The organism is Geodermatophilus marinus (genome assembly GCF_003428645.1).
GTDB lineage: Bacteria > Actinomycetota > Actinomycetes > Mycobacteriales > Geodermatophilaceae > Geodermatophilus.
In genome coordinates, this window is sequence record NZ_QVQH01000009.1 from 1 (window position 1) to 55,488 (window position 55,488).

A 55,488-nucleotide genomic window follows, 5' to 3' on the forward strand; every position below is an offset into this window, starting at 1 on the left:
ACAACGCCGACGAACCGTGAGACAGTCGCATCCAGCGGATGCCCTTCTGCGCGGACCGGTCAAGCCTTAGACAAGCCCGATCGTTCCTCGTCAGAGGGGCATTCGTGCTTTCCGACGCGCAGTCACCCGCCTATTCGACGGTGGATCGAGGCTCAGCGCGCCGGGCGGGGCGGGTGGTCCTCCCTCCCGCGTCCTCCGTCTCTGGGTGCAGCTGCACTCAGAGACGTAGGACCGCGGGGGGAGCGCGGCGGGTCGGCGGGCGCCGGACTCCGGGTCGGCTCCGGGTGTTCCCGGATGGTCCGGGGGCGCCCGCGGCGGCGACGATGGCGGACCGGGCAGGACGGCGGCGTCGAAGGCAGCGGCGCTCCCAGGAACGGGCTCTACCGTCGTCCCCACCCGGCGCCGACGACGAGGAGGGCCCTCCCCAGGTGGACGAGACCATCGACCTCGCCGGGCTGGCCGGGACCCGCCACGTCGACCTCCTGGAGGACGGCGACCCGCGGCAGATCGGCCCCTACCGGCTGCTGTGCCGGCTCCCCCGCGGCGGGCAGGGCGCCGACGTGCTCGTCGGCCAGGCCGGCTCGGACCCGCTCGTGGTGATCAAGCGGCTGCCGGAGGCGGCGCCGGAGCTGGCCCGCCGGCGGCTGGCCACGGAGGTGGCGAACGCCTCCCGGGTGAAGAGCTCCCGGGTGGCGCGCATCGTCGACCAGGACCTCACCGCCGAGGCCCCCTACTACGTGCAGGAGTACGTCGCCGGGACGCCGCTGGACGAGTTCCTGGCCCAGCGCTCCGGCGGGCTCAACGACGAGGAGCTGCGGCGGATCGCCATCGGCCTGCTGCGCGCGCTGCGCGACGTGCACGCCGCCGGGGTGGTCCACCGCGACGTGAAGCCGGGCAACATCATCATCGCCGGCTCCGACGTGTGGCTGGTCGATTTCGGCATCAGCCGCTACATCGGCCCGGAGACGGTCCCGGGCACCGCCACCACGGGCATCGCCGCGCTGGGCACGAAGCTGTTCGCCAGCCCCGAGCAGCTGCAGGGCGCGGTGCTCACCGAGGCCAGCGACGTCTTCAGCTGGGGGATGGTCATCGCCTTCGCCGCGGGCGCGGTGCACCCCGTCGACCCGGACGACGAGCTGCCCGACTCCGACTACTTCCTCGCGCTGCGCGCCGGGCGGCTGTCGCTGGCCGCCGTCCCGCACAACCTGCTCGACAGCGTGACCCAGGCGCTGCGCTTCGACCCGGCCCGGCGGCCGACCGTCGCGCAGCTGGCGCGGCAGGTCGAGGCGCGCACCCGCTGGCTGGGCGGCGCCTCGCAGATCCCCGACCCGCGGACCAACCTCGGCGACCTCCGCTCGGTCGACGCGGTGGTGGAGGCCGGCCGCTACCAGCTCTCCCGGCTGGAGCGGGCGGTCGCCGACACGCGCAGCGGGTACGCCGCGGCGCTGGCCCTGGCCGTGCTCGCCGGTCTCGTCGCCGGGCTGGTCCTGGCCGTGCTGTTCCACGTCGTCGTCTAGAGCCCCGGAGGAGACCCTCGTGTCCGGCATGTACGAACGGGCCCTCGCCCAGCAGCGGCTCGACGCGCGCCGCCAGCGGTTCCGCGAGCGCCGGCGGGTGCTGCTGGCGGTCTTCTGCGCGGCCGCCGTCCTCTTCTTCGTCGTGTTCGTCCGCTGACCGCGATGCGCGCCCGCGTCTGCCCCCGCTGCCTGGAGCCCCTGCCCGCCGCCGTCTGGCGCGACGCCGCCGGGGTGCCCCGCCGGCCGCCGGTGACCCGCCGCTCCCGGTTCCCCCGCTGGCTGGAGCCGCTGCGCGCCGACGCCTCGCCTGCGCCCACGCCGCGCGACGCCGCCGGCGCGGCCGCGGCGCACGTGGTGCCGACCTGCCCCCGCGGGCACCGGCTGCCCCCGGCCTACCTGGACCGGCCGACGATCGTCCTCGGCCTGGTCGGCCTGACCGGCGCCTCGAAGAGCACCTACCTCACCGTGCTCGTCGACCTGCTGCACGAGGGCGCGCTGGCGCCGCTGGGCATCTCGGTGGAGATGGAGGAGGACAGCGCCGCCCGCTTCGACGAGCACCGCTACCGGCTGGTCGTCGAGCGCCGCCAGCTGCCGCTGACCCTGCCGCTGCTGGGCGAGGGCACCAGCCCCGAGCCGTTCGTGCTGGTCCTGCGCGGGCCCGGCCGCGGCGGGTCCGAGCGCACCCTCAACCTGGTCGTCTTCGACGCCTCCGGGGAGCAGCTGTACCGCAGCGAGGACATGGGGCAGTACGGCAAGTTCCTGTACGCGGCCAACGCCCTGGTCGTGCTGCTCTCCCCCGGTGTCTTCCCCGGGCTGCGGCACCTGGCCGACCCCGGGGAGGAGGGCCTGGGCCTGTCCCGGCACACGCAGATGGTGGTCAACCTCGGCGCCCTGCTGCGCAGCGCCCGCAACCTGCACCCCGACAGCCCCGTCGAGGACGTCTCGGCCGCGGTCGTCCTCGCCAAGGCCGACAAGCTGCGCGCGCTGCCCGACTTCCCCGAGGAGGCGCTGCGGGACGTCGACCTGGCCGCGCGCCCGCTGTCGTCGTGGTTCGCCGACGCCCGGACGACGAGCTCCCGGCTGGTCGACTTCCTGGAGCTGCGCGGCGGGGCCAACCTGCTCACCGCGCTGCTGCACCGGCTGCCCCGGCCGACCGTGCACGCGGTGAGCGCCACCGGCGCCGACGCCCGGGACGGCGGTTACCCCACCCTCGCCCCGGTCGGGGTCCTCGAGCCGCTGCTGGTGTTGCTGGCCCGGCACGGCTTCCTCGCCGAGGAGGGCCTCGACCCGGAGGAGACCGGCGCCCGCCGCGAGTGGTCCCGGTGACCGACTGCCCCCAGGCGGTCTACACCTCCGCACGGCGCACCCTCGAGGGCCCGGGGTTCGGCGTCTTCGCCGTGTCCGCGGGCTGGCCGGCCGCGCTCGGCCGCACCCGCACCGCCCTCGGCGGGCTGGTCGCCGGCAGCCCCGGTGGCGGGGAGGCCTTCGGGGTGGTGCACCGGGACGGGGGCCGGCTGCTCACCCGCACCGTCGCCGCCTCCGCCGACGGGTTCGGCCGGGAGGGCAACTACCTGGTGCACCTGCTGTGGGACGGCGCCGGGCGGCTGGGGCCCCGCGACCTGCTGGCCGTGCGCCGGGCCGGGCTGTTCCTCGACGCGCTCCCGGCCGACGCCGCGCCCACCACCGACCTCCCGCCGCTGCCGGTGCCCGAGCCGGAGCGCGCCGCCCCGGTGCTCAGCGGCGAGGACGTCGACGCGCTCATCCCACCTCTGGCCCGGCTGCTGGCCGCGCTGGCCGCCGGCCGGGGCGAGCTGACCCTGCCCCCGGTGACCCCGGGGGGCCGCGACGTGGCCGCGGTGCTCTTCGACGTGCTGCCCCGGACCCTGGCGGCGCCGGTGTCGCTGAGCGCGGGCCCGGTCGCCGACCGCGGCGACCGGGCGCCGGTCCGGGTGCGCCTGGACGCCGCCCCCGCCGCGGGACGGCGGCCCACCGCGGCCGACACCGAGCGGGCCCGCACCCTCCTCGAGGCCGCCGGCAAGGGCGACCTCGCCCCGGACACGCTGACCGACGTCCGCCAGCTCGACGTGTGGCTGTTCGCCGACGCGTGGGCCGACGCCGACGCCGACGCCCTCACCCCCGAGCAGGTCGGGTGCGTGCTCGACTCGGTCGCCGCACCGCGCTGGCTGGCCCGCGGCCGCAACACCGCCGCCGCGCTCGAGCTGGCCGACGACCCGCACGTGGCCCGCCCGCTGGCCGGGGCGGTCGCCCGCGACGCGGCCGCGGCCCTGCGGGTGCGCGAGCAGGTCCTCGCCGGGCTCCTCGACGAGGTGCTCGACGGCGCCGAGGGTCCCGGCGAGCGGGCGGTCGAGCTGGCCGCGCTCACCCAGGGCGACCTGTGCCGCGCGCTGGCCTCCGCGGTCACCGGCGGCCGCCGGGTGGCCCGGCTGGGCGGCGAGGCGCGGCTGCTGGTCGAGCAGACGCTCAGCCTGGGCGTGGAGCTGCCGCTGCTCGAGCTGACCGACGACCTGTGGGAGCTGGCCCAGCTGGCCACCCGGCGGCGGGTCGTCGGCGACGCGCTGGTCGCCCAGTGGCCCACCGCGCCGGCCGACCGCCAGCCGGCCCTGCTGGGGCACCTGCTGGTGGCCGACGCCGGCTGGCTGTCCCGGCTGGAGCCGGTGCTCGCGCCCACCGGGCTGCCGCAGGTGCTGCGCTGGGCGGCGCTGCGGCTCGACGCCCCCGGGGTGGAGCGGCTGGCGCTGACCGTCGCCACCGGCGGCGCGGCCGGCCGCGGGTGGGCGCTGCGGGAGGTCCTCCTCGGCGCCGAGCTGCCCGCCGACGAGGCCGCGGCGGTGCTCGCCCGCAACCTCACCGTGCTGCTGGCCGACGACGGCTGGCCGCGCGACGTCGCCGCGGCCCTGGCCCGCGGTCGCGCGGGGGGCGACGACACCGGGCCCCGGCGGCGGCGCGGCCCCCGACGCCCCCGCCCGTGATCATGGGGATCTGATCGGCTGCGGCGGCGTGTCCGCGCGTGTCGCGAGCAGGTTCTCCATGATCGACTTCCCGACGGCGGGGAGGGGCAGCGGGGAGGGCAGCGGGGGGTGCGACGGGGAGGGCGAGGGTCGCTGACCCCGTTCCGCCCGGCGCCCGTCGTCGGGCACAGTGGGCCGCATGACGGATCCGGCCGGGGCCCCGGGCCTCGTCCTCGTCGCCTGCGCCCCGGCGGTGGGCCGGGGGCTCGCCGCCGACCTCGGCGCCCGGTACGGCGCCGCCCGGGTCGTCGCGGCGGTGGACGGGGCGGAGGCCCTCCGGGTGCTGGGTGCACGGTCCCGCGACGTCGCGGTCGCCCTGGTCGCCGGCCGGCTGCCCGACGGGTCCGGCATCGACGTGCTCCGGGAGGTCCGCCGGCGGCACCCCGCGGTGCGCCGGGCGCTGCTGAGCCCGCAGTACGTCAGCGACCCCGCCGAGTACGACGCGGGCCGGCTGCTCGAGGAGGCGCTCGACGAGGGCGTCGCCCAGGCGGTGGTGCCCCGGCCCTGGCAGCCCGCGGCCGACCGGCTCTACCCGCCGCTCGACGACCTCCTCGAGGGGTGGCAGCTCGACCGCGACGCCGAGGTCGCCACGGTCACGCTGGTCAGCCCGGCCACGTCGGCGCACGGCAACGGGCTCCGCGACCTGCTCACCCGCAACGGCCTGCCCCACGAGTGGCTCGACCCCGGGTCGGCGCGGGGCGGCGCCCTCCGGGCGCGGGCCGGGGCGGCGGCGGAGCAGGTCGTCGTGGCCCTGCACAACGGGGCGCTGCTCGTGGACCCCGGCCCCCGGCAGATCGCCGAGCGGCTCGGCGTCCGGATGCGCCCCGAGCGCGAGGCCTACGACCTCGTCGTGGTCGGCGCCGGACCCGCCGGGCTGGCCACCGCGGTCTACGGCGCCTCCGAGGGGCTGCACACCCTGGTCGTCGAGGCCGAGGCCTTCGGCGGCCAGGCCGGGACCAGCTCGCGGATCGAGAACTACCTGGGCTTCCCCAGCGGCATCAGCGGCGGCGCGCTGATGCACCGCGCCGGGATCCAGGCCGTGCGACTGGGCGCGGAGACGGTCATCCCGCTGCGGGCGACCTCGCTGGACCGGCGGGACGGCTGGTACGTCGTCGGGCTGGACGGGGGCGCCGAGGTCCGCACGCGGGCCGTCGTCCTCGCCCTCGGCGTCACCTACCGGCGGCTGCTCGCCGCGGGCACCGAGGCCCTCGTGGGCAGCGGGGTGCACTACGGCTCACCGACCGTGCAGCTGCCGGGGGTGGCCGGCGGGCAGGTGTTCATCGTCGGTGGCGGCAACTCGGCCGGTCAGGCGGCCGTGCGACTGGCGGAGTCGGCCGCACGGGTGACCCTGGTCGTCCGTGCCCGCTCGCTGGCCGCCGGGATGTCGCACTACCTGGTCGAGCAGCTCGCCGCGCTCCCGACCGTCCGGGTCGTGACCGGCACCGAGGTGGCTGCCTGCCACGGGGACGAGCGGCTCACCGGGCTGACGCTGCGCAGCGCCTCCGGGGACGCCGGGGTGCCCGCGGACGCGCTGTTCGTCATGATCGGCGCCGTCCCCGGCACCGGCTGGCTCCCCCCGGAGGTGCTGCGCGACCCCGCGGGCTTCGTCCGCACCGGGCCGGACCTGCCGCCGTCCGGGGACGGGGAGCGCCCCCGGCAGCTGCTGGAGACCGCGGCGCCCGGCGTCTTCGCCGTCGGGGACGTCCGCTCGGGTTCGGTCAAGCGCGTCGCGGCGGCCGTCGGGGAGGGGTCCGTCGTCGTCTCGCTCGTGCACGGGTACCTGGCCGGGCTCGGCGAGGCCGAGGACGCCGCGCGGGTGCGCGTCTGAGGGGTCCCGCGGCCGCGGTCAGGTCCGGCCGAGACCGACCAGGGTCACGTCGTCGGTGGACGGCGGGTCGAGCGCGGCCAGGACGTCGTCCAGCAGCTGCTGCGGCTCCCGCCCGGCGGTCACGGCCGCGGCCCGCAGGGCGTCGAGGCCGTCGGCGACCGTCCGGCCGCGGCGCTCCACCAGCCCGTCGCTGTAGAGCAGCAGCCGGTCGTCGCCGTCGAGCTGCAGCGTGCCGGCCCGGTGCTCGGCGTCGTCGAGCAGCCCGAGCGCGGGGCCGCGCCCGTCGCGCACCAGCTCCGCGCCGGCCCCGGTCAGGTGCAGGACCGGCGGGTGCCCGGCGTTGGCGAGCACGGCGCGGCCGGTCTCCGGGTCGAGCTCGACGACCACGGCGGTGGCGAGCTCCCCGGGCAGCAGCGCCGCGACCACCTGGTTGAGCCCCTCCAGCGCGGCCGCGGGCCCCCGGTCGCGCAGCAGGTGGGCGCGCAGGGCGTGGCGGAGCTGGGCGGTCACCGAGGCGGCGGCCAGGCCGTGGCCGGCGACGTCCCCCAGCACGACCGCGAGCCGGCCGCTGGGCAGCGGGACCAGGTCGTACCAGTCGCCGCCGACCACGTCGTCGGCGCTGGGCCGGTAGCGGGCGGCCAGCGCGACCCCCGGGACCTTGGGCAGCTCCTCGAGCAGCAGGGTGCGCTGGAGGGCCGAGGCCAGCCGGTTGTCCTCCTCGGCGCGGGCCAGGGAGGCGGCGGCCACCTGGCCGGCCACCGCACGCGCGGCCGCCACCTCGTGCGGGCGCCACGGGCGGGCGGTGCCCCGGACGGTCTCGGTCCACGCGGCGAAGGAGCTCCGCGGGGACAGCCGCGGCCCGGTCGGCGTGCGCACCGTCGGGGTGTTGTACGGGTTGCCGCCCCAGGTGACCTCGCGCGGCGTCTCCGGGCGGAACCAGGCCAGGAAGTCGCCGCGGCGCCCGCCGACCGGCACCGCCAGCACCCCCGCGGCGGTGCCGGCGAGCCCGGCCTCCGCGGGCAGCACGCGGCCGAGCGCGTCGGTGGCCTCGCAGCCGGCGTCGAGCAGCGCGGTGACCAGCGGCACCACCCGGTCGGCCGGCGGCGTCGCACCGAGCAGCCGGAGGCGGCCCTCCAGGCGCACCGCGGCGCCGCCGGCCGGCACCAGGTCCAGCACCGACGGCTCGCCCTCGGTCAGCACCTGCGCGGCCGTCCGCGGGGCCCGTCCCAGAGCGGCGACCAGCAGGGTCTGGCGCTGCGCCGCACCCACCACGTCGTCCCGGTCGCCGGCCTCCTCGGTGGTGCGCAGGAGCAGCGAGGCCGTCCGGCCGAGGAACTCCGCGGCGACCCGGTCGGGGTGGGAGGGCCGGCGCGGCCCGGCGTAGTGGTGGCAGGAGACCAGGCCCCACAACCGGCCGCGGTCGATGAGCGACACCGACATCGAGGCGACCACGCCCATGTTCGCCAGGTACTGCAGGTGCACCGGGGAGACGCTGCGCAGCACCGCGCCGGCGAGGTCCAGCGGCCGCCCGGTCGAGGGGGTGGGCGTGGGCACCAGCGGCACCGGGGTGTACGTGGCGTCGGGGATCAGCCGCATCCAGTTGCGGGCGTAGAGCGCCCGGGCCTGGGCGGGGATGTCGCCGGCCGGGTAGCGCAGCCCGAGGAACGGCTCGAGGTCGGCGCGGCGGGCCTCGGCGACCACCTCGCCGTTCCAGTCGGCGTCGAAGCGGTAGACCATCACCCGGTCGAAGCCGGTGAGCTGCCGGACGTCGCGGGCCAGCACGTCGGTCAGCTCGGCGAGCGTCCGGGAGGCCGACAGCCGCTGCAGGACGGCGGGGAGCCGGCGGTGCCAGGCCGCCCCGGCCTCCTCCGAGCCGGCGACCGGCTCCCACTCGGTGACCAGCAGCCCGTCGGTGCGGTGCAGGACGACGTCGAACTCGGCGGCGTCGACCCGCAGCCGCAGCGGCTCGGCGCCGCCCGGGTCGTCGGGCCCCTGCGCCTCGGCGGCCACGCGCAGCCGGTGCACGTCGTCGGGGGTGAGCAGGTCGGGCAGCGCGCGGACCGGGCCGAGCAGCGCCGCGGCGTTGGCGGAGGCGACCTCGACCTCGAGCCCGGGCTCGGTGACCGCGAGCAGGACGCCGTGCGGCTGGACGGCGCCGGGGACGGCGATGGGCTCTTCGGCGCAGCCGGCCAGCGCCTTCTCGTCGGCCCCGGGGACGGCGGGCGGGGGCGGGGGGACGGGCTGCGCGGACGACGTCGTCATCGCCGTCGACCCTACGGGCCGACCTCCGGCTCGCTCAGCGTCGGCGACTCCACGATCGGGACGACCGCCTGCAGCTCGAGCAGGTCGAGGACCAGCCACACCGCGCGGTTGCCCCTCGGGCAGACGACCTCCAGCGCGGTGCCGGCCGCGCGGGCGCGGCGGGCGGCGAACGCGAGGGTCCGGGCGCCGGAGGAGTCCAGGAAGGTGGTCGGGGTGAGGTCGACCACCAGCGCGCGGGGCGCCTGGGACAGCAGGGACATCACGGCGTCGGTGAGCTGTGGGGCCGTCGCGATGTCGAGCTCGCCCCGTACCCTCAGCCCTGGTCGCCCGAGGACCGACGACCGCTCGATGTCGAAGAGCACGTTGCGGTCCCCTCTCGTGGTCACTGGCCTCCCGGAAGGGTAGTTGCCACCGCTCAGGGAAGCAGGCTCTGCATGGACATCCGGTTCAGCGTCCGCCTTCCGGTGGACAGCCAGAGCGTGCCGTTCGTGCGCGGGCTGTGCCGGCAGGCCCTGGAGCACCTGGGCGTCTCCCCCGACGTCGTGGCCGAGGTGACGCTGGCCCTGACCGAGGCCTGCGCCAACGTCGTCCAGCACGCCGGCGACCACGCCGGGTACGAGGTCGAGGTGGCCATCGACGACCGGCTGTGCGTGATCAGCGTGCGCGACGACGGCGAGGGCTTCGACCCCGCGGCTCCGGCCGGGGTCGAGGACCCGCTGCTCGGCGGGGGGCGCGGCCTGCTGCTCATGCAGGCCCTCGTCGACCGGCTGCACTTCCAGCACGACCCGGACGGCGGGCACCGGGTCACCCTCGAGAAGCGGCTCGCCCCCACGCCGCTGCGGCTCGTGGACCCGAGGTGAGGGGGAGCCCCGCCGGCGCGAGGGTGGTCGCCGGCTGATGGCCGTCCCGGGAGAGGTCCTCGCGGCCCGCTACCGGCTGGACTCCGCGGTCGCCACCGGCGGCATGGGTGAGGTCTGGCGCGCCCGCGACCTGGTGCTCGACCGGCCGGTGGCGGTCAAGGTGCTGCGCGAGGAGCTCGCCGCCGAGGCCGGCTTCCGGGCCCGCTTCCGCGCCGAGGCGCGGCTGGCCGGCGGGCTGGTGCACCCGAACGTCGCCACGCTGCACGACTACGGCGAGGAGGTCACCGGCTCGCGGCACCGCGCCTGGCTGGTGATGGAGCTGGTGGACGGCGAGCCGCTGTCGGCGCTGCTGGCCCGCGAGCGGCGGCCGGCCCCGGACCGGGTGCTGGACCTGCTGCGGCAGGCCGCCGCCGGGCTGGCCGCCGCGCACGCCGCCGGGATCGTGCACCGCGACGTCAAGCCGGCCAACGTCCTGCTCCGCACCGACGGCACGGTGAAGCTGACCGACTTCGGCATCGCCCGGTCGGCGGCCAGCCTGCCGGTGACCCGTACCGGGCAGGTCATGGGCACCGCCCAGTACCTGGCGCCGGAGCTGCTGCGGGGCGCCGCGGCGACGCCGGCCAGCGACGTCTACTCCTTCGGCGCGGTCGCCTACGAGTGCCTCGCCGGCCGCCGCGCCTTCGACGGCCCCGTCCCGGCCCAGGTGGTGCTGCAGCAGCTCGAGCAGGACCCCGACCCGTTGCCCGCCGACGTCCCCGGCCCGCTGCGCGAGCTCGTGCGGCGCACCCTCGCCAAGGACCCCGCGCAGCGGCCCCCGGACGGCGCCGCCCTGCTGCGGGCGCTGACCGCGGCCGGCTCCGGGCACGGGCCCGCGCCCGCGCCCGCGCCCGCCGACGACGCGACCCGGGAGCTGCCGGCCGTCGGCGCGGCCGCCCCCGCCGGCACCCGGGTCCTGCCGCTGCCGCCGGCGCCCGGGGGCGCGACGACCGCAGGACCGGCGACCGGGGGTCGGCCGCCCGCGGACCCGGCGGAGCGGCCGGCCCGCCGCCGGTGGCTGCCGGCGGCCGCGGCGGTCCTGGTCGCCGCCCTGGCGGTGGCGCTCGTGCTGGGCCTCGGCGAGGGCGGGGCACCGGCGTCCGAGCCGGCGCCGAGCAGCCCGACGACGTCCGCGCCCGCGCCGCCGGAGACGGTGACCGTGCCCGGTGCCGCGCTGGTGGGCCGGCCGGTCGACCAGGTCGAGGCCGAGCTGGCCGCGCTGAGCCTGGTCGTGCAGCGGCGTCCCCTGCAGACCGCGGACGTGCCGGCCGGCCAGGTGATCGCGGTCGACCCGACCGGCGAGCTCCCCCCGGGCTCGACCGTCACGGTCACCCACGCCACCTCCCCGCCGCCACCCGCCCCGGCGCCCACGACGGCACCCGCCCCGGCGCCCGCGCCGGCCCCCCAGCCCTCCGGGGACGAGGGGTCCGCCGACGGCGGCGAGGAGGAGTCGTCCGGGGAGGAGGACGAGGACGACGAGGAGGCCGACCGCGGCACCGGCAACGGGCGCGGCAACGGCCGCGGCCGGGACGGCTGAGCGGGCTCCTCAGCGGGCCGGCGCGACCTCCCGGGCCAGGGCGGCGCCCCAGTCGCGGGCCCGCGCCTCCTCCCCCGCCTGCAGCGGCCCCTCGGCCGCGGTGACGCGGAAGTGCTCGGCCGGCGCGACCAGCCGGCAGCCGCGGTCGGTGAGCAGCCGCTCCTCGGTGTGCGACGCGTGGTCGAAGTGCACCAGCATCCGCGGGTGGTCCATGCGGGTGTCGAAGGCCGCCGCGGCCAGACCGGGCGCCTCCAGCGAGAGCTCACCGAGCCACTCGCGCAGCCCGACGTCCACCGTGGCCAGGTGCAGCTCGGGGTGGTCGCGGACGGCGCCCTCCCGGGTGGCGCGGCGCGGCATCGCCATCGCGTGGTTGGGTCCGCCGACCACGAGGAGGGCGACGTCCGACCCGATGCGGGTCGGCGCCTCGGCCGCGGCCACCACCGTGGCGGGCAGCTGCCCGGACAGGCCGTCGGCGACGGCGCGGGCGATGGTGCGGGCGTTGCCGAACAGGGACTCGTAGACCACGAGGGCGCGGGTCACGGCGTCCTCCTCTCGGGGCGGGGGCGGTACCGACGCTAGGGCGGCACCGCCCCGCCGACCGCCGACCGAGGTCCGCTCCGGAGCGGGCCGGAGGTCCCGGGCGGCCGGCGCCCGCGGCGGCGTCGCCGGCCGGCCGCTCAGCTCCGCCAGCGCGCGCGGACGTCCTCGGCGAAGGCCGTGTACTCGCGGACCGGCAGGACCTCCTCCAGCGTGAGGTGGTGGCTCATCGGCAGCGCACCCATCACGATCCGGTCGAGCTGGTCGTGCGACTCGACGTCGACGATGCCGATGACCCGGCGCTGCCCCGAGACCTTGTAGAGGCTCTTGATGACCCCGGCCTCCATCGCGCCGACCGCCGCCTGTGTCTCGCGCTCCCACTCGTCCCAGAACTCCTCGCGGTCCAGCCGGGTGTGCTCGACGCGGAAGCTGAGGTGGAACAGCACGGCGGCTCCTGGCACTCGGGCGGCGGGCGCTCGGCGCCGCCGCGGACGGGGGTGCGCGCCAGCCTGCTCGGGACGCCGGGTACGGGCAAGAGGTCCGCGGGGTACGGGGCACCCGTGGAGACGATCAACGACCGACTGCTGAGCTGGGCGTCGATCCTCGAGCCGACCACCCGCCTGCAGGCCGAGCGGACGGCGTCCATGCCGTTCGTCCGCCCGCACGTGGCGCTGATGCCGGACGCGCACCTGGGCAAGGGCGCCACCGTCGGCTCGGTCATCCCCACCGACGGCGCGGTCATCCCCGCGGCGGTCGGGGTGGACATCGGCTGCGGGATGGACGCCGTCCGCACGCAGTTCGCCGCCGCCGACCTCGCCGGCCGCGACCTGAGCGCGCTGCACCAGCAGATCGCGCGGGCGGTCCCCCTGTCGGCCGGCCGGTACAACCGCCGTCTGCGCGACTCCGCGGCCGCGCGGGTGGCCGAGCTCCGGGAGCTGCCGGGCGCCGCCCAGGCCGACGGGGCAGCGCCCAACTGGCCGCTGCAGCTGGGCTCCCTCGGCTCCGGCAACCACTTCATCGAGGTCTCGCTCGACGAGACCGACCGGGTGTGGCTGTTCCTGCACTCGGGTTCGCGCGGGGTGGGCAACCGGCTGGCGTCGAAGCACATCGCGGTCGCGCAGGAGCGCTGCCGCGGGGAGCACCTGCCCGACCGCGACCTCGCCTACCTGGTCGAGGGGACGCCGGAGTTCGACGCCTACGTCGAGGCCCTGCTGTGGGCGCAGCGGTTCGCCGCGCTGAACCGGGCCGAGATGGTCGACCGCGTCGCCGAGCAGGTCTCCCGCTTCCTCGGCACGGAGGTGCAGCGGGTGCAGGAGGTCTCCTGCCACCACAACTACACCGCGCGGGAGACCCACCTCGGCCGGGAGGTGTGGCTGTCCCGGAAGGGGGCGATCTCCGCGCAGGCGGGCCAGTGGGGTCTCGTCCCCGGCTCGATGGGCACGGCGTCCTACGTCGTCGTGGGCCGGGGCCACCCCCTGGCCCTGATGTCGGCCCCGCACGGCGCCGGACGCAACCACTCCCGGGGCGCGGCCCGGCGGCTGTTCACCCGCGCCGACCTCGACCGGCGGATGGCCGGCATCGCGTGGGGCCGGTCGGACGCCTTCCTCGACGAGCACCCGGAGGCCTACAAGGCGATCGAGGTCGTGATGGCCGACGCCGCGGACCTGGTGGAGGTCCGGCACACGCTGCGCCAGGTGGTCAACGTCAAGGGCGACTAGGCCGGGCGGCTCTCATCGGGGTCGAGCCGTGCAACGGCCACGTGGGCGGCCGAGCGCCGTCGTGCTCATCGTCCTGGTCGACGACCCGGAGCCACCACGGGAGTGCTGACCGCGTTCCCGCGGGAACGCGGTCAAGGCGTCGGGCGTGACGACGTTCCCGCGGGAACGTCTGGCACGCGGTGGCAGGTGTCGTCGAGCGGTTGCACCTGCCGGCCCACGATCAGGACCGATGGCAGTGCACGGAGCTCCGACAGCGCTGTCCGCGCCGAGCCGGGCGCCTCCCGCGCGACAGCCGCCACGATCCGGGTCGACGTCACGCAGGGGCGCCGAGCGGCGGGTGCTCGAGCACGCGTGGCCTGTACTCGACCAGCTGGATGCGGCCGTCGAAGGTCCGGTGGTCGATCATCTCCAGGGCGACGTCCGGGTAGCCGTCGTAGATGCGTTCTGCGCCCGTGGCCCCGGTGATCACCGGGAAGATCCCGACCCGGAAGCGGTCGACGAGCCCGGCTCGGAGCAGGGACCGGCACAGGCTGAGGCTGCCGATCGTGCTGAGCAGCCCCGAGCCGCTCGACTTCATGGCGCGGACCGCCGCGACGGCGTCGCCGCGGACGAGCGCGCAGTTGGCCCATGTCAGCGGCTCCTCGAGCGAGGAGGAGAACACCACCTTGGACGCCTGCGTGAGCTCGTCGACGGACTCCTGCTCCTCGGGCCTGAACTCGTCCTGGCCGTCCGGGACCTCCCCGGCGGCGAAGCCCGACATCAGGCGGTAGGTGTTCGCTCCCATCAGGTAGGTGACCTCGGGCTGCTCGCCGAGCCAGGCGAGGTACTCCGGGCCCTCGACCCCCCAGAACCCGGGCCAGCCCTCTCCCGACGCGTAGCCGTCCAGGGAGGTGATGAAATCGACGAGAAGCTCCGACATGGCGGTGCCCTTTCCTCGGGTGTCACGAGCTCGGACGGGCCGGGAGCCACGAACTCATCGGCCTCGCTGTGGGGTCAGGAGGAAACCCATGGCGCTACGACGTCCCGAGACCTCGCAGGTAGAACTCGTCATGGAGCAGGTGGGGGTCCGCACCGGCGACGACGAGGGGCTGGTCACCCGCCGCTCGACCCCAGACCGAGCCGGATCTCCCGTCGCCCTGAGCGGCCCACCCAGGGATGGCCGTGGCTCAGGAGTCGCGGAGCGGACGTGTCGGCCGGTGAGGTCGCATGACGTTCCCGCTGCTCGAATGCATGTCGGACGACACTCCCCTGTGGCTGCCAGGTGGCGCGGAGGGGTCGCAGGCCTGTCCAGGTGAGGCCGAACCTCCACCAGGCGTGCATGAAGCTGTAGCCTGAGCGGTCGAGCAGCAGGAGCCCTGACTGGTGAGGACGGCGGCCATGAGACAGGCCGTGAGGGGACACGAGGACATCCTGCGCGCTGTTGCGGGCCTGAGCTGGGTCTTGCTTCTCTTCGGACTTCTCTACCTCATCGCCGCGGTAGCGCCGGACAGCGGCATGTACTGGGACGTCGAGCGGCAGTCGACGACTGCGTGGATCGGCATCGGCTTGCTGACCACGGCTGTGCCCGTGGGAGTGGTGGCCCTCGTCCTGGACCGACACAACCACGTCCGCGACTACGCCCCCGGGGAGTCCCGCGCCGGGATCCGGCACCCAGTCGCGCTCGCCGTTGCTCTCGCCTTCGCCGCCCTCGCAGCCTTGGTTCTCGTCGTCATCGTGGCGCGCGCCTTCTGAGCTGGTGCCAACCGCACCATCTCCCCGGCATGTGCTGAGTTCCTTGTCCAACTGTCCGGTAGGCCGCCTTCAGGGACTCGTGCGGTGGCGCGCAGCATCAGCAGGACACGCCCGCGCTCCGGCAGGGCCGGTCGGCCCGCGGCCACAGGGCCCTCCGCCGGAGCGCCGACGACGGGCGGACCCTGCCGGCCGGCCGGCGGCGCGAGGAGGCTGGACGCCGTGACCGCCCACCCGCGCACCTCCCCGGACCGCGCCGCGAACCGTTCCCGGCCCGGCACCGCCCGCGCGGCCCGGCAGGACCGGGCCTGGCTGGCCGGCATCACGGCCCGTGGCGACCGGTTCGACCCGGACGCCGTCGCCGACCTGCCCGAGCCGGCCCGCCGGTTCCTGCGGCACGCGGTGACGCCGGGGACCCCGCTGTGGCGCTCGGTGGAGCTGCGCATGCGCGGCCGGATCCGGATCGGTGCCTGGCGGCCGTTCACCGCCCGGCAGGTTCTCGCCCCGCCCACCGGCTTCGTCTGGGCGGCGACCGCCCGGTTCGCCGGGCTGCCGGTCACCGGCTTCGACCGCCTCACCGGCGGCACCGGCCAGATGCGCTGGAAGCTGCTCGGCCTGCTGCCGGTGCTCACCGCCACCGGCGCGGACGTCACCCGCAGCGCCGCCGGCCGGCTCGCCGGGGAGGGCCTGTGCTGGCTGCCCACCGGCTACCCGGACGTCGCCTGGTCGGCCGGCGACGACCCCGACACCGTGACCGCCACGTACCGGATCGGGCACCGGTACGCCGGGGACGACCGCACCGCGAGCGAGGTCGCGCACCTCCGGATCGGTCCGGACGGCGGGCTGCGGGAGCTCGTGCTCCAGCGCTGGGGCGACCCGGGCGGGCGGCCGGCCGGGCGGTACCCGTTCGGCGTCGCGGTGGAGGCCGAGCGCACCTGGCAGGGGGTCACCGTGCCCTCGATCGTCCGCGCCGGCTGGGACCGGGGCACCGACCGGCAGGCCGAGGGCGAGTTCTTCCGCGCCGAGATCACCGACGTGACGTTCCGCTGAGCTCGGCACGACGAGCCCGGCACCGCGTACCCGCCTGGCGGGGGCGGATGGGTCCTGCGAGGCTCCGGGTATGCCGCCCGGCACCGCAGGCGCACTGTTCGACCGGTTCCTGGCCACTGCGGAGGCGGTCGCGCAGGCACGGCCCGAGGTGGACGTCGAGGTGGCTCAGGAGGTGTTCCTCGAGGCGGCGACCCTGCTGCACGACGGCCTCGTCCTCGACGACCTGGACGAGCACGATGCTCGCGCGGTCATCGCGGGGCTGTGCGCCGACCTCGCCGCCGCGGACCCCGGCGCCAGGGTCCGCGCACGCGCCCGGGCGGCGTCGGAGGACCCGGGGGGCCTGCACGACCCGGAACGCGTGTCCGCGACCTACCTGCTCGCCGCCGCGACCCTGCAGCTCTGAGCGCCGTCCCGGTGGGCGGGCGGCCGGCGGGTTGCCGGCCGGACCACCCGCCCGCCCGCCGTCAGGAGGACGGCGTCAGCTCGCGCACCCGGGCGATGAACTCCTTCTCGCAGAAGTCCAGGAAACCGTCCGGGTCGGGCCCGGTGTTCTGCAGCACCAGCCGGTCGAACCCGGCGTCCACGTAGGGCTGGGCCTGCTGCAGGTGCACCTCGGCGTCCGGGCCGACGGAGAACTGCTGGCGGATGTCGTCGGGCTTCACCGTGGCGCTGGCCGCCTCGAAGTTGACCGGGTTGGGCAGCTCGCTCATCACCTTCCAGCCGGTCAGCGCCCACCGGCTGGTCTCCAGCGCGGCCTGGACGGCGGACTCCTCGTCGCTCGCCCACGCCATCGGCACCTCGGCGTAGTGCGGGCCCGTGCCGCCGGCGTCCCGGTAGGCCTCGACCAGGTCGGTGCGCGGCTCCGTGGCGAACAGCCCGTCGCCGTGCTCGGCGGCCAGCGCGGAGGCGTTGCGCCCCCCGCTGGCCACCGCGATCAGCGGCAGCTCGTCGGGGAGGTCGAAGACGCGGGCGTCCTCCAGCTGCAGGTGCTTCCCCTCGAAGGACTGGTAGCCGCCCTGCCACAGCAGCTTGATGATCTGCAGGGCCTCGCGGAGCATCTCGTGCCGGATGTGCACCGCCGGCCAGCCGGTGCCGACGACGTGCTCGTTGAGCCGCTCCCCGGCGCCGATGCCGAGGGTGAAGCGGTTGCCGGAGAGGATCTGCACCGTCGCGGCGGCCTGGGCGATGATCGCCGGGTGGTACCGGATGATCGGGCAGGTCACGCCGGTGGTCAGCCCGATCCGCTCCGTCCTCGCCGCCATCGCGCCCAGCAGCGACCACGTGAACGCGCTGTGGCCCTGGTCGTCCAGCCAGGGGTGGTAGTGGTCGCTCATCTCGACGAAGTCGAAGCCCGCCTGCTCGGCGCGCACCGTCTGCCGGATGATCTCCTCAGGGCCGAAGGCCTCGGTGGCGAGCTTGTAGCCGACCTGCATCACGTCGTCCTCACTGTGGGGTCCCTCGGTCCCCTGTGCGCGTGCCCGGGTCGTGCGCGACGGAAACGGCACGCCGGGGTGTCGTGACGTGGGCCACTAGGGTCGCCGCATGGCGGACAGGCAGCTGCGGACGGTCCTCGAGGGTGGCGGGTTCTTCGAGGGCCCGCGCTGGCACGAGGGCACCTGGTGGGTGTCGGACTTCTACCGGCACCAGGTCAGCCGGGTGCGCCCCGACGGGGCCGAGACCGTGGTGGTGGAGGTGGAGCAGCAGCCCTCGGGGCTCGGCTGGCTGCCCGACGGGTCCCTGGTGCTCGTCTCGATGAAGGACCGGCGGCTGCTGCGGTTCGCCGACGGGGAGCTCACCGTGCACGCCGACCTGGCCGCGCACTGCGGCGGGCACCTCAACGACCTGGTCGTCGACGCCGGCGGGCACGTGTTCGTGGGCGACTTCGGCTTCGACCTCATGGGCGGCGGCGCACCCGTCACCGCCTCCCTCAAGCGCGTCGACCCCGACGGCTCGGTGACCGTGGTGGCCGACGGGCTGCGCTTCCCGAACGGCTCGGTGATCACCGACGACGGCGGCGCGCTGCTGGTCGGCGAGACCCTCGGCAACCGCTACAGCGCCTTCGACCTGGCCCCCGACGGGTCGCTGTCGAACCGGCGGACCTGGGCGCAGTTCGGGCCCGAGCCCACCGGCACCACGACCGAGGAGGTCCTCGGCCAGCTGGTCGTGGCCCCCGACGGCTGCACGCTGGACGCCGACCGCCACCTGTGGGCCGCCGACGGCATCGGCGGCCGGGTGGTGCGGGTCGCGCCCGGCGGCGGGGTCGTCGACGAGATCGCCGCCCCCGAGGGGCTCGGCGTGTACGCCTGCATGCTCGGCGGGGATGACGGCCGCACGCTGCTCCTGTGCTGCGCGCCGGACTTCTACGAGCACAACCGCGCGCCGGTGCGCGAGGCGGTGCTCCTCGCGACCGAGGTGGACGTGCCGCACGCCGGGCGCCCCTGACCGCCTCAATCCTCCCCCGCGTCGGGCCCGCTGCCGGGGTCGCGGGCCAGCAGCCACGTCGCGCCCCCGAGCAGCAACCCGGCGACGACCGAGAGGACGACGACCGCCGGGATGCCGAGATCCACCCACCGCTCGAGCAGCAGCCGGGTCTGCGACGTCGGGTCGGCCAGCACGACCCCCACGAAGACCGCCACCAGCAGGCCCGCCGCCACCGCGAACACGTGCGAGAACGGGCCGGTCCAGCCGGTGCGCTGCCGCACCGCCCGGGCGGCCTTGACGATGCGCCCGGCCCGCAGCACCCGCAGCGCGCCGACCGTGCGGGCCAGGCGGAGCACCTGCACCGGGCCGAGGGCGAAGACGACGGCGAGGACGACCAGCAGGGTCATGCCGATGAGGCCGAGGTGCCCGCGGATCCACGCGCGCCGGTCCCCGGTGACGGCGAACAGCACCACGGTCTCGGCCACCAGGACCACGCCGCTGGCGACGTCGACGACCCGGCCGGCCGTTCCCCAGACGCCCTCGGCGATGGAGAGGAACATCGCCGGGACCGACGCGAGCGCCGCGACGAGCACCGGCAGGGCCAGCCGGTCCTGCCACCGCTGCTCGCGGCTCCTCACGCCGGGCACGCTCACGCTCCCGGACGCGCCGCGGCCCCCGCCACCGGGGCGGGGGCCGCGGCGGGGTCGGCGCTCAGCCGCGACCGCGGCCGCGGGGGGCGCCCCCCTTGCCCTTGTTGCCCAGGTTCGAGACCAGCTTCTTGATCTTCGCCTGGTTCTGCGGCTTGCTGGCCTCGTCGATCGCCTTCTTGGCGATCCCCGCCTTGCCGAGCTTGCTCAGCAGTCCCATGACCGCCTCCTCGTGGATCGGGTGCACCGGTCCCCGGAGGGGTGCCCGCAGGACCCGCCGTCAACCGTGCCGTGCGTTACCGGGATGCGTCGGTCCTCGGACGGCGGGGTGCCGGGCCGCACGCGACCGCGCCCCCGGCCGAGGGGGCCGGGGGCGCGGTCGCCCCGCGGGTCCGGCGGGTGCCGGCGCGTGGGGGGCTGCGGTCCGGGGACCGCGGGTTCAGTGGGCGCGCCCGTAGCCGCCGCCGCGGTTGCCCTTCTGCTTGTTCTGGAAGTCCGCGATGAACTTCTTGATCTTCGCCTGGTTGTGCGGCTTGCTGGCCTCCTGGATCACCTTCGCGGCGATCCCGGACGCCAGCACCTTGCGCAGCATGCCGGCCATCTCTGCCTCCCTGGGGTCGGAGTCTGTTGGGGAGTTGGTGCCCGGGGAACGTCCTGGCCACACCCCCGGGTTCCCGCGCACGACGTCGTCCGCCGGTCACGCTGCGTCCGGGCTCGCCGCGCATGCCAGAATTCGTCGGAGCCACCGCGCATGGACCCCGCACCACCGGTCCGGACGCGCGTCCGGCCGTCGTCGCAGGTCAGGAGGACGAGCCGGGGCCCGACCCCCTCCCGGCGCCCCCCGCACGCCCGTCGGGCGGGGGGCTGCGGCGCCCCCTAGCGTCTGTCGCGGCCCGGACGGGATCGGTTCGTCACCACCCGGTGGCACCCGCCGGACCACCGCCGAACAGGCCCCGGCACGACCGCCGGGGCAGGGCCGGGGACCCACCGCACGTCTGGGGTGAAGCGCGCGTGCCGCGCCGGGCGACTCCTCCGTCCGAACCCGTCAGCTAACCCGGTAGGCGGTCTCGTGGAGAACAGGAGACCCGTCGTCCATGACGACTGCCCGCACCACCCTCGCTCGCCGCTCGTTCCGCACCGTCGCCGTCGCCGCCGTCGCGGGCGCCGGCATCGCCCTCTCCCCGCTGCCGGCAACGGCGAGCACCGGCGGCACCACCGTCGCCGCCGTCGCCCCGGTCGCCGCGGCGGCCCCCGCCCCCACCGGCGCCGCCCAGGTCGCCGTCGACACGGCCCTGGCCCAGATCGGCGACATGTACGTCTGGGGCGGGTCCGGCCCGGACGTGTTCGACTGCTCGGGTCTGACGCAGTACGCCTACGCCGCCGCCGGCATCTCGCTGCCGCACTCCTCGCGGATGCAGTCGACGACGGGCGCCCCGGTCGCCAAGTCCGACCTGCAGCCGGGTGACCTGGTGTTCTTCTACAGCCCGGTCAGCCACGTCGGCATGTACATCGGCAACGGCCAGATGGTCCACGCCTCGACCGCCGGCAAGCCGGTCGCCGTGGTCAACCTCGACTCGATGCCGAGCTACGCCGGCGCCCGCCGGGTGGCCTGACACCGCACCCCGCACGCCGCCGCCTCCCCGTGCCCCGGGCACGCGGGAGGCGGCGGCGCGGCGTGGGCGGGGACCCTGCCGGCACGGGGGCGGCAGGGCACCTCCGCCGGCGTCAGGACGGCGGGCGCACCCACTGCCCCGCCCGCAGGACGCCCCGCACGTCGACGCCCCCGTCGAGCAGCACCACGTCGGCCCGCCGCCCGGCCTCCAGGGCGCCGACGTCGACCAGGCCCAGTGCCGCGGCCGGGGTCGTCGCGCACACCCGCGCGGCGTCGGCCACGGGCAGGCCCAGATCGGTCACCGCGCGCCGGAAGAGCGCCGCCGCGGTCGCCGTCCCCCCGGCCAGCGCGCCGCCCGCGGCCAGCCGCGCCTGCCCGGCGCGCACCGTCACCGCCAGGCCGCCGAGCGCGTAGGACCCGTCGGGCATGCCGGCCGCGGCCACGGCGTCGCTGACCAGCGCGACCCGGCCCGGCCCCGCGGCGGCCAGCACGTGCCGCTCCCACGCCGGGTGCAGGTGCACCCCGTCGGCGATCAGCTCCACGGTCACCCGCTCGTCGGCCAGCAGCGCCAGCACCGGGCCGGGTTCCCGGCCGGCCGGCGCGGGCATCGCGTTGAGCAGGTGCGTGGCCACCCGGGCCCCGGCGTCCACCGCGGCCCGCACCGCGGCGAACCCGGCGTCGGTGTGCCCGACCGCCGGCACCACCCCCGCGTCGGCGAGCCGGCGCACCGCGTCGAGCCCCCCGGGGAGCTCCGGCGCGACGGTCACCATCCGCACGCACCCGGCACCGGCCACCCGGGCGACCTCCCCGGGTGTGGGCGGGCGCAGGGCGGCGGGGTCGTGCGCCCCGCAGCGGCCCGGCGCCAGCCACGGTCCCTCCAGGTGCACCCCGGCCAGCTCCCCGTCCTGCACCAGCCCGGCCAGCTCGCCGAGCGCGCGGTCCAGCGCGGCGGGCGGCAGGGAGACCAGCGAGGCCAGGGCGGTCGTCGTCCCCCGGGCACGGTGCACGGCGAGCGCGGTGCGGGCGTCCTCCGCCCCGCCGTCGTAGGCCGCCCCGCCGGCGCCGTGCTGGTGGACGTCGACGAACCCGGGCACCAGCGTGCGCCCGGCGCAGTCGAGGACGCGCTCCGCGGCCGGGGCCGGGCCGGTGCCGACCCCGGTGAGCCGGTCGCCGGTGACGTGCACCCAGCCGCCGGCGAGGACGCCGGCGGGCGTGGCGACGTCCCCACCGGTCAGCAGCAGCGAACCCATGGGTGCCTCCGTCGCGCCGGCGCTCGACCGGCGGCTCCGGTCCGGCGTCCCCCTAGCCTGGCCGACGTGGGGGAGACGGCACCGGAACCGGGCGCGCTGATGGCCGCCGAGATCGCCGAGCAGCCGCAGGTGTGGGCGCGCCTGCTGCAGGAGGGTGGCGGGGCGGTCGCCGGGGTGGCGGCCGCGGTGCGGGCCCGGCGGCCGCGCTTCGTGCTGCTCGTCGCGCGCGGGACGTCCGACCACGCCGCGCTCTACGCCAAGTACCTGGTCGAGGTGCGGCTCGGCCTGCCGGCCGGGCTGGCCTCGCCCTCCACGGTCACCGCCTACGGCGCGCGGCCGGACCTCTCCGACGTCCTGCTGGTGGCGGTCAGCCAGTCCGGCGGGTCACCGGACCTGGTGCGCTACGTCGAGGTCGGCCGGCAGCGCGGCGCGACGACGGTCGCGGTGACCAACGCGGCGTCGTCCTCCCTGGCGCAGGCGGCGGAGTTCTCCGTGGACGTGCTCGCCGGGCCGGAGCGGGCGGTGGCGGCGACGAAGAGCTACACCGCCCAGCTCCTGGCCCTGCTGCTGCTCGTGGAGGGGCTCCGCGGGGACGTCCCCGACCTCCGCGGGCTGCCGGGGTGGGGCGCCGAGGTGCTCGCGCTGGAGCCGGTCGTGGCCCGGGCCGCCGAGCGGCTGCGGTACGCGCAGCGGCTGGTGGTGACCGGGCGCGGGTACGCCTACCCGACCGCCCGGGAGGCCGCGCTCAAGCTCATGGAGACCTGCTACGTCTCCGCGCACGCGTACTCCGGCGCCGACCTGCTGCACGGCCCCCTGGCGATGGTCGACGCGACCGTGCCCGTGCTGGCCGTGGCCCCCTCGGGAACCGCCGGCGAGGCGATCACCCCGATCCTCCCCCGGCTGCGGGAGACCGGGGCGGACGTGCTGACCGTCGGGTCGGAGGAGGCCGCGCTCGGCGCGAACGCCGGCCTGGTGCTGCCGGACGGCGTTCCCGAGGTCGCCTCGCCGCTGCTGGAGATCCTGCCGTTCCAGCTGCTCGCGCTGCACCTGGCGCGGCTGCGGGGCGGCGATCCGGACTCCCCGCGCGGCCTCCGCAAGGTCACCGAGACCCTGTGACGTCCGGCCGGGGCGTTCCCGCGGGAACGCCCCGGCCGATGGACCTGCGCCTTCTGTCGGTGGGGCCGGGCCCCCTTCGCCGCCGGGCGGCTGTCGGACGCCGAGGTGCGCGCGCTGACCCGCATCGCCACGCCCGACGGCGAGGCCGAGCTGGTCGAGCCGGCACAGCGACGCCCGCCACCGGCACCTCGGCTCAGCCGGACGCGGCCTGCCGGAGCCGGGCGGCCCGCCGGGTGAGGTGGTCGCGCTCGGCGAGGTTCGTCGCGGCCCGCGCCGCCGCGGCGTACAGGTCCGCGGCCTCCGCGAGCTGCCCGGCCCGCTCGTGCAGGTAGGCCGCGGCCGCGGTGCGGCGCGGGAGGCGCGGGTCGACCTCGGCCAGGGCAGCCAGCCCGGCCGGCGCGCCGTCCGCCTCCCCCACTGCCACGGCCCGGTTCAGCCGGGCCACCTCCGAGCCGGTGAGGGCCACCAGCTCGTCGTACCACTCCACGATCTGCACCCAGTCGGTCTCCTCGAACCGCCGGGCGTCGTCGTGCAGGGCGGCGATCGCCGCCTGCGCCTGGTATTCGCCGAGCCGGTCCCGGGCGAGCGCGCCCTGCAGGATCTCCACCCCCTCGGCGATCAGCGCGGTGTCCCACAGCGACCGGTCCTGCTCGGCGAGCGGGACCAGCCGGCCGGCGGGGTCGGTGCGTGCGGCCCGGCGCGCGTGGTGCAGCAGCATGAGCGCGAGCAGGCCGGCGACCTCCGGCTCGTCGGCGGCCGCCGCCAGCTGCCGGGTCACCCGGATCGCCTCGGTGGCGAGGTCGACCTCGCCGGAGTGGCCCTCGTTGTAGATCAGGTAGAGCACCCGCAGCACCGTCGCCAGGTCACCCGGCCGGTCCAGCGGCACCTCGGCGATGCGCCGCTTGGCCCGGCTGATCCGCTGGGCCATCGTCGCCTCGGGCACGAGGTAGGCCTCGGCGATCTGCCGGGTGGTGAGCCCGCCGACGGCCCGCAGCGTGAGCGCCACCGCCGACGCCGGTGCCAGCGACGGGTGCGCGCACAGGGCGTACAGCTGCAGGGTGTCGTCGGCGGCCGGCACCGGGCCCGGCGACGGCTGCAGGTCGTAGGCCACCTCCCGGCCCGAGCGGGCCCGCTCGGAGCGGCGGTGGTCGAGGTACCGGCGCCACGCGACGGTGACCAGCCACCCCTTCGGGTCCCGCGGCGGGTCCGCCGGCCACGTCCCGAGCGCCTTGAGCAGCGCCTCCTGGACGGCGTCCTCGGCCGACGCGAAGTCCGCTCCACGCCGGACGAGGACGCCGATCACCTCGGGGATCAGCTCCCGGAGCCGTGCCCCGTCCACGCCGGGGACCGCGCCCGTGCCCGGTGCCCGGTGCCGCCGCCGGGTCACTCGGTGACCGTGGGCGGGGCACCGAGGAAGGGCCGCACCTCCAGCCACTCGTGGATCGGCTTCCCGCCGGCGCCGGGCGCGGCCGACAGCTCCCCGGCCAGCTCGACGGCGCGCTCCCAGGAGTCGACGTCGATGACCATCCAGCCGGCGATCAGGTCCTTGGTCTCGGCGAACGGCCCGTCGGTGACCGGCGGCCGCCCCTCGCCGTCGGACCGCACCCACGCGCCCTCGGGCGCCAGCGCCTGCCCGTCGACGTACTCGCCGGACTCCCCGAGCCGCGTCGCGAAGCCCTGCATGTAGGCCACGTGGGCGTCGATCTCCTCGGGGGTCCACCGGTCCATCGGCACGTCGTTCACCGATGACGGCGCGCCCCGGTAGTGCTTGAGCAGCAGGTACTTGGCCATGGGATCTCCCTCGTCGGTGCGGCCCATCCTGGCCGCCTCACCCCGGGGACGGAGCCGGCCGCGCGTTCTCGACATCCCCCGGGCAGCGGATCAGGCCGGCGCCCGGCGGCGGTGGAGCCGGGCCGGCCGCCCGGCCAGCCGGCGCACCGACTGCCCCGTCGGCTCGACGTGCCGGGCGATGCGCAGCCGGAAGGCGTCCTCGGTCGAGTCGAAGTGCCCGGCGACGGCGTCGTGCACGACGAACAGCTCGTGCAGGGTGAAGGTGTCCGGCAGCAGCCCGCCCGGGTCGGCGGCCTCGGCGTACTCCCGGCGGGCCCGCTCGAGCGCCGCCGCCAGGACCTCCGGTCGCGCGGCGCCCGCCCCGCCGACCGGGGCCAGCCGCAGCCGCCCGCCGCTCCCCTCCACCACGGGCGCCACCCGCTCGTGGGGCACCCACACCAGGTGCGGGACGCCGAGCACGCCGTCCGGCCCCTGCAGGACGGGCAGCTGGCGCGGCCGGACGTCGTCCCTGGGCACGCCGGCCTCGGCCAGGGAGCGGGCCGCCGCCCGCGCCAGCGGCTCACCCTCGGCGAGCAGCGTCGCCGGCAGCACCCACCCGCCCTGCGCCGATCGGACCTGCAGGACGGCGAGCTCGCCGAGCCGGTCCCCGGGACCGGCGACGTCGGGCGGCAGCACGGTGAGGACGGCGGTGTCGACGGCGACCAGCGGCCGGGCGGGCCCGGGTCCGGCCGCCCGCGCCCCCGCCGCCCCGCGGTCGCGCTTCCCGGCCGGCACCCCGGCCGCGACGGTGCCCTTCTTCCGGGGGCGCTTCGGCGCATCCCTCTCGGCGCCCTTCCTGGCACCCTTCTTCGCGTCCTTCTTCGCGTCCTTCTTCGCCACGAGGGCACCCTAGGGATGGCGAGCGGTACTCGGGAACCCGTCGTCGCTACGGTGGACCGGTGCGTTCAGCCCTGACGACCGACCAGGTCGAGGAACTCGAGCTCGGCGCCCGGACCCCGGAGCAGCGGCGCGCCGCGTCGGCCCGGCTCGAGCAGTGGGCCGACGACCCCCACCCGGAGGACGACCTGTCGCCGGCCGCCCTGCTGGTGCAGGCCGGGGAGCTGCGCGGGATGGCCGGGGACGCGGAGGCCGCGCTGGCGTTGTTCGAGCGGGCGGTGGCGGCGGAGGGCGAGGTCGTCCCGGACGTCCGGACGGCGCTGCACCACGGGCTGGTCCGGGTCGGCCGGCTCGACGAGGCCCGGCGGCTGACCGAGGAGGTGCGCCGCTCCCGCCCGCGGGACGCCGACGTGTACGCCCTCATCGGCGAGGACTACGAGGAGGTCGGCGACCTCGCCGAGGCCAACCGGTGGCTGAACCTGGCCCTGCAGCGGCTGCTCGCGCAGACCGACGACCCGCTCGGCGAGGCGCCCGGCATGGTCGCGGCGATGGTGCTCGTGGCCCGCCGCCGGGTGCGGGAGCGGCTCGGCTTCCCGCCCGACGAGTTCGACCTGGGGCTCTCCCGCGTGCAGGAGACCGACGGGCCGTGACGGTGCACCGCTCGCACCGGGTCGCCGGGGCCCTGGTCGGCTCCGCGGTCGGCGACGCGCTCGGGGCGCCGTTCGGGTTCGGCCCGCCCGGGGCCTTCTCGGCCCGGTTCCCGCGGCCGGCCCGCGGCGTGCGCACCGAGATGTGCGGCGGCGGGCCGCTCGGGTGGGCGCCCGGCGAGTTCACCGGCGACACCCGGACGGCCCTGCTCGTGGCGGGGTCGCTGGTCGAGCGGGGCGGCCTGGACGAGGCCGACGTCGTCGACCGGCTCCGCGCCCGGCACGCCGCGGGCACCGGCTCGCTGGTGCGCACCACCCCGGCCGCGGTCCGGTTCGCCCGCGAGGGGCGGGAGGCCACCGTGGACGCCGCCCGCCGGCTCTCGGCGCTCACCTCCGCCGACCCGTCCGCCGGTGAGGGCTGCGCGGTCCTCCACGAGCTGTTGCGGGTCGCGCTCGACGGCGGCGACCCGCTGGCCGCCGTCCCCTCGGCGCTGGCGGCGGTCGCGCCCGCGCACCGCCGGCGAGCGGCGGCCGTGCTCGACCCCGGCTGGACGCCGGCCGACGCCACCGGACCCGACGGCGCGGTGTGGCCGACGCTCGGCTCGGCGGTGTGGGCGCTGCGGCAGGGCGGCGGTTTCGAGGCGGTGCTGCGCCGGGTCGTCGACCTCGGCGGGCACACCGGCACGGGAGCCGCGGTCGCCGGCGGCCTGGCCGGGGCGGTGCACGGGATGGCCGGCATCCCGATGCGCTGGTCCTCCGCGGTGCACGGCCGGGTGCCCGGGCCCGGCGACCGGGTGTGGCGCTCGGCCGACCTGCAGGAGCTGGCCGCGGCGCTCGACGGCCGCCCCGGCGTGCCCTACGAGCGGGGCGTCATCCCGCGGCTGGGACCGCGCGAGGTCGTGCCCGGCATCTGGGCGGGCAACCTGGACGGCGCCCGCACCAGCGCGGCCGACTTCGCCGTCCTGTCGCTGTGCCGGCTCGGCGAGCCGTTCCCGCACGAGGTGCACCGCCAGGCCCACCTCGCCGACGACGAGCACAACGCCGACGTCGACGCGGTGCTCGCCGACGTGCTCGACGACCTGGCGGCGCTGCGGGCCGACGGCCGGCGGGTGCTCGTGCACTGCCACGGCGGGGCCTCCCGCACCGGGCTGGTGCTGCGCGGCTGGCTGGTGCGCGAGGAGGGCCTGGGCGTCGAGGAGGCCACCGCCCGCGTCGCCGGGCGCTGGGAGCACCTCGGGCTGTGGAACGAGAGCTTCACCGCGGCGCTGCACCGGCTGGCCACGCGGTGCGGTCAGGACCCGTCGACGCGGACCACCGTGTAGGTCGTCTCCGGGGTCGGCGGGGTACCGAACCGGGCGTTGACGGCGTACAGCTCGTCGCGGAAGCCGGCGACCGTGGTCGGGACGTCGAAGTCCGGGTCGGTGAGGGTGTCGACGACCGTGCCGCTGCGGTAGGAGGGGTCCAGCCGGACGACGGCGATCTCGTCCAGCCGGTTCCGGACGACGTGGAGCGTGCTGCCGCGCCGCAGCAGCCCGTCCCCGTTGGTGAGGGAGGCGCCGCCCAGGTCCACCCGGGTCGCCTCGCCGGTGGCCGCGTCGACGGCGAACAGCAGGCCGGTGTTCGACTGCACCACCAGCAGCGTCCGGCCGTCCGGGGAGGCCTCGATGCCGTTGGCGTTGAACCCGTCGGTGTACTCGATCTCCCCGGTCAGCGGGAGGGTCGTGGCCTCGCCCGGCTCCCCGTGCGGACCGAGGGGCACCACGTGCAGGACCGGTTCGAGGGAGTCGGTGAAGTAGGCGGCGTCGCGGGTCACCACGACGTCGTTGACGAACCCGGCGGTCGCGAAGGACCAGCTCGCCAGCTCGTCGCCGGTCCGCGTGTCGTGGACCCGCCCGGTGCCGGTGTCGCCCCCGGCCACCCAGAGCCGCCCGCGCCGGTCGACCTCCACGCCGACGGCGACGCGGCCGGGCACGCCTTCGACGAGGACGCTGCCCTCCCCGGTGCGGAGGCTGCCCCGGTAGATCGCGCCGTCGGCCAGGGAGCCGACGTAGAACGTGGGCCCGCGGCCGGTGGCGATGCCCTCGGGCTGGAAGCCGGCCGGCAGCGGGATGACGTCGGGGAACCACCCGCCCCCGTCGGCGCCGGCCGGCGCGGCACCGACCGCACCGCCGGTCAGGCCGAGGACCGTCGCCGTCAGGACCGTCAGCACACGTGCGCGCACGTCTCCCCCAGGTGTCGCGGAGCCGGACCGGGCCCGGCCCCGACGCTAGCCCCGTCCTCCCGGGCCCGCAGGGTGGCCCCCCGGCCGCCGACGTGCCCGCCGCGCCCTCCCCCGGCACGCTCTCCCGCATGACCGACGCCCCGACGTGGCCGCGCGCCGCCGGGCGCGGTCCGGTGGTCGTGCTGGGCAAGCTGGTGGCCGACGCGGTCCTCGAGCTGTCGGAGCCGCTGGTGGTGGGCGGGCAGCAGCGGGTGGTGCGGACGACGACCGCGGGCGGCGCGCCGGCCAACGTGACCTCGGGCCTGGCGCGGCTGGGGGTGCCCGCGGTGCTGGCGGGCTGGGCCGGCGCCGACCCGCTCGCCGACGGGCTGCTGGCCGGGCTGGCCGCGCGCGGCGTGGACCTGGCGGTGGTACGCCGCGGGCGGACGCCGCTGGCCACCGTCCTCGTGCACCCGGACGGCGAGCGCACGCTGCTCTCCGACCGCGGCGACGGCGGGCTAGAGCCGGATGACGTCGCCGGCGTCCCGCTGCCGGGCACCGCCGTCCTGCACCTGGACGGCTACGACCTGCTGCGCTTCCCGGACGCGCTCGCGGCCGCGGCGGACCGCGCGCACGGGGCCGGCGTGCCGGTGAGCCTGGACGTCGCGGCGGCCACCCGCGTCCGGGCGCACGGCGCCGAGGACTACGCGGGGTCGGTGCGACGGCTGCGGCCGGACCTGCTCCTGTGCAACGCGGCGGAGGCCCGCGTGCTGGGCCTGGAGCCGGACGGCGACCTGCCGCCCTGGGCTCCGGACCTGGTCGTGGTGCACGCCGGCCCGGAGCCGACCGCCGTCCGCACCCGCGGCGGGACGTGGCGGGTGCCGGTGCCGCCGGTGCCGGTGCCGGTGCGCGACACCACCGGCTGCGGCGACGCCCTCGCCGCCGGGGTCCTCGCCGGCTGGCGGGCCGGCGACCCGGTGCTCGACGCCGTGCGGGGCGGTCACGCCGCCGCCGCGGTGGTCGCCGGCGTGATCGGCGCCCAGCCCCCGTCCTGAGCCGCCGCCCGGGGCTGGCGCCCGGCCGGGCCGTCAGAGGTCCGGCACGCACTCCCCGCGCCCCAGCGCGGCCAGCCCGGTCAGGTCACCGGCGGCGAAGTGCACCACGGTGCTGGTCGTCGGGTACATGAGCTGGGCGGGGTCGGAGACGTGGGCGAGGCCGACGAGGTGGGCGACCTCGTGGAGCAGGATCCCGCGCGCCACGGCGGTCCCCCGCTCGTCGGCGAGCAGGCGGCCGAACTCCGCCGCGTCCAGGTCGACCGTGCCCGTGACCAGCACCCGCGGCCCGCCGGGTGGCGCGGCGGCCGTGCTGCCCGCGCGCCCGGCGACCTCGGTGGCGAAGTCGGGCGCCTCCGCCTCGGTCTGCCACGAGACCAGCACGGGCGCCCACCGGTCGCCGTAGCGCTCGGGCTGGAAGGCCGCCCGGTCGGGCGCCGGCACTTCGTCGGTGGACCCGTCGTGCACGAACACCAGCCCGGTGACCGCCGAGACCCGGGCGAACGCCTCATGCACGAGCGCGTCACCGCCCGGCGGGGCGTTCCCGGGCCGGAGGACGTAGTGCACCGGCCGGCACGGGTCGTACGCGACCGGCCGGACGCCGTCGTCCTGCACCGCGACGTAGGCGTGCGGCCCGCCGCCGGCCGGTGCCGCCGGCGGGGGGCCGGGCCGGCGCCGGGGGACCAGGCGCGCCACGGCGCGGCGGCAGCGGGCCGACCGGCCGCCTCGTCGAGCACCCACCGGGGCACCCGGCCGGTGGGCGAGGTGGGCAGCCCCCGGGACACCAGTCCTCGTCCTGCGTCCGTCCCGCGTCCCGTCGTCCTGCGTCGCTGTGCACCAGCGCTGTCCCCGTCGTCCGTGCGGTCGTCCGGGGAAGTCGTACCGGCCCGCCGCGCGCGGAGCCAGGACCCGCGCCCCGGCCCACCCGGAGGGGTGAGCGGTGAGCAGACGGCCGGGCGGACGTCCCCTCCGCGCGTCCTACGTCAGTGAGTGCACCTGCACTCGTTGACGTAGGACGCCGGAGGGGACCGAGCCGGGGCCCCGCGGTCGGCCGCCGACGGGGTCGGCCGACCAGGGCGTCACCCGACCACGGTGGCCATCTCGGCCAGTCGGCACAGCGCGTTGACCTGGCGCAGCTGCTCCGGCGTCCGGACGGTGGCGTCGAGCAGCTGCTCGCTCATCACCACGACGGCCAGCGCCTTGGCCCGCGACACCGCCACGTTGAGCCGGTGCAGGTCGTAGAGGAAGGACACCCCGCGCGGGGCGTCCTCGGCGCTGGTCGAGGTGGTCGAGTAGACGACCACCGGCGCCTCCTGCCCCTGGAACCGGTCCACGGTGCCGACCCGGGCGCCGTCCGGGAGCAGCGCGCGGATCGTCGCGACCTGGCTGTTGTAGGGCGCGACGACCAGCACGTCCTCCGGCCCGACGAGGGCCTGCTGCCCGTCGGCGTCCACCCAGCCCACGCCCTGCAGCGACCGCCACAGCTCGGCCACCGCCGCGGCCTCCTCGGCCGACGAGGCCGCCGACACCCGCGCGTGCCGGACGTACCGGACGGCCAGCCCCGAGCCCGACACCAGCCCGCCGGCCTGCACCGCGATGCGCTCCCGGCCGGGGGCGGACTCCAGCCGTCCCTCGTAGGCCAGCTCGGAGACGTACCCGGTCAGCGCCGGGTGCATCCGGTAGGTGCGGTCGAGGAAGACGCCGCGGTCCTCGGGCACGGTCGGGTGCCCCTCGAGCAGGTGCTCCAGCGCCGAGCAGCCGGACTCGCCGGGGTGCACCGCCTGCGTCGGCTGGGCCAGCTGCTGGGGGTCCCCGAGCAGCACCAGCGAGCGGGCGGAGCGGGCGACGGCGAGGGCGTTGGCCAGCGAGAACTGCCCGGCCTCGTCGACGACCAGCACGTCGACGGCCTCGGCGAGGTCCGGCCGGCACCAGAACCACGCCGTCCCGCCGACCAGCGACGCCGACCCGTCGAGCAGCCGGGCGGCCACGTCGGCGGCGTCCCTCGACCACTCGACCCCGGGCGCCCCGCAGGCCTGGTGCTCCTCGCACTTCTGCAGCGCCGGGCGGTCGACGGCGCGCAGCACGTTGCCGATCACCGCGTGGGACGTGGCGGTGACGCCGACCTTCTTCCCGGCGTCCAGCAGGGCGCGGATCAGCCGGGCGGCCGCGCGCGTCTTCCCGCTGCCCGGCGGCCCCTGGACGGCGAGCACCTGCCCGTCGAGCTCCAGCCCGAGCCGGACGACGGCGTCCCCCGCCTCCTCCCCCGGCAGCCGCCGGCAGTCGGCCGGGACCACCCGGTCCAGCAGCGCCCGCCCGAGGGACGGCCGGCCGGCGAGGACGTCCTCGGCGGTCGCCGCGATCGCCGCCCGCATGGCCGTGTCGGCCAGCGGACCCTCCGGGCCCAGGCCGCGCGGCGGCACCGGCTCCCTGGCGCTCTTGACCACGACCCGGCCGGTGACGGCGTCGACCTCGCGCACCTCGCCGACCCGCACGCGGGTGTCGACGTCGAAGGCCTTCGCGCCGACCGAGAGCTTGGTGTCCTGCGGCGGGAAGGTGAACGCGTAGAGCTTGCTGCGCTTCTCGGTGCCGATCTCGACCGGGCGCGACAGCCCGCCGAGCGCGGTGCGGTCCTCGACGAGCTCGTCGTCCTCCAGCTCGCCGCGGCTGAAGAACTCCCACCAGCCGGGCCGGGCCTCGCGGCGGTGCCACTGCACGAGGTCGCCCAGCAGCGCGTGCCCCGCCCCGGCCAGCCGCTCGACGAGGGCCAGCTCGGCGACCTCGGCCTCCGACCGCGGGGCCGGCGCGGCGACCTCGGACGCCGCCGGGCGCGGCTGCTCCCCGTGCTCGGCCTCCAGCTCGGCGCGCTGGGTCTCCAGCCAGTCGTGCAGCTCGCGGGTGGAGTCGACGTCGTCCCGGTTGTAGTCGTGGATGGCCCGCAGCCGGGCCGGGTCGCGGTCGGTGAGCCACTTCTCGTACTCGACGACGCTGCTCATCGCGTCGGCGACGTCCCCGGTGTGCTCGCGCCCGTAGAAGGCCTCGACCTTCTTGATCGAGTAGGACTCCTTGCTGATCCGCATCGCCTGGCGGACGACGGGGTAGAGGTCGACGAACCGCTCGGCGCGCAGCAGCTGGTCGAGCTCGGCCTCGCGGACGCCGTACCGGCCGGTGAGCCGCTTGAGCGCGCTGACCTCGTAGGCGGCGTAGTGGTAGACGTGCATGCCCGGGTCGGCCCGCCACGCCTCGACGACGCGGTCGACGAGGTCGGTGACCATGCGCCGCTCCTGGTCGGCGTCGTGCGCCCAGAGCGCCGTGAAGGCGCCCGTGCGGTCGCCCAGGCCGGCGAGGTACTCCAGGCCCGCGCCGTCCCCGGCCAGCGGGTCGCCCTCGAAGTCGAGGTACAGGTCGCCCGGGCTCGGCGCGGGCAGCCGCAGCAGGCCCTGCGCGGGGATCGGCGGGAGCAGGGTGCGGGTGGGCCGCCCGGCGTGGCGGCCGCGCAGCTGCTCGCGGGCCTGGTCGCGCAGCCGCTCCCGGGTGGCCCGGCCGATGCCGGTCGCGCGCAGCGTCTCGTCGTCGGCCCCGGCGAGCTGCTCGACGGTGGTGACGCCGGCGGCCAGCAGCGCGGCCCGCTGGTCGCGGCGCAGCCCGGCGACCAGGCTCAGGTCGTCCCCGCGGCGCAGCTCGTCGGAGCAGCGGGCCGTCCAGGTGCAGCGGTCGCAGTAGGCGGTCGGCACCGGCGCGGTGGGCGGGACGTCGGCGACGAACCCCTCGAGCCGGGCGCGGGCCCGGCGGGCGTAGGCGGCGACGTCCACCAGCCGCCAGGGCCGGGACCCGCCGTCCCCGGTGACGATGCAGATGCGCTCGGGCGTGCGGCCCTGGAGGGTGGCGAGCCGGGCCGCGTAGGTGGCCGTCTGCAGCAGTGCCGGCACCGTGATGCGCCGGGCGAGCTTGGCGTCGGCGACCTCGTAGGACCAGTCCCCCAGCGCCGAGGGCGCTGCGACGCGCAGCAGGAAGTCCGCCTGCCCGCCCCAGGTGCCGTCGGAGAGGGTGGCCTGGTGGACGACGTCCACGCCGGCGCGCATCGCCTCGAGCGTGGCCGCCTCGCTGCGCCGGCCCTGCAGCCGGACCACGGTGAGGCCCTGCTCCTCCAGGGACTCCAGGTAGGCCAGCTCGTGGGCGATGCCGAGGTCGGCGACGAGCACGGCCTGGTCGCCGGCGCCCTCGGGCGGGGGCTGCAGCGCGCCCGTGGCCACCGCGAGGTTCAGCGCGGTGAGGTGGGCGCACTCCTGGTGGCGGGTCAGGTCGCTGGGGCTGAGCACCAGCCGGCCGGCGATCCGGTGCACGGGTTCAGCCCCCCGTCGCGCGAGCGGCGGTGGGCAGGAGCAGGTCGGGCAAGGGTCCCCCGTGGTGGTGCCGGTCGTGGAGCGCCGACGACCCTGTCATGCCGGTCGGCGCCCGCGAAGCCCCCGCGCCGCGCGGGCGGAACCCGTCGTCCCGCCGCCCGGCAGCGGCTAGCCTCGGCACGGTGCCGAAGCGCTCCCGCCGCCCCGCACGCGGCACCGGAAGCCGCCCGAGGAAGGCGCGGCCGCCGCGGCGGCGCCGCGACGGGGCGCCGTCCCGGCAGGAGGGTCCCGACCTCGTCGACGAGATCGCCGGCGCCCTCGCCGCGGACCACCCGCTGCCGCTCCTGGGGCTGGTGAGCTCCTTCCTCGACGCGTTCGGCGGCGACCCCTCCCCGCTGGACCCGCGCCCGCCCGGGTGGCCGACGCTGGACGACCTGCTGCAGAGCTTCGTCGAGGCCCCGCTGCCGGAGACCTCGGCCGTGCTGGCCGGGATCGCCGGCCTCTCCGGCGACGAGGTGCTGAGGTCGCGGGTGCGGCGGGAGATCGCCGCCCGCGGCGACGTCCTCCCCCGGTGGCTCGCCGAGCTGCACCGATCGGTGCCCGCCGATCGCGCCGTCCAGGTGCGGCACGTGCTCGGCGACTCGGAGGACCTCGTCGTCGGGATCCGGTTCGCCGACGGCTCCGACGCGTGCGCCGTCGTCCTGGTCGACCACAACATGGGCGGCGTCGCGAAGGACGCCTTCGTCGTCCCCGGACCGCTCCCCGAGGTGGTCGCCCTGCTGCAGGAGGCGGCGGGGGACGACCCGGACACGAGCCTCGAGGACCTCGACCCCGCCGACGCCCGGGCGCGGATCACCGAAGCGGTCGCCCTGGGCGCCCACGTCTACCCGCCGCTGGAGTCCGAGACCTGGCCGGGCTGCCGGCCGTTCGTCGAGTGGGTGGTGCGCCTGCTGCCGGCCGGCGGCACGGGCTACGTGCGTCCGGAGTGGAGCGAGGCGGACACCCGGGCGCTGGCCGAGCGCTTCCTCGCCTCGCCCCACGGCACCGGCCCGGACGATGCCGACGCGCGCCTCCTGCTGGACCGGTTGCTGTGGTTCGGTACGGACTACGGGCCGGGTGACCCGATGCGCTGGAGCCCGACGGCGGTGGAGATCCTGCTGGCGGACTGGATCCCCCGGAAGGTGGTCGCCGAGGCGGAGCACCTGGCGCGGGTCCCGCAGCTGCTGCGCGCCTTCATCCGGTTCTGCCACGCCGAGCGCGGCATCCGCCCCGAGCTGACGGCCGAGACGCTGGCCGCCGTCGACGAGTTCGAGCCCGGCTACCAGCAGGCGATCCGGACACCCCGGCCGCAGGGGCCGGACGCGCTCCTGGCCGCCATCGGCGCGCTCGACCCCGCGGACGCCGCCCGGCCGCCGGAGGACCCGCTCGCCCTGCCCCCGGCGTCGGCCCGGGCCCGGCTCGGCGACCTCGTCGGCGGCGGGGCCGCCCTCGACCGCCTCGACGGCGCCCCGCTCCCGGACGAGCCGTTCCGCTGGGACGGCGTCCCGGAGCAGGCCCGTGCGCGGGTGGGGGCGGTCCTGGAGCTGGTCGACCGCTGCTGCGACGAGCTGTTCGACGTCGAGCTGCGGACGGCGGCCCGCCGGGTGCTGGCCCGGGTGGCCGCCACCGACCCCGCGCCGCTGCGCCGCGGCCGGGTGGAGGGAGCGGCCGCGGCGGTCTGCTGGCTGGTGGCCAGGGCGAACGACGCGTTCACGGAGCGCCGGATCGCCGTCCGCGACCTGGCCGGCTGGTTCGGGGTCTCCGAGAGCACCCCCGCCGCACGGGCCAAGCCGCTCCTGCAGGTCCTGGGCATCGACCCGTACGACTACACCGCCGGCCCTCCGGGGCTCCGGTCGCCGGACCAGCTGACCTCGAGCACCCGGCGGGCGCTGATCGAGATCCGCGACCGGCTGCCCTGAACCGGTCCGTCGGGGACGCCGCCGCGGTGGCCGTGGCCCGCCCGCGGCTGATCCCCCCCGGGCGCCTCCGTCCGTGAGTGCACCTGCACTCACGGACGGAGGCGCCCGGGAGCAGGTGGGGTGCTCCTCCGGGCGGCACCGCGGTGACAGCGCCACGACAGGGAGCCCGCCGACCCTGGTCGCACCAGCCGCACCACCGGGAGGAGAGCACCCCGATGTCCGAAGCAGTCTTCCGCGCGCACATCGAGCAGATCTGGAACGACCAGGACCCGGCCGGCATCGAACGCTTCATCGCCCGCACGTACCGCGGCCACGACCCGGCGGAGCCCGAGACCATCGTCGGCGTCGACGGGTACAAGGAGCACTTCCGGGTGCTCACGACCGCGTTCCCGGACATGCGGATCACGATCGAGGAGACCCTCGGCGTAGCCGACCGCGTCACGGCGCGGTGGTTCGTCGAGGCCACCCACCGCGGCGACTTCGGGGGCATCCCGCCCACCGGGGTGCGTGTCCGGGTCCAGGGCATCAGCGTCGTCCGGATCGCCAGCCGCCAGCTGGTCGAGGAGCACGGGATCACCGACGCGCTGGGGCTGATGAGGCAGCTCGGCGTCGTCCCCGGGACCGTGCGGCCCCCCTCGATCCTGGTCTAGCGCCCGGCCGTCGCTCAGCGCACGCGGACGAGCACCCTGCCGGCGGCCCGGCGTTCGTCCAGCTCGCGGATCGCCGCGGCGGCGTCCTGCAGCGGGAGGACCCGGCCGATCGGCGGGGCGATGGCGCCGGAGCGGATCAGCGGCACCAGGTCGCGCCACTGCCGGCCGGGCAGGTCGGGCTCGTCGGCCCACAGCTCGGCCGAGGCCACGCCCATCACCGTGGTGTTGGTCAGCAGCAGCCGGCTGACCTTCACGGTGGGGATCTCACCGCCGGTGAAGCCGAGGACCAGCAGCCGGCCCTCCCGGGCCAGCGAGCGCAGGGAGTCGGGGAAGCGGTCCCCGCCGACCGGGTCGACGACGACATCCACCCCGCGCCCCCCGGTCAGCCGCCGGACCTCGTCGCGGAAGCCGTCGACCGGCACGACGTCGTGCGCCCCGGCGGCCCGGGCGACCTCCGCCTTCTCGGGCGTGGACACGACCGCGACGACCCGCGCGCCGGAGGCCGCGGCGAGCTGGCAGGCGGCGGCCCCGAGACCCCCGGCGGCACCGTGCACCAGGACGCGCTCGCCCGCCTCCAGCCGCGCCCGGCGGACCAGGGCGAAGTGCGCCGTCAGGTAGTTCAGCGGCAGGGCGGCGGCCCGGTCGGAGGGGACGCCGTCCGGCAGCGGGAACACCATGGAGCCGTCGACCGCGACGGTCTCGGCGAGGCCACCGGTGGTCGGCAGGGCCGCCACCCGGTCACCGGCGCGGAAGCCCGCGGCGTCCGCCCGCACCACCCCGGACACCTCCCACCCGGGCGTGAACGGCAGGTCGGGTCGCCGCTGGTACCGGCCCCGCGTCTGCAGGACGTCGGGGAAGGTGACGCCGGCGTGCTCGACGTCGACGAGCACCTGGTCCGGCCCGGGCACGGGCTCCGGTCGCTCCCGGACCTCCACGGCATCCGGTCCCGTGAGCGCGGTGATCATCGCGGCACGCATGACGCACGCTAGAACACCGCGGAGCCCGGCGCCGGGTCCACCGACCCCCTCCCGGCGCTAGGCTCTTCCGGTGGCGGACCACCTCCGTGCACTCCGGCAGGCGCTGGTCCTGCTGCTCGCCTCCGGCGTCGTCGCGCTCGCCGCCGCGGGCGTGTGGTCCCTGCTGCAGGACGGCGGTTTCCGGTCGAAGTTCGCGATCTCGCTGCTCGTCATCGCCGGCCTCCTCGCCCTGACCAGCGGCACGGTGCTGCCCCGGAGCGGCTTCCTCGAGTCCCGGCTCGTCCACGGCGAGGTCCCGGAGCGGGAGGGGCCCGCCGCCGGCGAGGGGCTCACCGGCCTGGGCGTCTTCGCGTTCGTGTCGGTGCCGTTGCTCGTCATCGGGGCCGTCCTCCTCGGGTGACCCGGCGCCGGCCGCACCGCGCCCGGTCGGGGTCCGGCCGGTCGACGGGCCGGGACCTCCGGCCCTGCCCGCGGGGTCCGGTCGGCACCCTGCGGCCGACCGGGCGGCGCCCTAGCGTCGGGGTTCCGCACCCACCGGCGAGAGGGACAGCGTGCGCGCAGTGCAGTACCGGACCATCGGCGGCGAGCCGGAGGTGGTGGAGGTCCAGACCCCGGAGCCCGGGCCGGGCCAGGTGCGGCTGCGGGTGACCGCGGCGGGGCTGTGCCACTCGGACGCCTTCGTCATGGGCCTGCCCGCCGAGCAGTACGTGTACGGGCTGCCGCTGACCCTCGGGCACGAGGGCGCCGGGGTCGTCGACGCGCTCGGCGAGGGCGTCACCGGCGTCGCGGTCGGCGACCCCGTGGCCGTGTACGGGCCGTGGGGCTGCGGGCTGTGCCACGCCTGCGCGCGCGGCGCGGAGAACTACTGCACCCGCGCGGCGGCCCTCGGCATCATGCCGCCCGGGCTGGGCTCCCCCGGGGCGCTGGCCGAGTTCATGCTGGTGGACGACGTCCGGCACCTGGTGCCCCTGGGTGACCTGGACCCGGTGGCCTCGGTGTCGCTGACCGATGCCGGGCTCACGCCGTACCACGCCGTCGTCTCCAGCCTGGAGAAGCTGCCGGCCGGGAGCACCGCGGTCGTCATCGGCGCCGGCGGCCTCGGGCACGTCGCGATCCAGGTCCTGCGAGCCGTCACCGGGGCGACGGTGGTCGCCCTCGACGTGAGCGAGCAGAAGCTGGACCTGGCGCGGGAGGTGGGCGCCCACCACGTGCTCCGCTCGGAGCCGGCGGTGGTCGACGCGATCCGGTCGCTGACCGGCGGGGTCGGCGCGCAGGCGGTGTTCGACATCGTCGGCGCGCCGCCCACCCTGGAGATCGCCCGACGGACGGTGGCCTCCGACGGCGTCGTCCAGATCGTCGGCATCGGCGGCGGGACGCTGCCCACCGGCTTCTTCTCCACGCCCATGGGGGCGTCGGTGCGGGCGCCGTACTGGGGCACCCGGACCGAGCTGGTGGAGGTGCTCGACCTGGCCCGGGCCGGGGCGGTGCACGTCGAGGTGGAGCGGTTCACCCTGGACGAGGCGCCGGAGGCCTACCGGCGGCTGCACGAGGGCACCATCCGCGGCCGGGCGGTCGTCGTCCCCTCGGCGTGACGCGCGCCCGCCGCGCGCGGGAGGCTGGGGCATGGCCGCCGACGTCCCGATCCTGCTGCTGGACGTCGACGGCGTGCTCAACGCCGTCGCCCCCGAGCTGCCGGCCGGGTGGCGGCGCGGGCGGTTCAACGGCTACGTGCTGTCGTGGGACCCGACGGTGACCGCGCGGCTGCGCGCGTGGCACGACGCCGACCGGGTGGAGATCCAGTGGCTGACCACGTGGGCCGGTGACGCCGACCGGCTGCTGGCCGAGCCGATGGGCCTGCCGCGGGGTCTGCGCGTGCACGCCCGGCCCGGCGTCGGGCCGACGGGCTTCGCCGGGGCGCTGTCGAGCGCGTCGGGCTGGTGGAAGCTCGACCTGGCCCGCGCCGTCGCCGAGGAGCACCCGGAGCGCCGCATCGTCTGGATCGACGACGACCTGGCCTACGAGGCCGCCGGCACCGGCGACTGGCTGGCGGCGAACCCGCACGTGCTCGTGGTGGCGCCGGACGTGTTCGCCGGCCTCACCCACGAGCACCTCGACGCCGTCGAGGAGTGGCTCGGGGGCTGAGTCCGAGCCCGACCGGGGCGGCGGGCCGCCGTCCCGTGCCGCTCAGACGCGGGCGGTGAGCAGCCGGTGCACCTGCTGGATGGCGATCGAGCCCTCCCCCACCGCGGAGGCGACGCGCTTGACCGAGCCGTGCCGGACGTCGCCGGCGGCGAGGACGGCCGGGACGCTGGTCTCCAGCCCCACCGGCGGGCGCTCGAACCCGCCCAGCGCGTCGTCGCTCAGGTCCGCCCCGGTCAGCACGAAACCGGCGGGGTCCCGCTCGATCTCGGGGGGCAGCCACCCGGTGCGCGGCTGCGCACCGATCATCAGGAACAGCGCGTAGGCGTCGACCCGCTCCAGCTCGCCGGTCCCGCGATCGCGCAGCACCAGGTGGTCCAGCCGCCCGTCGCCGCCGCCCCCGACGACCTCGGTGCCCGTGCGGACCTCGATGCCGGGGGTCTCCTCGACCTGGCGGACCAGGTAGTGCGACATGCCGGCCTCGAGCGCCGCGGCCCGCACCACGAGCGTGACCCGCTTGGCGTAGCGGGCCAGGTGCACGGCGGCCTGCCCGGCCGAGTTCGCGCCGCCGACGATGAAGACCTCCTCGCCCGCCACGAGCGGCGCCTCGGAGGCGGCGGCGCCGTAGAAGACGCCGGCCCCGTGCAGGGCCTCCAGCTCCGAGACGCCGAGGCGCCGGTAGCTGGCCCCCGTCGCCAGGACGACCGCGGAGGCGCACACGACGCCGCCGGTCTCCGAGGTCAGGACGACGTGGCCGTCCTCCCGCCGCAGGCTCGCGATCTGCTGCATGAAGGCGAAGCGGGCGCCGAAGATCCACGCCTGCTCGTAGGCGCGCCGGGCCAGGTCCCCGCCGGTGACCCCCCGGGGGAAGCCGAGGTAGTTGCGGATCGCGGAGCTCGCCGTGGCCTGACCGCCGAGGCTGCCGGAGTCGACGACCAGGGTGCGCAGCCCCTCGGAGGCCCCGTACACGCCCGCGGAGAGACCGGCCGGGCCGCAGCCGACGATCACGAGGTCGTACCGCTCCCCCGCCGGCTCGATCACCGTCCCCGCCGACCGGGCGATGTCCAGGTCGCTCGGGTCCTCCACGATCCTGCCGCTGGGCATGACGAGCAGCGGCAGCCGCCGCTCACCCGCGCCGTCGAGGACGGCCCGTGCCTCCGCGGAGTCGGCCAGGCAGAACCGGTGCGGCATGGCGCAGCGGCCGAGCACGTCGCGCAGTTCGTACGCCCGGCCCGACCAGGTCTCGCCGATCACGTCGATGGTGTGCGGGGCCCGGCGTGCCGCCTCGGCCCAGGTGAGCAGGAAGCTCGACAGCGCCAGGTGGAACGACTCGTCCGGCGGCGGGGCCGGTCGCACGACGTACTGGTCCATGCGCCCGCGCGCGATCTCCTCGAACATCGCGTCGCCGACCTCGGCGATCCCCACGTGCTCCCAGCCGAGGAGCAGGACTCGCTGGGCCTGCGGGAACAGCGGCCGCACCTCCGCGAGCACCTCCGTGCCCGGCTTCCCGGCGAGCTCCTCGGCCGCGAGCACCAGGGCGACCTGCTCGCCGGCCAGGGCCAGCTCCTCCAGGGTGGCCAGCGCCTCGCCCGCCGAGCGCAGGCAGCAGATGCGGTAGTCGGAGGCGTAACGGTTGCGCAGCTCGCGCTCGACGCGTTGCAGCAGGGTGGGGTCGTCGTCCACGGCGACCAGCAGCGGAGCGCTCATGTTCGCTCTCGATCGGGGTCGGCTGGTGCCCGGGCCCGGTTGACCCGGACCCGCCGACCCTAGGAACCCGCTGCTCCCGGCGCCAGGGTGCGAAGGTCCCTTTCCCCGCCGCGCCGGGCGGGGGGCGGCTCGCCGGTGACCTGCGGCGACGCGCTGTCACCCGATCGGCGGCGGTGGCCGGTAGGCCTCGGCGCGGTGCGCGATCCGGACGACGAGCACCGTGCGGGTGCCGTCGTCCACGTCGATGAGCACCCGGTAGTCGCCGCGGCGTGCGCTGCGCAGGCCCGCGAAGTCACCGGCCAGGGGCTTGCTGAGCCCGAGGGGGTTCTCCGGGAGGACGGTGGTGAGGAACTCGACGACGGCCACGGCGGACCGGGTCGGGAGCCGGGCCAGCTGCCGGCGGGCCGCCGAGGCGATCCGGACCTCGTAGGGGGAGGTCACTCGCCGAGCCCGTACTCCGCTCTCAGTTCGGCCGCGGAGGTGGTGCGCCCGTCGGCCAGCTCACGTCGGGCCCGCTCGACGTCGTCCCGGACCCCCGGCTGGGACAGCCAGAAGATCGTCTCGTGCAGGGAATCGAGGTCGGACTTGGCCATCAGCACGGCCGCCTCTCGCCCGTGCCGGGTGATCGTCACGATGTCGTGCGTGGTCTCGGCAGCCTCGACCAGGGCGGAGAGCCTGTCCTTGGCCTCGCTCAGCGGCACGGTGGTCATGCGCCGAGGATAGCCGGAATTCTGGCCAGGACGGCCGACTCCGACACCTGCTCCACCCATCAGGCGTCGGCCAGCGCGTCCCGCCACTCGACGCCGCGGTTCTCGGCCGCGACGGCGTCCATGACGTCCAGCACCGGCTCGACCGTGCAGGTGAAGGCGGCGTAGATGGTGGTGAGGTACTGCAGGTCGGCCGGTTCGTCGGTCTCGATGACGGCGTAGCCGCCGAACTCACCGACGCGGACGACGAACTGGTGGAAGGTCAGGCTCTTCGGCATCTCCCACTGGGAGAAGACGTCGAGGATGCGCTTCTGCGTGGCCTCGTACTCCGCGGCCGACCCGGCCGGCCGCTCCCGCCAGGTGAGGACGTACTTCATGTCGGCCCCCCTCGGACGCCCCGAGGTTCCCGGGTTCCGCGACCGGCGGGAAGGGGGACGGCGACGGCCGGCACCCGACTCCCGCCGTCCCGACGCGTCGGCACAACTGGTCCACCGGCGGTCGCTCCCCGGCACGGCCCGTGGGGTAGGCACGCGCCGTGGACACGCGCACGCTGCTGCTCGGGGACTGGACACCGGTCGTCCGGGACGGCATCGACGTCCTGCGGCTGGTGATCCTCGGCGGGGCCGTGGTGTACGCCGCCGCCGGGGACTGGGGCGCGGCGGCGCTGCTGGCCCTGCTGGGCGGCATCACGCTCGTCGCGCGGGTGATCAACCTGCCGCGCCCCTACGACCTGTCGCTGACCCTGGCGATGGCGCTGCAGGGGTTCGGGGAGGTCCTCGGGCTGTACGACGAGTGGGTGCGCTTCGACGACCTGGTGCACGTCACCGTGCCGATGCTCACCGCGCCGGTCGTGTACATCGCCCTGGCCCGGGTGGAGGTGGTGCCCGACCCCCGCGACGAGACGCACCTGCCGCACTACATCGGCATCGGGGTCGTGACCGCCGCGCTGGGCATCGCCATCGGGGCGCTGTGGGAGGTCTACGAGTGGCGCTCGGACGCCTGGTTCGGCACGAACCTCTCGGAGGGCAACGACGACACCAACGGCGACCTGGTGCGTGACACCCTGGGCTCCCTGGTCGGCGGCGCACTGCTCGTCGTGTGGACCCGCTTCGGCTGGGGCTCGGTGCGGCGCATCCCCGGGGTGAACACCCACGAGGACGTCAGCGCCTGACCGGCACAGACCTCGGGTCCCGGAGGAGCGCTCTGCGGGGCGTCCCGTCGGCGGGCACGGACCTGTTGACACCCCTCCCCGGCGGGTCGAGGTTGGTCCGCACCAGGCCGGACGACCGGTGTGCGGGGGTCGATCGGCCGCCGCACCGCTGGGAGGCCGCCATGCCCACGCCGGAAGAGCGGGTCACCGAGCTGCTGGCCGAGGTCGGCGGCGAGGCCGCCCCCGCCGTCCTGCTCTGCGACCGCCATCCGGCCGACCGGGTCGCGCTCACGGTGGTCGAGGGTGATCTGTCCGGCCGGGACCTCACCTACGGCCACCTGCGGGTTCGCTCGGAGCAGGCGGCCGCGGCGCTGGCCTCGCTCGGGGTCCGGGCGGGCGACCGCGTCGCCACGCTGATGGGCAAGGGCGAGGACCTCGTCGTCACCGTGCTGGGCATCTGGCGCCTGGGTGCGGTCCACGTGCCCCTGTTCACCGCGTTCGCCCCGGCGGCCATCGGTGCGCGGCTGCTGCCGAGCCGCACCACGGTGGTGGTGTGCGACGCCGATCAGCGGGCCAAGCTCGACCCGGGGCCTGACATCCCGGCCGATGCGCCGTGGCGCGTCGTCGTCACCGGGGATCCGGCACAGCGCCGCCCGGGGGATGCCGGGCTGGACGACCTGCTCGACGCGCAGCTCCCCGGTTACGCCGCCGCGGTGCGGCGGCCCACCGATGCGCTCATCCACCTGTTCACCTCGGGGACGACCGGAGCCCCCAAGGCGGTCCCGGTCCCGGGCGGCGCCCTGCCCGGCATCGCCGTCTACCTCGAGTACGGCCTGGACGTGCGCGCGGACGACGTCTTCTGGAACATCGCCGACCCCGGCTGGGCGTACGGGCTGTACTACGGCATCGTCGGCCCGCTCCTCACGGGCCGCCGGAACCTGCTGCTGCGCGCCGGCTTCGACGTGGGGACGACGTGGGAGGTCCTCGACCGGTTCGGCGTCACCAACTTCGCCGCGGCCCCGACGGTCTTCCGCGCCCTGCGTGCCGGGGAGGCGCAGGCGCCGTCCGCGGGACTGCGCCTGCGGGTGTGCTCGAGCGCCGGTGAACCGCTCAACCCCGAGGTGGTGTCGTGGGCCGAGCAGCGGCTGGGGGTGCCCGTCCGGGACCACTACGGCCAGACCGAGCTCGGCATGGTCGTCGTCAACGGCTGGCACCCCGACATCCGGGCCGAGGTGCGGCCCGGGTCGATGGGGCGCCCGATCCCCGGCTACCGGGCCGCCGTGCTCGCCTCCGGCGAGGACGTGGCGGCGCCCCCCGGCGAGCCGGGTCGCCTGGCCGTCGACGTGCCGGGCAGCCCGCTGATGTGGTTCACCGGGTACGCCGACGACCCCGAGCGGACGGCGGAGCGGTTCAGCGCCGATCGGCGCTGGTACCTGACCGGCGACGTCGCGTCGGTGGACGAGGACGGCTGGTTCTCCTACTCCTCGCGCGACGACGACGTGATCATCATGGCGGGCTACCGGATCGGGCCCTTCGAGGTCGAGTCGGCCCTGGTGTCGCACCCGGCCGTCGCGGAGGCGGCGGTGATCGGCGTACCCGACGCACTGCGCGGCGAGGCGATCGAGGCCTACGTCGTCCTCCGCGACGCCGGGTCGGCGGCGCCGGGCCTGGTCGAGGAGCTGCGGGAGCACGTCAAGCGGCGCTACGCCGCCCACGCGTGCCCCCGGCGGATCCACGTCGTCGCCGCGTTGCCGCGCACGCCGAGCGGCAAGGTGCAGCGCTTCGTCCTGCGCGAGCGGCGCCGCAGCGAGGCCGACCGGCGGGAGCCGAGCAGCAGCCCCGCCTGAGCCGTCGACCGCCCCGGCCGACGGTGGAGCTGGTCTCCCGGGGCTGACGGGCGCCTACCAGGTGTCGACGTTCGGCCGCACCCGCCCGGCCGGGCGCGGGGTGTCGGCGACCTCGCGGGTGAGCGTGGCGATCCAGCGGCGGGTGTCGGCGGGGTCGACGACGTCGTCGATCTCCCAGTGCGCGGCGACGTTGAGCCCGCGGCCCTTCTCGTAGGAGGCGGCGACGGCGGCCTCGTAGGCGGCCTGCCGCTCGCGCTCGTCCTCGATCGCGGCCAGCTCGCGGCGCATGCCCAGCCGGACGGCGCCCTCCAGGCCCATCGGCCCGAACTCGCTGGTTGGCCAGCCGACGGCGAACCGCGGCACCTTCATGCTGCCGCCGGCCATCGCCTGCGCGCCGAGCCCGTAGGCCTTGCGGACGACGACCGTGCCGATCGGCACCGACAGGTTCGCGCCGGTGACGAACAGCCGGGAGAAGTGCCGCACCGTCGCCGTCTTCTCCGACTCGGGGCCGACCATGAAGCCGGGGGTGTCGCAGAAGGAGACGACCGGCAGCCGGTGCGCGTCGCACAGCTGCAGGAACCGGGCGGCCTTGTCGGCGGCGTCGGCGTCGATCGCGCCGCCGAGGTGGGTGGGCACGTTGGCCAGCACGCCGACCGGGGCGCCCTCCACCCGTGCCAGGGCGGTGACCATCCCGGCGCCCCAGCCGTCCCGGAGCTCGAGCACCGAGCCCTCGTCGCACACGCTGCGCACCACCGCCCGCATGTCGTAGGCGCGCTTGCGGTTCTCGGGCACCAGGTGCCGGGCCAGGCGGGGGTCGGGGGCGGTCCAGCCCTCGACGGGGCCGGCGAAGTAGGAGAGGTACTGCCGGGCCGCGGCCACCGCTGCGGCGTCGTCCGGCACCCGGAGGTCGACGACGCCGTTGGCGTGCTGGACCTCGATCGGGCCGATCTCCTCCGGCGCGACGACGCCGAGCCCGCCGCCCTCGATCATCGCCGGGCCGCCCATGCCGATGTTCGCGTCCTCGGTGGCGATGACGACGTCGCAGGTGCCCAGCAGCGCGGCGTTGCCCGCGAAGCACCGCCCGGACGCGATGCCGACGGTCGGCACCAGGCCCGACAGCCGGCCGAAGAGGGTGAAGGCCATGGTGTCGAGCGCGGAGACGATCGGCAGGTCGACGTCCCCCGGCCGGCCCCCGCCGCCCTCGGCGAACAGCACGACCGGCAGCCGGCGGGTCTCGGCGAGCTCGAACAGCCGGTCCTTCTTGAGGTGGCCGCGCAGGCCCTGGGTGCCGGCGAGGACGGTGTAGTCGTAGGAGACGACGACGGCCGGGGCGCCGCCGATCTCGGCCAGGCCGCCGACGACGCCGTCGGCCGGGGTGGTCCGCTCGAGCTCCTCCCGGCTGCGGCGGCGCTCCTGCGCGGCGATGGCGAGCGGGCCGTACTCGAGGAAGCTGCCCGGGTCGACGAGGTCGGCGAGGTTCTCCCGCGCCGTCCGCCGCCCCTGGGCGTGCCGCCGGGCGACCGCCTCGGGGCGGTGCTCGTCGAGGCCGAGCTCGTGCCGCCGGCGCACCTCGGCGAGGTCGGCCCGCTCGGCGTCGAGGTCGAGCTCGGCCGCGGCCTCCCGGTCGCGCCCGGCGTCGTGCTCGACGGTGGCCAGCAGCTGGCCCTGCCGGACGGTCTCCCCCACCGCGACCGCGACCGACCGCACCACGCCGCCGGCCGGCAGCGCGACGACGTGCTCCATCTTCATCGCCTCGAGGACGACGACCGCCCCGCGCGGCTGGACCGCCGTCCCGGGCCCCGCCTCGACGGCGACGACCGTGCCGGGGACCGGCGCCCGCAGCGCGTCCTCGTCGGCGTCGAGCGGCTCCTCGGTGCCCGACGCGTCGGGCTGCCCGGCGACCAGCTCGGCGGTGCGGTCGTCGACGAAGGTCGTCGTGGCCTGCTCGACCTCGGGGTGCGCGAGCAGCGCGCGCAGGAAGCCGGCGTTGGTGGCGACGCCGCGGACGTCGAGCTCGGCCAGCGCCCGGCCGGCCTTCCGCAGCGCCCCGGCGAGGTCGCGCTCGGAGACGACGACCTTGGCCAGCAACGGGTCGTAGCGCGCGCTCTGCCGCACGCCCTGGCGGGCCGCGGTGTCGACCCGCACGCCGGGGCCGCCGGGGAGGGTGAGCGCGGTGATCGTGCCGGCGGAGGGGACGACGGCGCCGTCGGCGGTCACGGTCTCGGCGTTGACGCGGGCCTGCACCGCCCAGCCGACGCTGCGCGGCGGGCCGTCGGCGAGGCCGAGGTCGGCGAGCGTGGCGCCGGTGGCGACGCGCAGCTGGAGGCGGACGAGGTCGAGGCCGAGGGTCTCCTCGGTGACGGTGTGCTCGACCTGCAGCCGCGGGTTGCACTCGAGGAAGACGTGCCGCTCGGGGTCGTCGGCGGCGACGAGGAACTCGACGGTGGCCAGGCCGGTGAGCCCGGCCTCCCGGGCGAGGACGGCGGCGGCCGCGTGCAGCCGCCGGCGGACGGGCTCGGGCAGGTGCGGGGCGGGCGCGATCTCGACGATCTTCTGCCGGTGCCGCTGCAGCGAGCAGTCGCGGTCGCCGAGGACGACGACGTCGCGGCGGGCGTCGCCGAGCACCTGCACCTCGACGTGCCGGGCCCGCTCCAGCCAGGCCTCGGCGAAGACCGTGCCGTCGCCGAAGGCGGCCCGCGCCTCGGACGACGCGCGGGCCAGCGCGGCGGCCACGTCGTCGCCCGGCCGGACCAGCCGCGTGCCGCGCCCGCCGCCGCCGGCGCGGGCCTTGAGCAGCACCGCGCCGGTGTCCGCGAGCAGCGCCTCGACCTCCTGCGCCTCGACGCCGGCGTCCGTGCCGCGCAGGACGGGGATGCCGGCGGCCTCGGCCAAGGCCCGGGAGCGGACCTTGTCACCGAAGAGCTCCAGCGCCTCCGCCGGCGGGCCGACGAAGGTGACGCCGGCGTCGGCGCAGGCGCGGGCGAGGGCCGGGTGCTCGGAGAGGAAGCCGTAGCCGGGGTGCAGCAGGTTGCAGCCGGTCGCCGTCGCGGCGGCCACCACCGCGGCGACGTCGAGGTGGGCGGCCGGGCCGGTGCCGGGCAGCGGGTGCGCCTCGTCGGCCGCGGCCAGGTGCGGGGCGTCGGGCTCGTCGGCGGCCGCGACCGCGACCGACGTCGTCCCCTCGGCCGCGGCGGCGCGGGCGATGCGGACGGCGATCTCCCCGCGGTTGGCGATCAGCAGGCGGTGCGCGGCGGCCATCCCCGGATGCTCGCACGGCACCGTGATCGCCCTGTGCCCGCCGTCACGAGCGCCGGGCCGCGCCGTGCACGGCTCGCGGGTTCAGCTGGGCGTGCCGGCGCGGACCAGTTCGGCGGCCTCCGTCTCCACCGCACCGGCGAGCACGTCGACGTCCTCGACCACCGCAGGGTCGGCGACCAACCCGAAGCACAGCCGGTCGGCGACCGACACCACGGCCACCCGGAGGGCGTGGTGCCGGCCGACCTCGGCGAGCGAGTGCAGGGTGTCGACCCGGGCGCCCAGCACGCTGACCGGTCCGGTCGGCCCCCGCACGTTCGACACGTTGAGCGCGAAGGCCCGCCCGCTGCGCTGCAGCCGCTGCGACCAGTGCGCCAGCCGCGGGGAGGCGCGGGCCAGCCGGGCCATCAGCTCGTCGAGCTCCTGGGCGTCGTGCCGGGTCTTGCGCAGGGCGGTCTCGGTGCGGACGGCGGCCAGCCGCACCCCGACGTCCGGCTCGTCGACCGGGAGGTCCACCCGGAACCACGAGTCGCGGTTGCCGGCCGCGTCACCGGCGGGGTGCAGCGTGACCGGCACCTTGACCCGCAGCCGGCGCAGCGGGCCGTGCCGGTGCTCCAGCCAGCGGCGCAGCGCACCGGCGACGACGGCGAGCACCGCGTCGTTCACCGTCGCGCCGGCCAGCGCGCTAGCGGCGTCGTGCAGGGCGGGCAGCGGGGCCGTGGCGAGGGCGACCGCGCGGTCGCGGCCCACCCGGGCGTCGAACGGGGAGCGGCGCAGGCCCGGCAGCAGCTCGCCGGAGAGGACCCCGGCGAGGTCGTGCCGCGGGGTCTCGCTGCCCGGCGGGTCCCCGGGTGCGTGCGCGGCGCGGGGTGCGGGCACGGCGGGGGCGGCCCTGGGAGCCGGTGCGGTCGGGGCGTCCCAGAGGACGTCCTGCGCCAGCCGCATGGCCGTGGTGCCGTCGGCCAGCGCGTGGTGCACCCGCCAGACCAGGGCCGCACCGCCCCCGGCCAGCGGCCCGACGAGGTCCATCCGCCACAGCGGCCGGCTCCGGTCGAGGCGCTGCACGAACAGCCGCGCCACCTCCTGGCGCAGCCCGGCCGGGTCGAGCGGGGTGGCCGCGTGGACGGCGCCCACGTGGGCGGCGACGTCCACCGCCGCGTCGGGGAGCCACACCGGTGCGTCGGCGGGGCCGGCCAGCCGCCAGGTCAGCCGTGGCGCGTCCGCGAGCCGGCGGGCCACCGCGTCGCGCAGCGCGGCCAGGTCCGGCGCACCGGGCGCCAGGCGGACCACCTTGCAGGTGTGCCCGACCACGTGCGCGCCCTCGAGGGCCAGGATCGCCCGGTCCTCGGCCGTCAGCGGGACCACCACTGGATCAGCCTGCTCGCCGAGAGGGTCGCCGGACAACCCGGTGCGGCACGACCGCGGTCAGCCGCGGGCGCGCCGCCGGGTGTGCCGGTCGTACAGCTCGAGCAGCTCGCTGGTGGCGGCGGCGTCGAAGGCCTCGGGGTCGAACTCCCCGCCGATCCACTCCCGCAGCTCGTCGTGCTCGGGGTCGTCCGGGTCGGCCAGCACCGCGAGCAGGCGCTCGTAGCCGTGCGGGCCGCCGCAGTCCTCCGGCGGGGCAGGCGCGGGCGCCGTCGAGGCAGCGCGGCGCCCCGGGGCCGACCGCGGGGAGCCGCTCCCCGATCCGGACGTCGTGCTCCCAGCCGTCGCCGAAGTCGTACTCGTAGGTGAACTCGCGGGTGACGGCCGCGGCGTCGCCGACGGTGACGGTGTCCTCGTCGCCGATCGGGTCGGGGAGGTCCTCGACGTCGCCGTAGACGACGCCGGCGACCTCGAACTGGTGCAGGTGGGCGTCCTGCCAGCCCATCGCGGTCTGCAGCACCGCGTGCAGCTGGCGCAGGGTCAGGGAGGCGGGGACGAGGAGCCGGCGCCAGACGGGGGGTTCGGTGTCGCGGAGGACGACGGTGAGCTCGACGGCCTCGTCCCGTCGCCCGGACGCCGGTGCGCCGGCGGGTCCGGCACTCGTGGTCTCCGCGCCCTGCCCGAGCAGCGCGGCGCGGGCCAGCTGCACCGCCCCGGCGCCGGGCCGCTTCTCCCCGTACCGCGGGCCCTCGAGCAGGCCCATCCGGTCGAGGACCGCGCTGGTGTCCCGCGTGAGCGCGATCGCGTCCACCTCCTCCGGCGGGCGGCCGGTGACCTCGTCGACCAGGCCGAGCGCAGCGAGGCACTCGGCGACCAGGGTCTCGGTGCGCGACCGCCCCGCGGCGACCGCGAGCAGGTACAGCAGGCCGGCGTCGCGCTCGACCTCGCCGCGGGCCAGCGGCAGGCGCTCGGCGACGTGCCACCACAGGCCGACCGGGTCGTCGGTCAGCCGCCGTCCGGCGACGGTGCGCAGCAGGACGCCGCGGTGCGTGCGCAGCAGGCCGAACCGGCGGGCGGAGTCCCGCAGCAGCAGGACCGGGAGGGTGTGCTCCTCCCGGTTGTGCTTGCCGATCCAGCGGTCCTCCCAACCGAGGCCGGTCATCGTCTCGGTGACGAGCGCGGGCGGCAGGTAGCCGGACTTGGTGAGCCGGACGCCGTCCCCCACCCGGGCCAGTAGCCACCGGTAGGGCTCGACGGCGGCCGGGTCGGGCACCGGCGCCGGGCCGGCGTCCAGGCCGGCGGCGTCGAGCAGCCGGAGCACCGGCACCGACCGGGTGCGGCGGAGCCGTTCGATCAGGTCGGCGGCCTCGCGAGCTTCCACCCGGGCATGGTGCCAGCCGCCTGGCCGGCGGACGGCGGGCCCCGAGCTGTTGCCCCTGCGCTTCCTCCGTCATTGAGTGCAGGGGGCACTCAATGACGGAGGCGCCGCAAGGGGACGCACCAGTTCCGGACGGCGCGGTTCCTGCCGATGGGAGGGACGTCCGGCACGGCCTGCCTTCGGACTTCCCGACGTCGATCAATTTTTCCACTTGATCGACAGTGTCGTTGAGACGACATTTTCCGTATGGCGCTGATGACCACCCAGCAGGCCGCCGAGCGGATCGGCGTCTCGGCCCGGCACGTGCAGCGCCTGGTGGCCGCCGGGGACCTGGTCGCGATCGGCCCCGACCGCATCGACCCCGAGTCCGTGGCGCAGTGGATGGCCCAGCGGCAGGGCAGCCGGCTGCGGGCGTGGGAGGAGCCGACCGCGTGGGCCGCCGTCGCCCTGCTCGAGGAACTGCCGGCCCCGTGGCTGGGGCAGGCCCAGCGCTCGCGCCTCCGGTCGGCTCTGGCCGACGTCCCGGTGTCCGAGCTCGCGCCGCGGACGCGCAACCGGGCCACGGTGCACCGCTGGTCGGCGCACCCCCGCGCGCTCGACCACCTCGCGGCCGACGTCGTCGAGTCCGGTGCGACGCGGGGGATCGGCGGGCTGACCGCCGTCCCCGACCGGCTCGACGGGTATGTGCACGGCGCCGCACTGCCCCGGCTGGTGCAGCGCTACCGGCTGGAGAGCGACCCGGCGGGCAGCGTCACGCTGCGCGCGACGGGCATGCCGGGGGACGTCGTCGCGGAGCTGGCGCGCGGGCGCCGGCACGTGCTGGCCGGGCTGGACCTCGCCGGGTCGACCGACGCCCGGGAGCGCTCGGCTGGCGAGCGCCTCCTCGACCGGGCACGGGCGTCGCTCCGTGGCTGAGGTGCTGCGGGTCCCGACGCCGGCCGGCGGCTGGGGTCGCCCCTGGCCGGACGTCGCCGAACTGGCGGCCGGCGTCCCCTTCGAGGCGTGGACCCTCATCGGCGGGCTGATGGTCCAGCTGCACGCCGTCGCCGCGGGGCTCCCGGTGGTGCGGCCGACGAACGACGTCGACGTCCTGCTGCACGTGGAGACCGGCCGGGGCCGCGCCCAGCAGGTCGCCACCGCGCTGGAGGGGTTGGGCTACCGGCTCCGACCGAGCATCGACCCCCGCGCCGGGACGGCGCACCGGTTCGTCCGCGACGGGGCCACCGTCGACCTGGTGACGTCCGGCCCCGACCGCTCCGTCGTCGACGTGGTCGCCGCCGACCACGCCCCGCCGCAGCGGCTGGAGCGTTTCCGCGGCTACGACCTCGTCCAGGTGACCGGCGGGACGCAGGCGCTGCGGCGGACGGTGCTCGCCGAGCTGGAGATCACCGGACCAGCGCGGACGACGGTCAGCGTGCCCGACGCGTTCGGCGCGCTGATCCTCAAGGCGGCCGCGCACCGGACCGACGCCCGCGACCGGGAGCGCCACCTGACCGACGCCGCCGTGCTGCTGGCCTGCGTCGACCCCTTCGAGCAGCGCACGTCCTCGGGCAGCGACCGGTCCCGGCTGCTGCACCTGCGGGAGCACCTCGCGGACCCGACCGCCTCGGCCTGGCTCCCGCTGCCACCGGAGGCCCGGCGCAACGGTCAGGCCGCCCTCGACCTGCTCTGCACCTGAGCAGCCGGTCGACCGGTCGAGCGGCTCGTCACGACCATCCGGTATCAACGGCGGTATCATCCGCTCGTGGCCATGACGCTCCGCCTGGACGAGCAGGAGACCGAGGCACTGCGCCGCAGGGCCGCACTCGAGGGCAGGTCGATGCAGGAGGTGGCCCGCCAGGCGGTCCGGGACTACATCGAGCGCACCAGCAAACGGGAGCTGCTCGACCGGGTGCTCGACCAGGAACTCCCCCGCTACGCCGAGGCGCTGGAGCGGCTCGGCCGTTGATCTACCTCGACCTGGACGACCTGCTGCACGTCGCGCGGCGGACGCTGGGCGAGGTGCAGGTGCGCGACGTCGGCCTGCTGGAGTCCGCGTCCGCCCGACCGCGCGCCACGGCGTTCGGCGCCGACGCCTACCCGTCGATGCACGACAAGGCCGCGGCGCTGCTGCACTCCCTGGCGCGGACCCAGCCGCTGGTCGACGGCAACAAGAGGCTGGCGCTGGCCGCGATCGTCGCGTTCTACGGCGTCGACGGTGTGCGGCTCGCCCTGACCAACGACCAGGCCTACAACCTCGTGATGGCGGTCGCGGTGGGCGACCTCGACGACGTGGAGTCGATCGCCGGGCGGCTGCAGGCCGGCACGGCGCCGTGGACGTGAGAGGACGGGACGTCGATGGCTCGGGGCTCGCTACGGTCGCCCGGTGAGCAGGCAGATCGCCGTCCGACTGCCCGTGGAGCTCGTCGAGTTCATCGACCGGTTGGTCGCCGACGGCCGAGCGCCGTCCCGCGCCGCGGTCGTCAGCAGGGCGCTCCAGCGGGAGCGACGACGTGAGAGCGCAACTCGCGATGCGGCCGTCCTGGCCGCCGAGGACGGCGCGGCCGAGGACGACCTGGACGCCCTTGCGGAGCACGCCGTCCGTACGCCGTTCGACGACCTGCCGCCACCTCGCTGAGGCCCGACGTCTCCCGGCAGGACAGGACGAGCACGCCGTCGTGGTGACCCGCCGCTTCTCCGCCCGCACCCGGCACGGCCACGCCGTCTACGACCTGCACGGTCAGCGGCTCCGGCCCCGTCCCGGCACTCCCTACCCGCCCGGCGGCACGTCGCGTGGCACCGGGATCAGGTCTTCCAGGGGAGGGCGCTGGCCGGCTGATTCGGGCGCACGTGCCCCGGCCCGTGCCCGGAGGAGCAGCCGCCGGCCCGCGGAGCCGTCGCCGGTGACCGGGGCGGCGAGGTCGTCGACGTCCCGGTGGTCGGCAGGTCGGGAGGTCGGCAGGGTGACCGACGACGGCGACCGCCCCGAGTGCCCGATCCGGTGGGTTCCCGGCACGCCGCGGGTGGCCTGGCCGGGCGGTTCGCCGGTGCCGAGGTTGCGGGCGTAGCGCGGGTGGGCGCCGCCGGAGACCTGCAGCCGGATCCGGTGCCCGGCGCCGAAGCGGTGCGCGGTGTCGCGCAGGGCGACCTCCACCGCCCGCTCCCCCGCCGGAGGCGCCGTCCCGGGGCGCGGGTCGAGCCGGACCAGCCGGTCGGTGACGTTGACCGAGCGGCCGCGCTCGTCGACGTCGCACAGCCGCACGAAGACGTCGGCGTAGGGGTTGTCCGAGGTCAGGAACAGCCGCACCGTGGTGGCACCCAGCACCTCCACCGGCTCCTCCAGCGGCGCGGTGGTGAAGAGGCGGACGTCGCCCCGCGCCTCCAGCCGCCGGTTGTCCCGCCGCCCGGCCCCCCAGGCCAGGGTCGGCCCGCCGATCGACGGGGTGGGGTCCATCGGGTCGTACCGGAAGGTCGTGGCCCCCTCCCCCGGTGCACCGGCCAGGCGGCCCCCGCCGGCCAGGAACCAGGTGCGGTCGGCCCGCACTGCCGGCGGCCACTCCGGCAGCCGGCGCCACCCCGCGCCACCGGTGACGAACACCCGCACCCGGCTCGACCGGGCGGGGGACGGCGGCGCGCCGTGCACCGGCAGGTGGGCGGCCAGCCACGTCAGGCTCTCCGCGGTGGCGAGCGACGGGTCGACGGTCGCGTGCGCCCATGGGCCGACGGTCAGCCCGACGTCCACCCCGCGGCCGCGCAGCACCGCGTACTGGTAGAGCGTCTGCTCGAGGAACCAGTCCTGCCAGCCGCCGACGAGCAGGGTCGGCACGGTGGAGGAGTGCACGGCCGCCGTGGCGCGGTAGCGGTCCCAGTAGGGGTCGGACTCGTCCGGGTGGGCCAGCCACTCGTCGAACCACCGGGCCGGCGCCTCGCCGAACAGCTCACGCGGGCCGTGCAGCGGCAGCCGGTGCAGGTGCGGGGCCAGCCGCCGCTCCGCCGTCATCAGCCGGTAGGTCCCGTGCACCACCCCGCGCCGCTCCTGGTGGGCGACCAGCTCGGTCCAGACGGCCAGGTTCTGCAGTTGGAAGGCGCCGTCGAGCAGGCCCGCCCCCGCCACGTCGTGCGGGCCGACGAGGAGCACCATCGCCGCCAGCTCGGGTGGCGGGTCGAGCGCGAGCGCCCACTGGGTGTAGGCCAGGTAGCTGGGGCCCAGGGTGGCCAGCCGGCCGTCGAACCAGGGCCGCTCGCGCAGCCAGGCCACCGTGTCCTGCCCGTCGTCCCGCTCGTGCACCGCGGGGGTGAACTCGCCGCCGGAGCCGAACGTG

The 55,488-nt window shown here is 76.9% G+C and carries 54 protein-coding genes, 2 pseudogenes and 1 riboswitch (1 of these 57 only partly in view); of the genes and pseudogenes, 30 read left to right on the forward strand and 26 right to left on the reverse strand.

All coding sequences use genetic code 11. The features are described from left to right. Window positions 1–428: 428 nt before the first annotated feature. The 5 genes from D0Z06_RS11870 (at window position 429) to D0Z06_RS11885 (ending at window position 6,374) form a co-directional block, all read left to right on the forward strand. Window positions 429–1,517 carry a serine/threonine-protein kinase gene (locus tag D0Z06_RS11870; RefSeq protein WP_158579962.1) on the forward strand — a complete coding sequence of 363 codons (1,089 nt, stop codon included), beginning with the start codon at window positions 429–431 and terminating at the stop codon, window positions 1,515–1,517. A 19-nt stretch (window positions 1,518–1,536) separates the two neighbouring features. Continuing rightward, window positions 1,537–1,674, forward strand: coding sequence for a hypothetical protein (locus D0Z06_RS25345; RefSeq protein WP_158579963.1), 138 nt, complete (start codon window positions 1,537–1,539; stop codon window positions 1,672–1,674). A gap of 5 nt (window positions 1,675–1,679) precedes the next feature. Beyond that, window positions 1,680–2,843 (forward strand): TRAFAC clade GTPase domain-containing protein, encoded by a 1,164-nt coding sequence (locus D0Z06_RS11875; protein WP_117377605.1) that lies wholly within the window; start codon window positions 1,680–1,682, stop codon window positions 2,841–2,843. Then, window positions 2,840–4,507 (forward strand): GAP1-N2 domain-containing protein, encoded by a 1,668-nt coding sequence (locus tag D0Z06_RS11880; protein WP_147332031.1) that lies wholly within the window; start codon window positions 2,840–2,842, stop codon window positions 4,505–4,507. The genes D0Z06_RS11875 and D0Z06_RS11880 overlap by 4 nt, the downstream gene beginning before the upstream one ends. 178 nt (window positions 4,508–4,685) lie before the next feature. After that, a complete protein-coding gene (locus D0Z06_RS11885) occupies window positions 4,686–6,374 on the forward strand; it encodes an NAD(P)/FAD-dependent oxidoreductase (protein WP_147332032.1) in 1,689 nt (562 codons plus the stop codon). Between the two features lie 18 nt (window positions 6,375–6,392). Here D0Z06_RS11885 and D0Z06_RS11890 read toward each other — a convergent pair whose 3' ends face one another. Further along, window positions 6,393–8,636 (reverse strand): SpoIIE family protein phosphatase, encoded by a 2,244-nt coding sequence (locus tag D0Z06_RS11890; protein ID WP_117377608.1) that lies wholly within the window; start codon window positions 8,634–8,636, stop codon window positions 6,393–6,395. A gap of 11 nt (window positions 8,637–8,647) precedes the next feature. Next, window positions 8,648–9,022 carry an STAS domain-containing protein gene (locus tag D0Z06_RS11895; protein ID WP_158579964.1) on the reverse strand — a complete coding sequence of 125 codons (375 nt, stop codon included), beginning with the start codon at window positions 9,020–9,022 and terminating at the stop codon, window positions 8,648–8,650. 48 nt (window positions 9,023–9,070) lie between these two features. On the opposite strand from D0Z06_RS11895, the gene D0Z06_RS11900 reads away from it, so the two are divergent. Together D0Z06_RS11900 and D0Z06_RS11905 are read left to right on the forward strand one after the other, a co-directional pair. Continuing rightward, on the forward strand, window positions 9,071–9,496 hold the full coding sequence (locus D0Z06_RS11900) for an ATP-binding protein (RefSeq protein WP_117377609.1): 426 nt from the start codon (window positions 9,071–9,073) through the stop codon (window positions 9,494–9,496). Window positions 9,497–9,533: 37 nt separating this feature from the next. Next, window positions 9,534–11,069 (forward strand): serine/threonine protein kinase, encoded by a 1,536-nt coding sequence (locus D0Z06_RS11905; RefSeq protein WP_117377610.1) that lies wholly within the window; start codon window positions 9,534–9,536, stop codon window positions 11,067–11,069. Window positions 11,070–11,078: 9 nt separating this feature from the next. On the opposite strand, the gene D0Z06_RS11910 is transcribed toward D0Z06_RS11905, so the two are convergent. Beyond that, on the reverse strand, window positions 11,079–11,609 hold the full coding sequence (locus tag D0Z06_RS11910) for a flavodoxin family protein (RefSeq protein ID WP_117377611.1): 531 nt from the start codon (window positions 11,607–11,609) through the stop codon (window positions 11,079–11,081). Window positions 11,610–11,746: 137 nt separating this feature from the next. Then, window positions 11,747–12,052: a muconolactone Delta-isomerase family protein gene (locus D0Z06_RS11915; RefSeq protein WP_117377612.1), complete on the reverse strand. Its 306-nt coding sequence runs from the start codon at window positions 12,050–12,052 to the stop codon at window positions 11,747–11,749. Between D0Z06_RS11915 and D0Z06_RS11920 the strand changes: the two genes are divergently transcribed. Further along, window positions 12,041–13,324 (forward strand): RtcB family protein, encoded by a 1,284-nt coding sequence (locus tag D0Z06_RS11920; RefSeq protein WP_233517621.1) that lies wholly within the window; start codon window positions 12,041–12,043, stop codon window positions 13,322–13,324. The two genes, D0Z06_RS11915 and D0Z06_RS11920, sit on opposite strands and share 12 nt — an antisense overlap. Before the next feature lie 313 nt (window positions 13,325–13,637). Here D0Z06_RS11920 and D0Z06_RS11925 read toward each other — a convergent pair whose 3' ends face one another. Next, window positions 13,638–14,243 carry a dihydrofolate reductase family protein gene (locus D0Z06_RS11925; protein WP_117377614.1) on the reverse strand — a complete coding sequence of 202 codons (606 nt, stop codon included), beginning with the start codon at window positions 14,241–14,243 and terminating at the stop codon, window positions 13,638–13,640. A gap of 458 nt (window positions 14,244–14,701) precedes the next feature. Here D0Z06_RS11925 and D0Z06_RS11930 point away from each other — a divergent pair, with 458 nt between their 5' ends. The 3 genes from D0Z06_RS11930 (at window position 14,702) to D0Z06_RS11940 (ending at window position 16,505) form a co-directional block, all read left to right on the forward strand. Continuing rightward, window positions 14,702–15,055 (forward strand): hypothetical protein, encoded by a 354-nt coding sequence (locus D0Z06_RS11930; RefSeq protein ID WP_147332033.1) that lies wholly within the window; start codon window positions 14,702–14,704, stop codon window positions 15,053–15,055. Between the two features lie 219 nt (window positions 15,056–15,274). Continuing rightward, window positions 15,275–16,102: a DUF6544 family protein gene (locus D0Z06_RS11935; RefSeq protein ID WP_199522266.1), complete on the forward strand. Its 828-nt coding sequence runs from the start codon at window positions 15,275–15,277 to the stop codon at window positions 16,100–16,102. Window positions 16,103–16,172: 70 nt separating this feature from the next. After that, window positions 16,173–16,505, forward strand: coding sequence for a hypothetical protein (locus tag D0Z06_RS11940; RefSeq protein WP_117377616.1), 333 nt, complete (start codon window positions 16,173–16,175; stop codon window positions 16,503–16,505). A 61-nt stretch (window positions 16,506–16,566) separates the two neighbouring features. Here the strand turns inward: D0Z06_RS11940 and D0Z06_RS11945 are convergent, their stop codons facing one another. Beyond that, complete coding sequence (locus D0Z06_RS11945; protein WP_117377617.1) at window positions 16,567–17,535, reverse strand: TIGR03557 family F420-dependent LLM class oxidoreductase; 969 nt, start codon at window positions 17,533–17,535, stop codon at window positions 16,567–16,569. Between the two features lie 109 nt (window positions 17,536–17,644). Here D0Z06_RS11945 and D0Z06_RS11950 point away from each other — a divergent pair, with 109 nt between their 5' ends. Further along, complete coding sequence (locus D0Z06_RS11950; RefSeq protein ID WP_117377618.1) at window positions 17,645–18,544, forward strand: SMP-30/gluconolactonase/LRE family protein; 900 nt, start codon at window positions 17,645–17,647, stop codon at window positions 18,542–18,544. Between the two features lie 5 nt (window positions 18,545–18,549). Here D0Z06_RS11950 and D0Z06_RS11955 read toward each other — a convergent pair whose 3' ends face one another. The 3 genes from D0Z06_RS11955 to D0Z06_RS25795 form a co-directional block, all read right to left on the reverse strand. Beyond that, window positions 18,550–19,161: a hypothetical protein gene (locus tag D0Z06_RS11955; RefSeq protein WP_117377797.1), complete on the reverse strand. Its 612-nt coding sequence runs from the start codon at window positions 19,159–19,161 to the stop codon at window positions 18,550–18,552. A 73-nt stretch (window positions 19,162–19,234) separates the two neighbouring features. Next, window positions 19,235–19,390 (reverse strand): hypothetical protein, encoded by a 156-nt coding sequence (locus D0Z06_RS25790; protein ID WP_199522267.1) that lies wholly within the window; start codon window positions 19,388–19,390, stop codon window positions 19,235–19,237. A gap of 219 nt (window positions 19,391–19,609) precedes the next feature. Continuing rightward, window positions 19,610–19,771, reverse strand: coding sequence for a hypothetical protein (locus D0Z06_RS25795; protein WP_199522268.1), 162 nt, complete (start codon window positions 19,769–19,771; stop codon window positions 19,610–19,612). A gap of 352 nt (window positions 19,772–20,123) precedes the next feature. After that, window positions 20,124–20,249, forward strand: a riboswitch (cyclic di-AMP (ydaO/yuaA leader). A 15-nt stretch (window positions 20,250–20,264) separates the two neighbouring features. Here D0Z06_RS25795 and D0Z06_RS11965 point away from each other — a divergent pair. Further along, window positions 20,265–20,783 (forward strand): C40 family peptidase, encoded by a 519-nt coding sequence (locus tag D0Z06_RS11965; protein WP_117377620.1) that lies wholly within the window; start codon window positions 20,265–20,267, stop codon window positions 20,781–20,783. 112 nt (window positions 20,784–20,895) lie between these two features. On the opposite strand, the gene D0Z06_RS11970 is transcribed toward D0Z06_RS11965, so the two are convergent. After that, the gene (locus tag D0Z06_RS11970; RefSeq protein ID WP_117377621.1) at window positions 20,896–22,032 is read right to left on the reverse strand and encodes an N-acetylglucosamine-6-phosphate deacetylase; all 1,137 of its coding nucleotides are present in this window, start codon (window positions 22,030–22,032) and stop codon (window positions 20,896–20,898) included. A 66-nt stretch (window positions 22,033–22,098) separates the two neighbouring features. On the opposite strand from D0Z06_RS11970, the gene D0Z06_RS11975 reads away from it, so the two are divergent. Further along, window positions 22,099–23,148 (forward strand): SIS domain-containing protein, encoded by a 1,050-nt coding sequence (locus tag D0Z06_RS11975; protein ID WP_233517622.1) that lies wholly within the window; start codon window positions 22,099–22,101, stop codon window positions 23,146–23,148. A 193-nt stretch (window positions 23,149–23,341) separates the two neighbouring features. Here the strand turns inward: D0Z06_RS11975 and D0Z06_RS11980 are convergent, their stop codons facing one another. From D0Z06_RS11980 to D0Z06_RS11990, 3 genes are all read right to left on the reverse strand, one after another. Further along, complete coding sequence (locus D0Z06_RS11980) at window positions 23,342–24,487, reverse strand: RNA polymerase sigma factor (RefSeq protein ID WP_117377798.1); 1,146 nt, start codon at window positions 24,485–24,487, stop codon at window positions 23,342–23,344. Between the two features lie 44 nt (window positions 24,488–24,531). After that, on the reverse strand, window positions 24,532–24,939 hold the full coding sequence (locus D0Z06_RS11985; RefSeq protein ID WP_117377623.1) for a YciI family protein: 408 nt from the start codon (window positions 24,937–24,939) through the stop codon (window positions 24,532–24,534). A 90-nt stretch (window positions 24,940–25,029) separates the two neighbouring features. Then, on the reverse strand, window positions 25,030–25,818 hold the full coding sequence (locus D0Z06_RS11990; protein ID WP_147332034.1) for an NUDIX hydrolase: 789 nt from the start codon (window positions 25,816–25,818) through the stop codon (window positions 25,030–25,032). Between the two features lie 59 nt (window positions 25,819–25,877). On the opposite strand from D0Z06_RS11990, the gene D0Z06_RS12000 reads away from it, so the two are divergent. Further along, a complete protein-coding gene (locus tag D0Z06_RS12000) occupies window positions 25,878–26,465 on the forward strand; it encodes a tetratricopeptide repeat protein (protein ID WP_117377628.1) in 588 nt (195 codons plus the stop codon). Further along, entirely contained in the window at window positions 26,462–27,784 is a 1,323-nt protein-coding gene (locus D0Z06_RS12005) for an ADP-ribosylglycohydrolase family protein (protein ID WP_199522269.1), read from the forward strand. Before D0Z06_RS12000 ends, D0Z06_RS12005 begins: the two co-directional genes overlap by 4 nt. Here D0Z06_RS12005 and D0Z06_RS12010 read toward each other — a convergent pair. Further along, window positions 27,754–28,683, reverse strand: a complete 930-nt coding sequence (locus D0Z06_RS12010) for an SMP-30/gluconolactonase/LRE family protein (protein ID WP_117377629.1) — start codon at window positions 28,681–28,683, stop codon at window positions 27,754–27,756. The two genes, D0Z06_RS12005 and D0Z06_RS12010, sit on opposite strands and share 31 nt — an antisense overlap. A 128-nt stretch (window positions 28,684–28,811) precedes the next feature. On the opposite strand from D0Z06_RS12010, the gene D0Z06_RS12015 reads away from it, so the two are divergent. After that, the gene (locus D0Z06_RS12015; protein WP_147332035.1) at window positions 28,812–29,717 is read left to right on the forward strand and encodes a carbohydrate kinase family protein; all 906 of its coding nucleotides are present in this window, start codon (window positions 28,812–28,814) and stop codon (window positions 29,715–29,717) included. Window positions 29,718–29,750: 33 nt separating this feature from the next. Here D0Z06_RS12015 and D0Z06_RS12020 read toward each other — a convergent pair whose 3' ends face one another. Together D0Z06_RS12020 and D0Z06_RS12025 are read right to left on the reverse strand one after the other, a co-directional pair. After that, window positions 29,751–30,410, reverse strand: a complete 660-nt coding sequence (locus D0Z06_RS12020; RefSeq protein ID WP_233517623.1) for a matrixin family metalloprotease — start codon at window positions 30,408–30,410, stop codon at window positions 29,751–29,753. Between the two features lie 383 nt (window positions 30,411–30,793). Further along, a complete protein-coding gene (locus tag D0Z06_RS12025) occupies window positions 30,794–34,054 on the reverse strand; it encodes a TM0106 family RecB-like putative nuclease (RefSeq protein ID WP_117377633.1) in 3,261 nt (1,086 codons plus the stop codon). Between the two features lie 182 nt (window positions 34,055–34,236). Between D0Z06_RS12025 and D0Z06_RS12030 the strand changes: the two genes are divergently transcribed. Together D0Z06_RS12030 and D0Z06_RS12035 are read left to right on the forward strand one after the other, a co-directional pair. After that, the gene (locus D0Z06_RS12030; protein ID WP_147332036.1) at window positions 34,237–36,012 is read left to right on the forward strand and encodes a DUF6398 domain-containing protein; all 1,776 of its coding nucleotides are present in this window, start codon (window positions 34,237–34,239) and stop codon (window positions 36,010–36,012) included. Window positions 36,013–36,227: 215 nt separating this feature from the next. Next, window positions 36,228–36,662: an ester cyclase gene (locus D0Z06_RS12035; RefSeq protein WP_117377636.1), complete on the forward strand. Its 435-nt coding sequence runs from the start codon at window positions 36,228–36,230 to the stop codon at window positions 36,660–36,662. Window positions 36,663–36,676: 14 nt separating this feature from the next. On the opposite strand, the gene D0Z06_RS12040 is transcribed toward D0Z06_RS12035, so the two are convergent. Continuing rightward, complete coding sequence (locus D0Z06_RS12040) at window positions 36,677–37,570, reverse strand: NADPH:quinone oxidoreductase family protein (RefSeq protein ID WP_233517624.1); 894 nt, start codon at window positions 37,568–37,570, stop codon at window positions 36,677–36,679. Between the two features lie 139 nt (window positions 37,571–37,709). Here D0Z06_RS12040 and D0Z06_RS12045 point away from each other — a divergent pair, with 139 nt between their 5' ends. From D0Z06_RS12045 to D0Z06_RS12055, 3 genes are all read left to right on the forward strand, one after another. Continuing rightward, window positions 37,710–38,039, forward strand: a complete 330-nt coding sequence (locus tag D0Z06_RS12045) for a hypothetical protein (protein WP_117377640.1) — start codon at window positions 37,710–37,712, stop codon at window positions 38,037–38,039. A gap of 160 nt (window positions 38,040–38,199) precedes the next feature. Continuing rightward, complete coding sequence (locus tag D0Z06_RS12050) at window positions 38,200–39,231, forward strand: NAD(P)-dependent alcohol dehydrogenase (protein ID WP_233517625.1); 1,032 nt, start codon at window positions 38,200–38,202, stop codon at window positions 39,229–39,231. 31 nt (window positions 39,232–39,262) lie between these two features. Continuing rightward, the gene (locus D0Z06_RS12055; protein ID WP_117377644.1) at window positions 39,263–39,781 is read left to right on the forward strand and encodes an HAD domain-containing protein; all 519 of its coding nucleotides are present in this window, start codon (window positions 39,263–39,265) and stop codon (window positions 39,779–39,781) included. A 42-nt stretch (window positions 39,782–39,823) separates the two neighbouring features. On the opposite strand, the gene D0Z06_RS12060 is transcribed toward D0Z06_RS12055, so the two are convergent. The 4 genes from D0Z06_RS12060 to D0Z06_RS12075 form a co-directional block, all read right to left on the reverse strand. Next, entirely contained in the window at window positions 39,824–41,485 is a 1,662-nt protein-coding gene (locus D0Z06_RS12060; RefSeq protein ID WP_117377647.1) for an NAD(P)/FAD-dependent oxidoreductase, read from the reverse strand. A gap of 156 nt (window positions 41,486–41,641) precedes the next feature. Next, entirely contained in the window at window positions 41,642–41,926 is a 285-nt protein-coding gene (locus D0Z06_RS12065; protein ID WP_117377650.1) for a type II toxin-antitoxin system RelE family toxin, read from the reverse strand. Continuing rightward, entirely contained in the window at window positions 41,923–42,195 is a 273-nt protein-coding gene (locus D0Z06_RS12070; RefSeq protein WP_117377652.1) for a type II toxin-antitoxin system Phd/YefM family antitoxin, read from the reverse strand. The genes D0Z06_RS12065 and D0Z06_RS12070 overlap by 4 nt, the downstream gene beginning before the upstream one ends. Before the next feature lie 59 nt (window positions 42,196–42,254). Next, on the reverse strand, window positions 42,255–42,569 hold the full coding sequence (locus tag D0Z06_RS12075) for a DUF3303 domain-containing protein (RefSeq protein WP_117377653.1): 315 nt from the start codon (window positions 42,567–42,569) through the stop codon (window positions 42,255–42,257). A 158-nt stretch (window positions 42,570–42,727) separates the two neighbouring features. Here D0Z06_RS12075 and D0Z06_RS12080 point away from each other — a divergent pair, with 158 nt between their 5' ends. Continuing rightward, window positions 42,728–43,363 carry a hypothetical protein gene (locus D0Z06_RS12080; protein WP_117377655.1) on the forward strand — a complete coding sequence of 212 codons (636 nt, stop codon included), beginning with the start codon at window positions 42,728–42,730 and terminating at the stop codon, window positions 43,361–43,363. Window positions 43,364–43,524: 161 nt separating this feature from the next. After that, the gene (locus D0Z06_RS12085) at window positions 43,525–45,189 is read left to right on the forward strand and encodes an AMP-binding protein (protein WP_117377657.1); all 1,665 of its coding nucleotides are present in this window, start codon (window positions 43,525–43,527) and stop codon (window positions 45,187–45,189) included. A gap of 54 nt (window positions 45,190–45,243) precedes the next feature. On the opposite strand, the gene D0Z06_RS12090 is transcribed toward D0Z06_RS12085, so the two are convergent. The 4 genes and pseudogenes from D0Z06_RS12090 to D0Z06_RS25800 all read right to left on the reverse strand — a co-directional run. Next, window positions 45,244–48,447: an acetyl-CoA carboxylase family protein gene (locus tag D0Z06_RS12090; protein WP_117377658.1), complete on the reverse strand. Its 3,204-nt coding sequence runs from the start codon at window positions 48,445–48,447 to the stop codon at window positions 45,244–45,246. 81 nt (window positions 48,448–48,528) lie between these two features. Next, window positions 48,529–49,812 carry a wax ester/triacylglycerol synthase domain-containing protein gene (locus D0Z06_RS12095; protein ID WP_158579965.1) on the reverse strand — a complete coding sequence of 428 codons (1,284 nt, stop codon included), beginning with the start codon at window positions 49,810–49,812 and terminating at the stop codon, window positions 48,529–48,531. Between the two features lie 57 nt (window positions 49,813–49,869). Next, the gene (locus D0Z06_RS27130; protein ID WP_370453324.1) at window positions 49,870–50,016 is read right to left on the reverse strand and encodes an IS1096 element passenger TnpR family protein; all 147 of its coding nucleotides are present in this window, start codon (window positions 50,014–50,016) and stop codon (window positions 49,870–49,872) included. Window positions 50,017–50,071: 55 nt separating this feature from the next. Continuing rightward, window positions 50,072–50,971, reverse strand: a pseudogene (locus tag D0Z06_RS25800) (plasmid pRiA4b ORF-3 family protein); the annotation flags it as partial. A 462-nt stretch (window positions 50,972–51,433) separates the two neighbouring features. Between D0Z06_RS25800 and D0Z06_RS12105 the strand changes: the two are divergent. From D0Z06_RS12105 to D0Z06_RS27135, 6 genes and pseudogenes are all read left to right on the forward strand, one after another. Then, the gene (locus D0Z06_RS12105; protein ID WP_117377662.1) at window positions 51,434–52,102 is read left to right on the forward strand and encodes a helix-turn-helix domain-containing protein; all 669 of its coding nucleotides are present in this window, start codon (window positions 51,434–51,436) and stop codon (window positions 52,100–52,102) included. Continuing rightward, a complete protein-coding gene (locus tag D0Z06_RS12110) occupies window positions 52,095–52,865 on the forward strand; it encodes a hypothetical protein (protein WP_117377663.1) in 771 nt (256 codons plus the stop codon). Before D0Z06_RS12105 ends, D0Z06_RS12110 begins: the two co-directional genes overlap by 8 nt. Window positions 52,866–52,937: 72 nt before the next feature. Continuing rightward, entirely contained in the window at window positions 52,938–53,135 is a 198-nt protein-coding gene (locus D0Z06_RS12115) for a ribbon-helix-helix protein, CopG family (protein ID WP_117377800.1), read from the forward strand. Further along, complete coding sequence (locus D0Z06_RS12120) at window positions 53,132–53,509, forward strand: type II toxin-antitoxin system death-on-curing family toxin (RefSeq protein ID WP_117377665.1); 378 nt, start codon at window positions 53,132–53,134, stop codon at window positions 53,507–53,509. The genes D0Z06_RS12115 and D0Z06_RS12120 overlap by 4 nt, the downstream gene beginning before the upstream one ends. Window positions 53,510–53,552: 43 nt before the next feature. Then, window positions 53,553–53,804: a ribbon-helix-helix domain-containing protein gene (locus tag D0Z06_RS12125; protein ID WP_117377666.1), complete on the forward strand. Its 252-nt coding sequence runs from the start codon at window positions 53,553–53,555 to the stop codon at window positions 53,802–53,804. Between the two features lie 25 nt (window positions 53,805–53,829). Continuing rightward, window positions 53,830–54,005 (forward strand): annotated as a pseudogene (locus tag D0Z06_RS27135) (phosphorothioated DNA-binding restriction endonuclease); the annotation flags it as partial. Here D0Z06_RS27135 and D0Z06_RS12135 read toward each other — a convergent pair. Beyond that, window positions 53,937–55,488, reverse strand: partial view of a CocE/NonD family hydrolase gene (locus tag D0Z06_RS12135; RefSeq protein WP_158579966.1) — the 3' portion only. 353 nt of this gene lie beyond the right edge of the window; 1,552 of the gene's 1,905 nt are visible here — the last part of the coding sequence; its start codon lies off the right edge, out of view; it ends in the stop codon at window positions 53,937–53,939. The pseudogene D0Z06_RS27135 and the gene D0Z06_RS12135 sit on opposite strands and share 69 nt — an antisense overlap.

Bases quoted from the DNA above. Each gene is read 5' to 3' on its own strand.
- D0Z06_RS11875 (WP_117377605.1), top strand. From the start codon at position 1,680: ATGCGCGCCCGCGTCTGCCCCCGCTGCCTGGAGCCCCTGCCCGCCGCC.
- D0Z06_RS11885 (WP_147332032.1), top strand. From the start codon at position 4,686: ATGACGGATCCGGCCGGGGCCCCGGGCCTCGTCCTCGTCGCCTGCGCC.
- D0Z06_RS11890 (WP_117377608.1), bottom strand. From the start codon at position 8,636: ATGACGACGTCGTCCGCGCAGCCCGTCCCCCCGCCCCCGCCCGCCGTC.
- D0Z06_RS11900 (WP_117377609.1), top strand. From the start codon at position 9,071: ATGGACATCCGGTTCAGCGTCCGCCTTCCGGTGGACAGCCAGAGCGTG.
- D0Z06_RS11905 (WP_117377610.1), top strand. From the start codon at position 9,534: ATGGCCGTCCCGGGAGAGGTCCTCGCGGCCCGCTACCGGCTGGACTCC.
- D0Z06_RS11925 (WP_117377614.1), bottom strand. From the start codon at position 14,243: ATGTCGGAGCTTCTCGTCGATTTCATCACCTCCCTGGACGGCTACGCG.
- D0Z06_RS11930 (WP_147332033.1), top strand. From the start codon at position 14,702: ATGAGACAGGCCGTGAGGGGACACGAGGACATCCTGCGCGCTGTTGCG.
- D0Z06_RS11940 (WP_117377616.1), top strand. From the start codon at position 16,173: ATGCCGCCCGGCACCGCAGGCGCACTGTTCGACCGGTTCCTGGCCACT.
- D0Z06_RS11945 (WP_117377617.1), bottom strand. From the start codon at position 17,535: ATGCAGGTCGGCTACAAGCTCGCCACCGAGGCCTTCGGCCCTGAGGAG.
- D0Z06_RS11950 (WP_117377618.1), top strand. From the start codon at position 17,645: ATGGCGGACAGGCAGCTGCGGACGGTCCTCGAGGGTGGCGGGTTCTTC.
- D0Z06_RS25790 (WP_199522267.1), bottom strand. From the start codon at position 19,390: ATGGGACTGCTGAGCAAGCTCGGCAAGGCGGGGATCGCCAAGAAGGCG.
- D0Z06_RS25795 (WP_199522268.1), bottom strand. From the start codon at position 19,771: ATGGCCGGCATGCTGCGCAAGGTGCTGGCGTCCGGGATCGCCGCGAAG.
- D0Z06_RS11965 (WP_117377620.1), top strand. From the start codon at position 20,265: ATGACGACTGCCCGCACCACCCTCGCTCGCCGCTCGTTCCGCACCGTC.
- D0Z06_RS11970 (WP_117377621.1), bottom strand. From the start codon at position 22,032: ATGGGTTCGCTGCTGCTGACCGGTGGGGACGTCGCCACGCCCGCCGGC.
- D0Z06_RS11985 (WP_117377623.1), bottom strand. From the start codon at position 24,939: ATGGCCAAGTACCTGCTGCTCAAGCACTACCGGGGCGCGCCGTCATCG.
- D0Z06_RS12015 (WP_147332035.1), top strand. From the start codon at position 28,812: ATGACCGACGCCCCGACGTGGCCGCGCGCCGCCGGGCGCGGTCCGGTG.
- D0Z06_RS12035 (WP_117377636.1), top strand. From the start codon at position 36,228: ATGTCCGAAGCAGTCTTCCGCGCGCACATCGAGCAGATCTGGAACGAC.
- D0Z06_RS12055 (WP_117377644.1), top strand. From the start codon at position 39,263: ATGGCCGCCGACGTCCCGATCCTGCTGCTGGACGTCGACGGCGTGCTC.
- D0Z06_RS12060 (WP_117377647.1), bottom strand. From the start codon at position 41,485: ATGAGCGCTCCGCTGCTGGTCGCCGTGGACGACGACCCCACCCTGCTG.
- D0Z06_RS12070 (WP_117377652.1), bottom strand. From the start codon at position 42,195: ATGACCACCGTGCCGCTGAGCGAGGCCAAGGACAGGCTCTCCGCCCTG.
- D0Z06_RS12075 (WP_117377653.1), bottom strand. From the start codon at position 42,569: ATGAAGTACGTCCTCACCTGGCGGGAGCGGCCGGCCGGGTCGGCCGCG.
- D0Z06_RS12085 (WP_117377657.1), top strand. From the start codon at position 43,525: ATGCCCACGCCGGAAGAGCGGGTCACCGAGCTGCTGGCCGAGGTCGGC.
- D0Z06_RS12090 (WP_117377658.1), bottom strand. From the start codon at position 48,447: ATGGCCGCCGCGCACCGCCTGCTGATCGCCAACCGCGGGGAGATCGCC.
- D0Z06_RS12105 (WP_117377662.1), top strand. From the start codon at position 51,434: ATGGCGCTGATGACCACCCAGCAGGCCGCCGAGCGGATCGGCGTCTCG.
- D0Z06_RS12115 (WP_117377800.1), top strand. From the start codon at position 52,938: ATGACGCTCCGCCTGGACGAGCAGGAGACCGAGGCACTGCGCCGCAGG.